Here is a 57,671-nt window from a genome sequence, read left to right on the forward strand (position 1 = left end):
TATGTAAAAAACGAGAAGATCGAAGGGGTTCCAGCCGGGATTCTCGGAATCATCGCTTTCTTGATCATCACACAATCATCCGTTCTGTCGAAGTCAGGGGAAGTCGTCACGGGTGTCGTACCGAAAGTATGGACGGGCGGACAAGGGGTCCTTGCCTCGATCGTCGTCGGACTCGTCGTTGGTTTCATCTACTCGCAGTTCATCAAGCGGGGCATCCGAATTAAGATGCCAGACGGTGTACCGCCGGGCGTTTCAAACTCGTTCTCGGCACTCATTCCGGGACTCGCAATCATCACATTGTCTGTCGTCACGTTTGCTGTCTTCCAAGCATTCGCTGACCGGACGTTCACGGAAGTCGTCTACGACGTCTTGCAAGCACCGATTCAGAACTTGACGGATACGCTCGCAGGAGCAGTCCTGATCATGATCTTGATGTCTGTCATGTGGTGGTGTGGGATTCATGGCGCAGCAATCATCATGGGAATCATGGGGCCATTGCTGACAGCGAACGCTTTACAAAACCAAGCGATCATCGACTCCGGAAAAGAACTTGTCGTCGGTGACAACGCGAAGATCGTTACGATTCAGTTCCTCGATGTCTTTACGAAGCTCGGTGGAACAGGGATTACGGTCGGCTTCATCATTGCGACATTGATCGTTGCCCGCTCGGCTCACTTGAAGCAGCTCGGGAAGCTATCACTTGCGCCAAGTTTGTTCAACATCAACGAACCGGTCATCTTCGGGATGCCGATCGTCTTCAACCCGATCATGTTCGTTCCGTTCGTCATCGTACCAGCGATTGCATCCTTCATGGTCTACTTCTCGATCCTCTGGGGTTGGGTCGAACCATTTAATGCGCTTCAAGTACCATGGACGACACCACCCGTCATCTCTGGCTTCTTGATCAGCGGCTGGCAGGGCGCATTGCTCCAGCTGGCGACGATTGCGATGTCGGTCGCGATCTATCTACCGTTCGTTCGGATGCAGGATCAGCTGTCTTACGGCGAAGAACTAAAAGCACAAGAAGAACATGCTTCGGCATGATCAAAAAAAGGAAGCGCAACTGGCGCTTCCTTTTTGTATAACGGTCATTGACGGTTTCGCTTTGATTCAATGAAGATCGTAAACTTAGTCAGACGCAGACACGTATCCAGTGAGCTTTATATTATAGAAGAAAAACGTCAATCCCACTCTTCCGTCATCTCTTGGAGTTGCGTCAAGATATGCGTCAAGAGGAACGCGCAAAGGGCAAGACTCGGCAGTCCGTGACGTGAACCGTCCTCTGCCGGAAGCAATCCTTTATTGAACTTCAATGCAAGCGGAGCAATCGAACGCTCGAGCGTTTCCGTCACGTCACTGAGTGTGACAATCGCATAAGGCGTATGCCATGCGTCGTAACGGGCAAGAGAAGCGAGGAGATCCGAACGTTCCGTATCCGGCGTGAAGATTAAGACACGATCGACAGCGTGCAAGGTCTTTCGATCCTTGATCTTCGTAACGCGTTTCATCTGGTCTGGTCCTTCTGAGAGCATCGGATAGAGTCCTTCACATTCGCCGTAAGCGTCGACGTAGACCGTACCTTCTCCGACGAGCGCTTGTGCGAGTAGACGGACGACATCGAATAGTTCGTCTTCCTGTTTTGCGAGCGTTTGCAATTTTCCATTGAATTGTGTAGCTAAGATTTTCATCATTTTTCTTCATCCTTTCTATGTTTCTCTCAAGGACAGTATAAAGCAAGTTTTGCTTTAGTGTAGAATGGAAATAACTAGAGGGGGAGTGGCAGAGATGAAAGGCAGATTGTTGATCGTCGAGGATGAGCCGGGAATCCGGAACTTACTTGCACAATTGTTCCGGGCAGAAGGGTACGAAACGGACGTCGCCGTCGATGGAGAGGAAGCGATCGTCTACTTACAGGAAACGGCATACGATCTATTGTTGATGGATGTCAACATGCCGGGGCGGACCGGGATCGAGGTATTGCGTCATCAGGACCGGATCGGACGACGCGTCCGGACGATTTTAATGACGGCACTCGGTGAAAAAGAAGCGATGGAAGAAGCGAAACGATTAGGGGTTGTCGCCTTCTTCGGAAAGCCATTTGACATCTTTGAATTAAAAAAAGAAGTGACTGTGCAAATTTCTCACGATGTAAGCGGTTAATCTTTCACGTCGCCGTCACAAACCAAAAAACCGAGCGAAATGCTGTACGTTCCGATGAATCAGTATGTTATAATCAGTCTGAAATTGCACGAGTTCGTGTAAGCAGCGATCAAAACAGAGGAGGATGTCATTATGCCATTAGTATCTATGACAGACATGTTAAACAAAGCTCTCGAAGGTAAGTATGCAGTAGGTCAATTCAACATCAACAACCTCGAGTGGACACAAGCGATTCTCGGTGCGGCTCAAGAAGAGCAGTCACCAGTCATCCTTGGAGTATCTGAAGGTGCAGCACGCCACATGGGCGGATTCTACACTGTCGTGAAAATGGTTGAAGGTCTTGTACACGACATGAAAATCACAGTTCCAGTTGCAATCCACCTCGACCACGGTTCGAGCGTTGAGAAATGTAAAGAAGCGATCGACGCTGGATTTACATCTGTCATGATCGATGATTCGCACAGCCCGATCGACACAAACATCGAAACAACTAAAGCAGTCGTTGAATACGCTCATTCTAAAGGCGTTTCAGTAGAAGCGGAAGTTGGTACAGTTGGCGGACAAGAAGACGACGTCATCGGTGATGTCATGTACGCGAAACTTGACGAGTGTGTACGCATCGTTAAAGAAACTGGAATCGACACGCTTGCGCCTGCACTCGGTTCTGTTCACGGACCATACAAAGGTGAACCAAACCTCGGATTCAAAGAGATGGAAGAAATCCGTGATGCGACAAACCTCCCACTCGTTCTTCACGGTGGAACTGGAATTCCGACACACGATATCGAAAAAGCGATTTCACTCGGAACTTCAAAAATCAACGTTAACACAGAGAACCAAATCTCATTCGCGAAAGTCGTTCGTGAAGTGTTAGCTGAGAAACCAGAAGCATATGACCCACGCGTATTCATCGCACCAGGTCGTGAAGCAATCAAACAAACTGTCATCGGTAAGATGCGTGAGTTCGGTTCAAGCAACAAAGCTTAATCGACTCCTTTTTAAAGTGCGGTAGACTTCGGTCTACCGTGCTTTTTTCATATCATGTGAACATGTATTCAATGGAAAACAGTAGGACTTCTCGTGAAAAAAACCTATAATAGAGTCGTAAGCGATTTCAAGGGATGAAAGGGGAACGAGAAAGATGAGATTTTTCATTGACACAGCAAACGTAGAGGACATCAAGAAAGCACATAAAATGGGGATTTTAGATGGTGTCACGACGAATCCGTCGCTCGTCGCTAAGGAAGGCGTCGATTTCCATACACGACTTCGTGAAATCTGTGAAATCGTCGGGGACGTCTCTGTTAGCGCTGAAGTCATCGCGCTCGATGCAGAAGGAATGATTCGTGAAGGGAAGGAACTTGCCCAAATTGCACCGAACATTACGGTTAAGGTTCCAATGACTCCGGCCGGACTCGAAGCAGTCGCAGCCCTTTCAAAAGAGAAGATCACGACGAACGTCACATTGATCTTCAATCCGAACCAAGCGTTACTCGCAGCCCGTGCTGGTGCGACATACGTATCACCATTCCTCGGTCGTCTAGATGACATCGGCCAAGATGGAATGGGGCTCGTCGAGACGATTGCTCAAATTTTCGTCGTACATGATATTCCGACACAGATCATCGCGGCATCGGTCCGGAACCCGGTTCACGTCACGAACGCTGCTCTTGCGGGCGCAGACATCGCGACGATTCCGTTCTCGGTCATCGAGTCACTCACACACCACCCACTCACGACGCAAGGGATCGAAAAGTTCCTCGCGGACTGGGAAAAAACGCAGCAATAATCGTAGCGAAGAGAAAGGTTGATGGAACGTGGACATTTTGCATATCGTAGGGCAACAACGCCTAGAAGGAACCGTATCAATCAGTGGTTCGAAGCAAAGCGCCATCCCGTGTCTTGCTGCAGCCCTCCTGACGGATCAAACGGTCGTTCTTGAAGGCGTGCCGGAGATTGGCGACGTCGCGACGATGATCGAGATTTTGGAGACGCTCGGCGCGGTCGTGACACGTCAAGGCGATATGGTGACGATTGATCCAAGCCGGGTCGAATCGATGCCGTTGACTGGTGCGGAGACGCGCAAGTTACGCGGATCGATCTACCTCATGAGCGTTCTGGCAGCCAGATTCAAACAAGGAGTCGTCGGTCTTCCTGGAGGTTATGCCATCGGACCACGACCGATCGATTTACACATCAAAGCACTAGAGCGTCTAGGTGTTTCTGTACGTAACGAGCAAGGCGTCCATTACATGCGCGTCGATCGTCTCGTCGGTAACCGAATTTACCTCGATCTCCCATCTTTCGGAGCGACGATCAGTGCCTTACTCGTCGCTGTCTTCGCTGAAGGAACGACTGTCATCGAAAACGCCGCCTACGACCCGGAAGTCATCGACGTCAGTACGATGTTGACGAACATGGGGGCAAGCGTCAAAGGGGCAGGAACGGACGAGATTCGAATCAAGGGCGTATCGCAACTAAGTGGTTGCCGGCATACCTTGATTCCGGACCGAATGGAGGCAGGAACGTTCTTGACGATGGGGGCGGCACTTGGACGCGTCACCGTCGATAACGTCATTCCGCTTCATCTCGAGAGCGTCATCCAAAAACTCGAGCGGTACGGTGCGTTGATCGAAGCAACGGATGATTCCGTCACGGCGACGTTTCAGGAGACGAAGCCGGTCGATATTCGTGTCTTCCACTACGGTGGATTCCCGAGCGACTTACAGCCTGTCATCTCGGCAGCGTTGCTGCAAGCAAAAGGAGCGAGTATCGTCGTCGATAAGTTGTATCCGCAGCGTTTCCGGCATGTGCAGGAGTTACGACGCTTGAATGCTCGAATCACGCATGAAGACGCCTCAATCATCATTCGTGGTGGCGAATCCTTACTTGGTACGGAAATCGAGGCACCGGACCCACGCGGTGGCGCAGCACTTGTCTTGGCGGGACTTCTCGCTTCAGGGGAGACGACGCTGCACCATGCAGAAGTGCTTGACCAGAGTTACGAACGATTTGATCAGAAGTTGAAGGAACTTGGCGCCCTCGTATGGCGTGAAACGATTTGACCGATTTGTAACAAGGGAGAGGGGACATACACATGGAGAGAAGTCTATCAATGGAACTGGTACGCGTCACGGAGGCAGCAGCACTCGCCTCTGCACGCTGGATGGGAAAAGGATTGAAGAATGAAGCGGATGATGCGGCAACAAGCGCGATGCGTGATGTCTTCGATACGATTCCGATGAAAGGAACCGTCGTCATCGGGGAAGGCGAGATGGATGAAGCACCGATGCTTTACATTGGAGAAAAGCTAGGAAATGGGTATGGACCACGACTCGACGTCGCCGTCGATCCGCTGGAAGGAACGAACATCGTCGCAAAAGGAACATGGGGCGCACTTGCTGTTCTCGCGGTCGCGGATGCAGGAGATTTACTTCATGCACCGGACATGTACATGGATAAGATCGCAGTCGGCCCGGAAGCGGCAGGACACATCAGTCTGGATGCGACGATCGAAGAAAACATCGCAGCCGTAGCGAAGGCGAAGAACAAAGAAATCGAAGACGTCGTCGTCTCGATTCTGGATCGCGAACGTCATGAAGAAATCATTCAACGGATTCGGGCAACAGGGGCGCGGATTCGCTTGATCGGTGACGGTGACGTCGCTGCTGCGATCAACACGGCGTTCCCGCATACGGGGATTGATATCCTGCTCGGTTCAGGTGGTGCACCGGAAGGCGTTCTTGCTGCCGTTGCCTTGAAATGCCTCGGTGGTGAGCTCCAAGGACGCTTGTTACCAGCAGACGATGCCGAGGTCGAGCGTTGCAAGAAGATGGGCATTGAAGATCCATCGAAGATCCTTATGATGGATGATCTCGTTTCAGGAGACGATTGTATCTTTGCTGCGACAGGCGTCACGGACAGTGAGTTGATGAAAGGTGTTCAGTTCACGGCACAAGGCGGTCAGACACACTCTGTCGTCATGCGTGCAAAATCCGGAACGGTGCGTTTCGTCGAAGGTATTCACTCGTTCAAGAAAAAACCGAAGCTTGTCATTAAGTAAAATAGGACGACTCCTCAAAAAGGACGTCTGAATCCACACAAAAAGAGTTGGTGTTGCGGATAATTTCCGGAAGGCCAACTCTTTTTTGATGATGTTTAAAACTGATAACGTTCATATCCTCACTTTACTCAGGCGGGAGGTAAGCCGCGACATCTCGCAACTTATGCGAAATGTCGGGTCTTACCTTACCCTGACGGAAACGTTGAACTCGTTTCCTTTTCCTGTAGGAGTTGAGGATGAACGTCATAAATATTGAAATAATGAACATTATAACTATCACCGTGGACGCTGAACTTCTCCTGCTTGTCGGGTGACGTACCGACGCGGTAGAAAACGCGTCGAAAAGATATACCAGGCATTCCCGAAGCCAGGAACGATGAACGTTTTCCCCTTCATATAGCCGCGGTAGGCGATGCGCGCAACCGTCGGAGCATCCATGACACCAGGTCGCAAGAACAAGCGTGACTGTTCAAGATTTGCTGCTGATTCGAAACCGGTATGGGTCGCGCCTGGACAGACAACGCTGACTTGAATCCCGTCTTGTGCGAGTTCTTCCGTCAAGCCTTCCGAGAAATGAAGGACATAGGCTTTTGTCGCGTAGTAGACACTCAGCCATGGACCACCTTCAAACGCAGCCGTTGATGCGAGATGGACGATACGTCCTTTGATTCCCTGTGCTTTCATGCGAGAGGCATAGACCTTCGTTACGTGTGTTAATGCTTCGATATTCAAGGCAATCATCCGGGACTCGTCTTCGAACGAGGTCTCAAGGAAAGAACCAAAGACGCCGATCCCGGCGTTGTTGATGACGCAGTCGACCGGAATCTGTTCCGTTGCCCGAAATAGTGCGAGACGATGCGTCGGCTGCGTTAAGTCATACGGAAAGACGGTTGCCGTTCCCCCGAGTCGCTCGACATGGAACTTCGTTTCGAAGAGTGCTGTCGCATCGCGTCCGACGAGCAAGACGTGATCCCCTTGCTTGGCATGCAGATAAGCAAATTCACGACCAAGACCTCTTGAAGCACCTGTGATTAAGACATGCATCCGATTTCCTCCTCCTGTAATCGATTCGATGAAAAAAAGCGATCGAGCCAATGCTCAACCGCTTTGAGATGATGAATTATAGGTAAGATCCTGCGCCGACAAGGCGTGAACCCCAGTACCCTGATTTGAAGCTTGAGTATTTAACGCCACCTGTTTCTGAGTTGACCATGCTTGACTTGCTTGTTGCGATCCCAACGTGTTGAATGCCGCTACCGTGTGAGAAGAAGACAAGATCTCCTGGCTGTACTTTAGAAACGCTGACTTTCTTAGAAGAAGAATATTGTGAAGAAGACGTACGTGGTAATGTTTTACCAGCCGCTTTCTTGTAGACGTAGCTTGTGAAACCAGAGCAGTCGAATCCACGAGTCGTCGTTCCGCCCCATACATATGGTGTACCTTTATGTTTTGCTGCTTCGCTTAGGATTTTAGTCCGTTTAGAAGATGTGCTCGTTGTTTTTTTAGCGCTTGAAGATGATTTGTATGTCTTTGTGTATTGTGAGAAGACATAACGTGTTTTGCCGCCGTATGAGATTTTTGTCCAGCTGCCTGACTTGCCTTTATATGTAAAGACTTGACCAGCGTTGACTTTCCCGACGATGCTTGCTTTCGTAGAAGGTGCTGTCCGAACACGAAGACCGTTGTCCGTGATCTTGACTTTCGTGACTGTTGCTGCTTCAACTTTACCTGTACCCACTGATGTAAAACCTGAAACCACTAAGGCTGCTGTCGCGATCGATGCTAGAAAACGTTTCATGTTAAGAATTCCTCCGTTTAATGTAGTGTGTTGCGTCCGTAAGTTATATGATGAAATCATTAAGTGTTTGGTTAAGCAGTGAACCTTACAACTGTGTAAGAATTTTGTCTGCAGGAATATCTTAGCATGCGCACACTTGAAAACGTTTTTTCAGTTAGAAGACAAAACAGATGTTTTTGTAACATAACTGAAATAATATCCTTGAATATTACAAAGTAAGAAACGCAAAGGATTGTTGACGACGAATTCAAAAAAATATGATACCTTTAGTTCACGAATAAAATTACATACCTCCTGATGTATGTATGGAAGTATGCTGAATGCAGTTGAATTTATAAAGAATAGGTGAAGAACATGCCAACAACTGATAAAAAAGATAAACCAGAACGTTCCTATACACTGGCTCAATTGAGCCAACTGACATTAAAAGAACTTTATGAAATCGCAAAGACGAAAAATGTCCCACAATACCGGGAAGCCCGTAAACGCGAGTTGATGTTCAAGATTTTAAAAGCACAGGCTGAATCGACTGGTCTTTATTTCCTCGAAGGGGTACTCGAAGTCATCCCTGGCAATCCACAAATGCAAAACGATGGTGGCTTTGGCTTCCTTCGTCCTATCAATTATTCCCAATCCTCTGAAGATATTTATATCGCAGCATCTCAAATCCGACGCTTTAATCTACGTAATGGTGATGTCGTCACAGGTAAAGTCCGTCCACCGAAGGAAAACGAACGGTTCCAAGGGTTACTTAGCGTGGAAGCCGTTAACGGTGAAGCACCGGATACTGCCCGTAACCGGTTATTTTTCCCGGCACTGACACCAATTTATCCGGACCGATTGATGCGACTTGAGACAGAACCACGCCATCTATCCGTTCGTGTCATGGATATGATTGCACCGGTTGGATTTGGTCAACGTGGTTTGATCGTCGCACCGCCAAAAGCAGGGAAGACGTCACTCCTTAAAGAAATCGCAAACTCGATTCAGGAGAATCATTCGGATGTCGAACTAATCATTCTCTTGATTGATGAGCGACCTGAGGAAGTAACGGACATTGAGCGTTCGGTTCCAGGAGCAGACGTCGTCAGCTCGACGTTTGACGAAACACCGGACAACCACGTCCGAATTTCTGAACTGGTCCTCGAGCGGGCGATGCGGCTTGTCGAACACAAGAAGGATGTCGTCATCTTGATGGATTCGATCACGCGTCTAACACGGGCCTATAACTTAACGGTACCGCAAAGTGGTCGGACGCTCTCGGGCGGAATTGATCCGGCTGCGTTCCATAAGCCAAAACGGTTCTTTGGTGCAGCGCGAAACATCGAACACGGTGGTAGTTTGACGATTCTTGCGACAGCACTCGTCGAGACAGGATCGCGCATGGATGACGTCATCTATGAGGAATTCAAAGGAACTGGCAACATGGAACTGCATCTCGATCGTAAGTTGTCAGAGCGTCGAATCTTCCCAGCGATCGACATTCGGAAGTCCGGTACACGGAAGGAAGAACTGTTGCTTCCGAAAGAGCAGCTTGATGCGCTTTGGGCGATTCGCCGGACGATGAACGAGTCGAACGAGTTCGTCGATACGTTCCTGCGTAAGATTCGTGATACGAAAAATAATGAAGAATTTTTCGTCGTACTTGAGAAAGAACAGAAGAAGGCGGTTCGACGCGCGCCAGCTAAACCACGTACCGTCAAGAAGGAAACGACGACAGAAAAATAACTATTGCGACGCATAAAAAAATCGTTTAGTATAGGAAGGTAACTTACTCTGGCTCAGCAAATGAACCAGGGCGGAAGGAGAGAAATCAACCATGAAACAAGGAATTCACCCTAACTACAACAAAGTAGTATTTATGGATTCAACGACTGAGTACAAATTCTTAAGCGGTTCTACTCGTTCTTCGAACGAAACGATCACTTGGGAAGATGGTAACGAGTACCCACTCATCCGTGTGGATGTGTCTTCAGACTCGCACCCATTCTACACAGGTCGTCAAAAGTTCAACGCGGCAGATGGTCGTGTCGATCGCTTCAACAAAAAATACGGCCGCAAGTAATTACTTGTTGGTTCTTAAAAAAACAGCCTGCCTCCATTAAGGAAGCAGGCTGTTTTTGTATAGACTGAATTGTGAACGATAAGTGAGATACGTCTTCAAGACGAACGAGAAGGCGATTCCGCCAGCAATCCCGATTAAATAGGGCATGACTTCCGGATGTGCCAAGACATAGTCCATGACTTTATGGAACGAGAGATGGCGGCCGACGAAGTAACCGGCACCTAAGAACACGCTGATCCAAATCAAGGCACCTGTATACGCATAACTCGCAAAAACGCGAAACGGCATTTTTGAGACGCCTGCAAAAAAGGCAGAGAGTTGGCGGAGACCAGGTATGTAGTAACCGATGATCAAGACCGATTTTCCGTAACGACGAAAACCGGCTTCAGCGGAAAGAATATGTTTTTCTGAGATACGCATTTTCGGTCCAACGCGGTGTAGTAGTGGCATACCGAGTTTTAATCCGAGTAAATAGCTGATCGTCATCCCGATGCAACTGCCGGCGTAAGCGGCGAGAATCGTACCGACGAGTGGTAGATTGCCTTGATGCATCCAAAATCCGGACAAAACGAGCAGGGTCTCATCAGGAACCGGCAATCCCACGATACCACCTGCGAGAAGGACGGAGAGACCAAGGGCACCATATTGGTGCAGGATGTCATGTAAGAGATGATGAATCGGGGACACCTTCTTTCGTGAGAATCTTCTTCTTCAGTGTACAGGAAATAGGGGACAGTTGGAATGAAAGGACAAAAATTCTAGGGAAAGAAAAAATGAATTTTGATTTCCGGAAGTCAACCCTTTTTCTCGATACCGTTTCGAGCTATACTCGTTAAAGTGACTATTTTTAGAGGACGGTGTCGGACGATGATGCATGTAATAAATCAGTACGGCTGGATCGAAGTAATTTGTGGCAGTATGTTTTCCGGGAAATCGGAAGAGTTGATTCGTCGTGTCAGACGGGCGCAGTATGGCAAACTGCCCGTGCAAGTATTCAAGCCGGCAATCGACGACCGGTACCATGAAGAGCATGTCGTCTCTCACGTTGGCAACTCTGTCGTAGCGATTCCGATGGCGACGAGTCGTGATCTCTATGCAGCAGTAGCAGAAGAAACACAAATCGTTGGCATTGATGAAGTTCAATTCTTTGATGATGAGATCGTACAAGTCATCGAAGCACTCGCACAAGACGGAAAACGCGTCATTTGTGCAGGCCTTGATCAAGATTTCCGGGCAGAGCCATTCGGGAAAATGCCTGAATTACTGGCGCGTGCAGAATTCGTGACGAAGCTACAAGCGATCTGTCTTTCATGTGGGGATCCGGCTTCCCGGACACAACGTTTGATTGACGGGAAACCAGCGAACTACGATGATCCGATCATCCTAGTCGGAGCGTCGGAATCGTATGAGCCACGTTGCCGTCATTGCCATGAGGTACCTGGAAAACCGAAGCCGCTCCAATCGGTGCAACACCAAGAACGATAAATGAAAAAAGGCGAAGGCTGGGATATAACTCAGTTTTACAGATGATAAAAAGGAATTGCACATCCTGAGTGATGGCGATTCTTTTTTTTTTTTCGTTAAACTCAGCTAGTTAAGTCTCAGCTTCTTTTAGTCACTTTTTTAAACTCGAGATGAATGATAAAGAAAGCTAGGACTAAAAGAATAAAGTAACTAATTACTACTTGTAACAGTTCTTTATCGTGAGTCAGATACTGTGAGTTATAATACGATGCAATTACAATAACAAGGACTAAAGTACGACTTAAAATGAAAAATACTCAAAAATGACGAGAAAGAGCATAAGAGAAAAATAGTATCACTCAACGTGCTAGCATAGGGTTTTCCTGATATCATGCAAATCATGAAAAAATCACACCTTGTTCCAGGAAGATACTATTGTAGCACAGCGTGTGTCAATGTTTTTCAAAGTTGTAATCTAAAAAACATATAAAAATCATTTACATTTTTTGGGATATGATAACCTCTGGGTATGTATTATTTTGGTTTTAGGTCAATCAGAAAAACAAAAACAGGGGGAATTTGGATGAAATCAAATAATGTATGGATGAAATTTTTGATGGTTGCTTTAGTATTCGCTTTGTTTATTGCAAATATTCCAATGAAAAATGTATCTGCTGTCGAAAAAAAATTAAGTGAAAAAGAAGCTGTCGCGATCATGGAAGCGGTAAGTCGTAGTTCTGTTACAAATGAAGATGGTACTGTCTTTGTGAATGAAGAACAATTAAAAAAAGAATTAAAAGGTAATCGGAAATACACAGAGATAAAAAAAGAATTGAAAGAACTTGGATTACTAACTAATGATCCAATTGAAGAAAAAGTATCTTCAAATTCTAGTAAAGCATCTATGATGGCGGCAGCTAGTTCTAGTCAAATCAATCCTAAGTGGAAAGCAGTTCGAGATGCTTGCGCTAAGAAATATATCCAAAATAAATACGGTCTAACAGGAGTTGCAGCAATTGTCGCAGCACTTCTCGAAGGTGATTTCAAAAAAGGACTAAGACTTTTGCTTACAAAAGGAGCAAGCTTAACTTTAGCTGGACTACTGACTACGTACGGTCATATGAATTATAAGTGCATTAAGTTAGCCAACTCTAAACATAGAGTATATAAGTAATTAAAAAGACAATACAGATTCATCAATTGAAATCTCTTATTGTTTTTTTATTATTTGCATTTAACCTTTCGAAGGTTTTTGGTGTAAGGTATAGTGTTTTTGAAGGATTTGTTTAATGGATAAATTGAAAAGATCAAACAACGATAACTGTTGATGTAAGGAATTGGAGGTAAACAAATGAGTAAACACCACAAATCTAGTATACGATTAGTTTTGATTGTATTAGTCACAGTTGCAATCTTGTATTATGGTTTTAACTTTGAAATAGGGTACGGGATAATCTTTTTAATCGCAGCTGTTGGGTGTACCATTTATCTTAACTTTGAAGCAGCTAAAAAAGAAAAAGGTGAGCAAAAAAATCCTATAATTAAATATGGGAGTTTCAGATTGTAGACAACCCCTCATTTCGTAATTGAAATGAGGGGTTGTTGTATGTATTGACTACTTAAATGTAAAAAATGTGGATTCCCAGGACTAATTCGAAATCTTTTTAGGGTTCATGCAATGAAAGTAAGCATCGTTTTTTCACTCCACGGAGCTGCTGTACTCTCCTTTATCTGACATTCTTCCACGCTCTTCGTCTTGGCGGGGGGGAGCTTTTTTTCATGTAAGATCCAATCCTCGTTGACGTCTTGATCTAATGCGTCATTGTACTATTGGATAGCGCGTCGAACGAGCATTTTCTTGAACTTCCGTTTGTTTGTGTTCGCCTTGATATGTGGTAGAGTCGATAAAGATGACCGAATGGACGACGAACCCAGCTTTGACCTCTTGAGTGAGGACACGATAAAAAAGCACTCTCAAAGACGTCCGTACCGTGGGCGAACCTAAAATTTTGAGACCATAAAAAACACTTTCGGAGTGGTACATTTTTAAAAGATACTAACATCGGAGGTGTTTTTGCATGGGCAAAAACGTATATTCAAGCGAAATAAATTGGGCAGTAGTCAAAGGAAAGCTGAGTGGTGAGTTAACGACGAAAGAGATCATGGAGAAGTAAGGTATCAAAAATAAGTAGTATGTCTCGGAGAGGAAACTGTTGGGACAACGCAGTTATCGAATCATTCACTCCATTTTAAAGTCCGAGGAGTTCCAGTACGTCAAATTTAATTCACTAAGAGACCATGAGATCTCTGAGCTCGTTATCAACTACTTAAATTACTACAACGAAGAACGAATCCAAGAAAAATTAGGCTACCTGACACCGAAAAGATATGGTGTACTGGCAGCCTAATCAAGGTGTTTATATGTATCTCATATTGCTGGATCAGTCTACCGGACGTAGTCCTTCCCGAATATAGAGAAATAGGGGGCACCTTTTCTTTCAGCCCAAAACCTAAAACCTAATGGGATGTCATGTTAGTCTTGATCTCTTTGATGGTACGTCGCATGCAAGGAATACCGAATACATATTGAAGAAGCGCTATCTTGATTAACAGAACGAGGTCGGTGCTTGTCCTTGGAAACGATTCGAAATGAACAAAGCGCAATCATTCTCATTAGAAGAAAAAATACGCTTTGCCTACAATCTGTAGCAGCTATTTGCTTCCATATGGAAACGAATAGCTGTTTTTTTGATTCAGCCTGTTTCTTGCGAAAACTGACACGATTGTTCGATAAAGCGAATCGTCTCACGAACAATCAAATCCTGATCATGATCGAGTGTCGCAACGTGATACGAGTTCAGTAAACAGTAGCTTCGTTTATCATTTGTTCCGATGTGCTGGTGCAGATAATCCGAGCTCGAAGGTGGAACGACGTGATCGGTCGCTGAGTAAAGAATCAATGTCGGTAGAAGGATCGATCCAAGGCGTCCTTTTGTTTCATCCATTAGGCGAACAAGTTCGAACGCACAACGGCTCGGAACAAGATCATAGATGATTTCAAAGGCTGCTCGCTTAATGTCCGGTGCGCCTTCCGGTAAATACTCTGGACCGTCCTCGAACGAAAGTGATTCATAGGATGGAACGGAGAGTGCGGCATTGATCGTAATGATGCCGGCAAACGGAATCCCGTCAGCGGCGAGCGACAGCGCAAGCGTCGCACCCATCGATTGACCGATGACGAAGACTTGATCGCATGTTTCTTGTAAACGTTCATAGCCGTCTTGCAGGCTTTGCTTCCAACATCGAGCAGTCGATTGTTCGAACTCGCGGACGTTCGTTCCATGTCCACGTAAGCGCGGGGCATAGACGGTAAAACCTTCAGCAGCGAATGCCTCACCGACGTCCCGTACACTTTGCGGAGTGGCGTTAAAACCATGACAGATTAGAATGCCGATCGATCCACCTTGAAAATAAAACGCTTCAGCACCAGTCAATACAGGATAGTTCATCATTACTATTTTTCCTCCATTCATGAAAAAAACTCGTCGACGTCACTGCTTGGACGCCCACGAGTTTTTCACCGTATCATCCAAAGCCGCGCTTTGCTGGTCGGAGCACCTTACAAATTGCAGGTTGCCGTGAAGTCATAGAGCCAGGTCTCTCGTTCACTCTTGATAAATATCATATTGGAATTGTCGGAATAATCATTGAAACGATGGTAGCACGACCAAAAATGACTTGTCAAATCTTTCTTGACGAATCGTGATCCGTTCATTAAGCTAATTCATAACTTGTAAATCCATCGATATGCGCCAAATGGATTATTTTTGCAAAGTTGGTTGACTTTTAAAGTTTCGACCCGTAATGTAAAAATTAGTTTTACGACATAAGCAACAACGCAACAACACACATACGAATTTCATACCGCAATACTTATCCAGAGAGGTGGAGGGACTGGCCCTACGAAACCTCGGCAACAGACTCATTATGAGCACTGTGCCAATTCCATCAGACAGATGTCTGAGAGATGAGTGGAGTGGATTCTGCCACTGTGCGGATCCAGGTCTCTTCTTGTTTCTCAAGAAGGGACCTTTTTTGTTGAATGAAGGGGGAAAACGGAATGATTGCATTTCATCAAGTCAAAAAAACGTACGTCACGAAAGATCAGACGATTGCAGCGCTCGACGGTGTCGACCTGACGATCGAGAAAGGCGAAATCTTTGGTGTCATCGGCTTTAGCGGTGCCGGGAAAAGTTCACTGCTCCGCTGTGTCAATCTGTTAGAACGACCGACGTCAGGAACGGTGACGGTCGATGGGGAAGATTTAACGCAACTGTCTCCGAAAAAATTACGCCAAGCAAAACAACGGATTGGAATGATCTTTCAGCACTTCAATCTATTGAATGCGAACACGGTCTTTACGAACGTTGCAAAACCACTCGTTCTCGCAGGCGTCAAGAAAGATGAGATTCGCCGTCGGGTGACGGAGTTGCTCGAATTCGTCGATCTCGCGGACAAGGCGGATCATTATCCAGATCAATTGTCGGGTGGGCAGAAACAGCGCGTTGGTATCGCCCGGGCACTCGCGACGCAACCTTCCGTCCTTTTATGTGACGAAGCGACGTCAGCACTTGATCCCCAGACGACACATCATATTCTTCAGTTATTAAAACGGATCAATGCAGAGTACGGGATCACGATTCTTTTGATTACCCACGAGATGGGCGTCATCCGGGAGATTTGCGATCGTGTAGCCGTCATCGAAGCTGGGAAGCTAATCGAGTCAGGAACGGTCTTTGATGTCTTTTCAAATCCGCAGACCGAGACGGCACGGAACTTTGTACGGTCCGTCATGCATGACGAGATTCCAGCGTCGATTCGTCAGTTGATCGAGTCGCGAAATGCGCATCCAATCTATAAGATTCACTTCCTTGGACATCACACCGGACAACCACTCTTGTCGCAAGTCGCAAAACGCTTCGACGTCGATGTCAATATCCTGCACGGTAGCATCACGGAGTTGCAGGAGACGCCGTTCGGCACCTTGCTCGTCGAGTTGATTGGTGAGCCGGCTGAAGTGAAACGTGCCTTACACTACATCGATCAGGCACAGGTAACCGTTGAGGAGGTGCTCGCTGATGCTAGTTAACTACAGTGATATTTGGACAGCATTTTTGCAGACGATGACGATGGTATCCGTTTCGCTCTTGTTCTCGACCTTGATCGGCTTACCACTCGGTATCCTGCTTGTCGTCACGCGAAAAGGAGCGTTACTTGAAAATGTTCCGTTGTTCACGTTCTTCAACAGTATCGTCAATATTTTCCGCTCGATTCCGTTCATCATCTTACTCGTCGCGATCATCCCGTTGACGCGCTTGATCGTTCAGACATCGATCGGAACAGAAGCCGCAATCGTTCCGCTCGTCTTTTACGCTGCACCGTACATGGCGCGTCTGATCGAGAGTTCTTTACTCGAAGTCGATAAAGGCGTTCTTGAAGCAGCAGAAGCGATGGGCGCGACACCGTTTCAAACGATTTTCCGCTTCCTCCTACCGGAAGCACTCGGTTCACTCATCCTGAACTTAACGATCGCGACGGTCGGCTTGATCGGGGCATCGGCGATGGCAGGCGCCATCGGTGGCGGCGGTTTGGGTGACTTAGCAATTACTTACGGCTATCAACGGTTTGATACGAAAGTCATGATCATCACGGTCGGGATTCTCGTCATCTTAGTCCAAGGCTTACAGACGACAGGCAACATCGTCGCACGAAAAATCAGAAGACATTAATCAAGGGAGCGATTCAGCCATGAAAAAAGCAGTAGCAATTGGAGCAACACTCACGACGATTTTATTTGCCGGGTGCGCAGCATCAGGAGAAGACGAAAAGACGATCAAGCTCGGTGTCAGCGGTTCAGACACACAAGTTTGGGATTATGTCGCGAAAAAAGCAGAGAAGGAAGGCATCAAAATCGAACTCGTCAAGTTCTCCGATTATGTCCAGCCGAACATGGCACTGGCTGAGGGTGAGATCGACGCCAATGCCTTCCAGACGATTTCCTACTTCAACGCTTTCAAGAAAGAACATAACTTGAAGCTATCGCCGATTGCGACGACTGTCATCGCACCGATGGGGATCTACTCGGATAAATACAAGGATGTCAAAGATATTCCAAATGGCGGAAAAATCGCTGTTCCGAACGAAGCGACGAACATGGGACGCGCCCTCTTGTTACTGCAAGAAGCAGGTCTGATCAAGCTACCGGACGACTTCGATGGTAACGGTTCGGTCGATAAGATCGTCGAGAATCCGAAGAAGCTGAAAATCGTTCCGATCGTCGCCGGACAAACGCCACGCGTCTTACCGGACGTCGCGGCGTCTATCATCAACAATGGCATCGCGGTTGACGCTGGCTTCAACCCGATCAAGGACTCGATCGTTCATGAGAACGAGACAGCAAAACCATACATCAACATCATCGCGACACGGACGGAAGACAAGAACAAAAAAGAACTGAAAAAAATCGCATCGCTGTATCAACAAAAAGATGTCGCGGCCTTCATCAAAAAAGAATACAAAGGCAGTACGATCCCGACGTTCGTTCCACTGAGCGACATCGGCGAATAATTTCAAAAGGAGAGTGGACAGTATGACGACACCAGTACGCACGACATGGATAGAGACGATTGAACAGGATATCGAACAAAAACGGGAATCGTATCTTGAGACAAGTCACCGGATTCATGCAACGCCGGAAATCGGGAACGAGGAATTCTTTGCTTCGCGGCTCCATGCGGAGCGTCTAACGGCGGAAGGTTTTACAGTAGAACTCGGCGTCGCGGGGCATGATACCGCGTTCTTCGCGAAGAAATCGAGCGACCGACCAGGCGCAACGATTGCCTTTCTTGCTGAATACGATGCGTTGCCGAGTATTGGTCACGCGTGCGGTCATAATATCATCGGCACGACGAGCGTCGCAGCGGCGATCGCGCTCAGTAAAGTGCTCGATGAAGTCGGCGGGAGTGTCGTTGTCCTTGGAACACCAGCCGAGGAAGGTGGACCGAACGGCAGTGCGAAAGGCAGTTTCGTCAAACATCAGTTACTGGAAGGAATCGATGCAGCCTTGATGGTCCATCCGTCGGGACAAACACGGATCACGGGTTCTTCCCTTGCGGTCGATCCACTCGACTTTGCCTTTACGGGTCGTCCGGCGCACGCAGCGGCGTCACCGGAAGAAGGCATCAACGCCCTCGACGCTGTCATTCAACTCTTCAATGGAATCAATGCCTTACGTCAGCAGTTACCAGACGATGTCCGGATCCACGGGATCATCACGCATGGAGGCGATGCGCCGAACATCATCCCGGAATACGCAAAAGCACGTTTCTTCATCCGGGCAACGACACGGGAACGATTGAATGCCATCACGGAAAAAGTCAAAGCCGTCGCCCAAGGCGCGGCACTCGCGACTGGGGCGACGCTCGATGTCATCGCCTTCCAAAATGAAGTCGATAACCTCGTCTTCAACCGGACGTTCGACCGTCTGTTCCAAGAAGAAGCAGAGGCGCTCGGCGAAATCGTTCACTTGGACGAACGACCGGGTCTTGGTTCAACGGACGCCGGTAACATCAGTCAAGTCATCCCGACGATCCATCCGTATATCAAGATTGGACCAGATGATCTCGTCGCCCATACGGAAGCATTCAAAGAAGCGGCCCGTTCAGAAGCTGGAGATGAAGCATTGATCACAGGAGCAAAAATCCTCGCCCGGACAGCGCTTCGCGTCCTCGCTGATGAACGGACGCGCGGGGCGATTGCGCAAGAATTCCATGACCGGAAGAATGGTTATTTGTAAGTGGAAAATAACGACTGGACGCACTGCTATCAAGTGCTCCGGTCGTTTTTGAGATGCAGTCGATTACGAATTGGGGACGGGTGACAGAAGTGGAACGAAATCAAAAAAGAGACAAGACAGAAGCATTTGCGCTTTGTTTTCTTGAAAAAGATATGCTAGGCTAAAGTTGTATAACTCAATAATCCAGTTCTTCGGGGTAGGGTGAAAATCCCAACCGGCGGTGATGCGATCAATCGATCGACGAGCCCGCGACCCATGATGTACGCATCATGGCTGACTTGGTGAGATTCCAGGGCCGACGGTAAAGTCCGGATGGGAGAAGAACGAAACGACGCGATTCAAGCTGTTTTCTGAAAAAATGTTTTCAGGAGACGGTCTCTTTCTGCATGAAAAAATGCAGGAAGCGAACCGTGTATTTCGTGAACCCTTCTATACAGACGCCCCTTTTTCAAGGGGCGTCTTTTTTCATTTGAAAGGAGTGAACGCGATGTCACAGATGATGAGTTATGCCATGCAATTAGCACAAATGTTACACGGACAAACAAGTCCGAATCCAAGTGTCGGCTGTGTCATCGTCAAACAAGGACGCATCATCGGCTTCGGTGCACACCGGTTTGCCGGTGGGCCGCACGCAGAAGTCGAAGCCTTACGGATGGCAGGAGAAGCCGCCCGTGGTGCCGATCTCTACGTGACGCTCGAGCCATGCAACCATCACGGCAAGACGCCACCATGCACGGAAGCAATTCTACAAGCAGGAATCAAACGAGTCTTCGTTGCAACGGAAGACAAACATGCGATTGTCGCTGGTTCCGGAATCAAACGGCTACAGGACGCGGGAATCGAAGTCGATGTCGGCTTGTTACGGCATGAGGCAGAAGCCCTTTACACGGTATTCTGGAAGACGATCGAACGAAAACGTCCGACCGTGACCGTCAAAATCGCTCAGACGATGAACGGGATCGCGGCGACAGGTGAACAGCGCTGGATCACGTCAGAAGAAGCACGCGCGAACGGTCGTGCCCTGCGTGGACGCCACGATGCCATCCTCGTCGGAAGTGAGACGGTGCTCGTCGATGATCCGGCACTGACGTTACGCGCATCGTCAGGCATCGAGCCGATTCGAGTAATCGTTGATCGCCGGGGGCGGATTCCGGAGACGGCGCAAGTCTTCCGCGATGGTAAAAATCCAACCTACTGGCTGACGAGTGTTCCTCGGATTAGTCACGATCAGGTGACGGTCCTCGTTGGTGAATATGAGACGCCGGAAGCGATTTTGAAACGCTTATACGAACAAGACATCCGTAGTGTCTTGATTGAAGGCGGACCAACGATTCAAGCCGCTTTCCTTGAGGCAGATCTCGTTGACCGAATCGAAGTCTACCAAGCCCCATCGATTTTTGAAGGCGATGCGTGGAATGGTCAACACGATATCGAAGATCGTTTTCAAATCGACCAGGTTGAGACGGTCGGACCGGATCTCCATCTGACGTACATCCGAAAGGAGGAGACGACATGTTCACCGGATTGATTGAAGAAGTCGGAACCTTAAAACGAAAGATCCCGCGACCGAACGGGTTAGCGCTTGAAATTGAGGCGCACAGGGTACTCGAAGGAACGAAGATCGGTGATAGCATCGCCGTCGACGGGATTTGTTTGACGGTCACGTCGATGAGTCCAACCGGTTTCACGGCAGATGCCGTCCATGACACGATCCGTTCAACAGCACTCGGTACGTACCGAGTCGGAAGTCCCTTGCAACTTGAGCGGGCGATGCCGGCAGACGGTCGCTTCGGTGGACATTTCGTTAGTGGACATATCGACGGAACAGCCCGACTGATCAGTCGGCGACCGGATGGAGAAGCGATGGTCTATACGTTTGATGTCGGAGCGTGGCAAAAGTATTGTATTCCGAAAGGCTCGATCGCAATCAACGGCACGAGCCTGACGTTGCAACGCGTCACACCGGAAACGATCTCGATTTCATTGATTCCGCACTCCCGTCAAGTGACGACGTTTGATCGATTGGCAAGCGGTGCAGTCGTCAATATCGAGTGTGACATGATGGCGAAACATCTCTATCATTTCACGCAGCATGAGAAGCAGACGGACTGGGCAGCATTCTTAGGAGGCGACATGTAATGAACGGATTCGACTTGATTGAAGACGCAATAGAAGATTTGAAAAACGGACGACCGATCATCGTCTGTGATGACGAGGATCGTGAGAATGAAGGCGATCTCGTCATGCTCGCGGAACACGCGACACCGGAAAACATCAACTTCATGATTACACATGGAAAAGGACTCGTCTGTGTACCAGTCAGTCCGCGGATCGCACAGCGACTCGAACTTGCTCCGATGACAGCGAATAATACGGACCCGCATGGGACGGCATTCACGCTCAGCATCGATCATGAAGAGGCAAAGACCGGCATCAGTGCCGAGGAACGGTCGCTAACGATTCAGCGGATGCTGACGGATGGACCGGAACGTTTCAAACGACCGGGTCATATCTTCCCGTTGATCGCAAAAGAGGGTGGTGTCCGGGAGCGACGCGGACATACGGAAGCAGGTGTCGATCTTGCCCGTCTTGCCGGTAGCGATGAGATCGCCGTCATCTGTGAAATCATTAAAGAAGATGGCACGATGGCACGGGTCGACGATCTACTTCTCTATAAGGAAGAACACGATTTAAAACTGATCACGATCGAAGCACTTGTCGCGTATCTCGAGCGTCCATTGACACGTGAAGCAGAAGTATTACTTCCAACGACGTTCGGAGCTTTCCGGATGATTGGCTATACGACGCAAGACGAGAAAGAACATGTCGCTGTCTTATCCGGCGAAGCGCAAGACGGGATGCTCGTCCGTCTACACTCGGAATGCCTGACAGGGGATGTCTTCGGTTCGAAGCGTTGCGATTGTGGACCACAACTCGATGCGGCACTCGAGCGGATCGAACGAGAAGGTGGAGCCGTCTTGTATTTACGTCAGGAAGGACGCGGCATCGGTCTAATGGCGAAGTTAAAAGCGTACGAGTTACAGGAACAAGGACTCGATACGGTCGAAGCGAACCATGCACTCGGTTATCCGACGGACATGCGTGACTACACGGTCGCAGCCAATATGTTGCGCGATCTCGGCGTGACGAAGATCCGCTTGATGACGAACAACCCGGACAAACAACGGGTGCTCGAGCAAGAGGGGATCGAAATCATCGAACGTGTACCCCATCAAGTACCGGCCGAGCCGGAAAATCAGCGTTACCTAAAAACAAAACAAACGAAACTCGGGCACTGGCTCGACATCCAAGGAGGACACACATCATGATCTACGAAGGTTTCTTAACAGGAGAAGGACTACGCGTCGCAATCGTCGCAGCACGTTTTAACGAATTGATCACTTCAAAACTCGTCGGAGGAGCAAACGACGCTTTCCGCCGCCACGGGGTCGCAGCGGATGCTGTCGATACAGCGTGGGTTCCGGGAGCATTCGAAATTCCGCTCGTCGCGGAAAAGTTAGCGAAAAGCGGTAAGTATGACGCCGTCATCACACTCGGTGCCGTCATCCGTGGGGCGACGTCGCACTATGATTATGTCTGTAACGAGGTCGCAAAAGGTGTCGCAAGTGCCTCGCGCGATACAGGCGTGCCGATCATCTTCGGTGTCCTGACGACGGATTCAATCGAGCAAGCAGTCGAACGTGCTGGCACGAAAGCCGGAAACAAAGGCTACGAAGCTGCGGTTTCTGCGATTGAGATGGCGAATCTTTTACGGACGATTTAATTGAATAGAGGCAGGGTGACGGTACATTCCGTCATCCTGTTTTTTTGCGGAAATCTCTTGAAGATTGAATCAAATTTCAAAAAAAGAATCGTTGATTTGAAATTTGAGGATTCAATTTTAAGTAGAACGGTAATGGTCTACTAAAGAAAGTTTGAAACATTTTCCAATGTTTTTCGTAAATCAGGGTAACGCGTATAAAGGAGGAAATGAATATGAAGAAAGCTAGGTGGGTAGCAGCCGGGATCGTTGCAGCATCGATTGGGCTTGCGGGATGTCAAGATGGACAAACAGATACAGGGAGTGGCAGTGGGTCTGGTTCGACGAAGTCGGGGGAACTCTCGAATACGGAATTACTGAATAAAGCGACAGCCGCTCAAAAAGATATTAAATCGTTCCATATGGAAGGGACAGTCAACTCAAAAGCAGGTGAGATGACAGTGGATCAAAAGGTATCCGCCGATATCATCCAGAAGCCGCTTACGATGCACCAGACGATGACAATGAAAAATCCACAGGACGGTAAAGACATGTCGATTGAGAGCTATATCGTCGACGATAAGATGTATATCTCGCAAAACGGACAATGGCTCGTTCAAGATGTCTCGGAACTAGGCGATATGGTTGAAGCAATGGAGTCATCGGCATCGACGGATCAAAATCTCAAGCTGTTGAAAAAGTATAAAGACAACTGGACAGCAAAAAAAGAGGGTGACGTCTATCAAATCGACGTCAAACTAAAGGGTGACGACCTCAAAGCTTTCATGAAGGATTCGCTCGAACAAACAGGACAGATGGCGCAGATGAAAGATGCGATGGATAGCATCGACTATAAGAAGATGAACTACAAGATGACGTATGACGCAAAAACGTTCTATCCGAAGTCTCTCGACATGGACATGGTATTTGCGATTGAAAAAGATACCGAGTTCAATATGAAAAACGCGTCGACGTTCTCGAAATTCAATGAGATTGACGAAATCAAATTACCAGCGGAAGCAAAAGATGCCCAACCGCTCACAGGTGCGACACAATAACGAACAACAAGCCCTTCACATCCAATCGGAAGTGAGGGGCTTGTCTCATTTAGACTTGAAATTGACGTAATACCTCTTTTAATGCTTCCGCCTGCTGTTGACTGACGGAAGTCTGTTCATGCACATCTCGGAACGCTTGAACGGAATGATTGATTTGCTCCGACATCGATTGTGTGCCTTGCGCCCCATCATTGACGGTGACGGCAACATCGTGGATGACACCAAGCATATTTGCTGTCAGTTCCTGAAGTTGACCAGCTTGAGCGGCAAAATGTTCTGCTGCATCACCGAATAATTGCGCATCATCACGGTATTGAATCGAGGCATCTTCGAATAAATCATAGTCTTTGACGACCTTTGTATCGATGAAAGAGAGCATCTCACCGGACGCGGCATTCAAGTGTTCGACGGAATCGATGACGGAGAGTGAGACGTCTTGAATTTGTTCAACGGTATCTCGACTGCTCTCGGCGAGTTTTCGAATCTCATCGGCGACGACGGCGAAGCCTCGACCGACTTCTCCGGCACGTGCTGCTTCAATCGAAGCGTTAAGGGATAATAAATTCGTTTGCGCCGCAATTGAAAGGATCGCGTCAGACAAAACGGAAATTTCCTTAACGGCTTTCGCCCGTGCCATCGCATCTTCCAGTTTATTTTTTGTTTCGAAGAGAATTTGAGTGGCGGTCTGTTTCGCTTCTGTGGCGACAACTTGAAGCGATTCAGCACGACCGCCGACTTCTTGAGCGCGTTTTCCGTTCGCTTCTGCGCCGGAGACGATGTCATGAATCGTCGCTTCCATATCGACGGCAGACGAGTTCATCTCTTCAGCTGAAGCGGCTGTCTCTTGCATACCCGCCGATAAGTTTTCAATCGTATGCGAAGTCGACGCCATATCTTGATCGAGTTCGCTGATTCGACCAGAGACATGACGAGAGGTCGACACGACGTGTGTTGCCGTATCATCGACTTGGACAATAATTGTTCGTAAGTGAGCGATGAATTGATTCATCGACTTGGCGATTTGTCCAATTTCGTCCTCTCGTACGACGTCGAGTTGCGCCGTCAAGTCACCACCTTGTGTTGCGAGTTCATGCGTTTTCGCCTGCAGTTGACGGAGTGGACCGAAGATTGAGCGTAAAATCAAGACGGTGAAGATGACACCGAGCAATCCGACGACACCGATGATCGTGAACAGCATAAGGTGCGCCGTATTAGCGGCGCTGGTGATAGCGTCACCATTTTTACCAGCTTGTTGATTATTGTATTTCACGATTTTCGTCAATTGATCCGAAACAGCGAAGTATGAATCACGACTCTCACCTTCATAATAGGTGACCGCTTCTTTTTGAGTTTCTGGTGTACTGAGGGCGAGAAGACGATCAGTCGTCTCATTGAAAGTTTGCCATTTTTTTGTGAGATCATTGTACAGTGCGCGATCGCTTTCTAAATAAATCGTTTTTTCGTATTTCGCGAGATTCGCATCAACGGTCGCTAAACCGTCTTTGACACGCTTATCATAACCGGCTTTGATTTCTGGATCATTTTCTTGAATGTGTAGTAATTCGACACGTCGTAAATCAGATAGAGCAGTATTCGTTTCATGAGATAAGTTCAGACCGGGAATCCAGGACGAGGTGATCGTTTGACTCTCTTGGTCAACACGATTGAGAGAAGATGCGCCGTATAACCCGACACCGATCAAGCTAAGCAAAAGGATGGAGGACAATAAGATAAGCTTCGTTTTAATCTTCATATGATTCGCTCCTTTTTTTGCAAGATGAACTATTCATTTTCTTGATTATAACGTCACAAGTAAAAAATTTACTTATTATAGAAAAAATTAAAATGTAGAATAGTTTTATGAAAAAATAGTTTGACAATTATCAGTAAATTCTGAAAAAATGGTAAGGAACTATAGATTACATAGGGGGAGGTAAAACGAATGGGAAATTCATTTAGTGACTGGATTGGTAAGGTGTCCAATTTTGTTTGGGGACCACCGTTACTCATTCTGTTGGTCGGTACGGGGATTTACTTGACGATTCGCTTAGGATTCATTCAAATTACCAAACTGCCGTATGCGCTGAAGCTTGCGTTTTCAAAGCATCAGGACGATAAGTCAGAAGGTGACATCAGTCACTTTCAAGCGTTGATGACGGCACTGGCTGCGACCGTCGGTACGGGGAATATCGTCGGTGTCGCAACCGCTGTCGTCCTCGGGGGACCAGGTGCGATCGTCTGGATGTGGTTGTCCGGTCTGTTCGGGATGGCAACGAAGTACGCGGAAGCGATTCTTGCCGTCAAATATCGCGTCGTCGATGAAAAAGGACAGATGGCAGGAGGACCGATGTATTACCTTGAGCGTGGACTGAAGCAGAAATGGCTCGGTGTCTTGTTTGCTGCATTCGCTTCGATCGCTGCGTTTGGTATTGGAAACGGGGTCCAGACAAACTCGGTCGCCCTCGCGATGAAATCGACGTTCGATGTGCCACTTTACGTGACGGGGATCGCGTTGATGGTATTGACGGGTGTCGTCATTCTTGGTGGGGTCAAATCGATTGGAAAGGTCGTCAGTCTATTCGTTCCGTTCATGATTTTCTTCTATGTCGGAAGTGGCTTGCTGATTCTCGTCATGAACTATGACTTGATTCCAGGTGCGATCTCGACGATCTTCAGCAGTACGTTCTCAAACGAAGCCATCACGGGTGGGGCAATCGGGGCAGCGATTCGTTATGGTGTCGCGCGTGGTGTCTTCTCGAACGAAGCAGGACTCGGTTCAGCACCGATCGCAGCCGCTGCTGCGAAGACGGACTTCCCGGGGCGTCAAGCGCTCGTCTCGATGACGCAAGTCTTCCTCGATACATTGGTCGTCTGTTCGATCACGGGTCTGACGCTCGTCATGGGGGGACAGTTGGACACGAAATTAGAAGGCGTCGAGTTGACGACAGCAAGCTTCGAGGTCTTCCTCGGTCCTGCCGGGAAATACATCGTTACGATTGGTCTCGTCATGTTCGCTTACTCGACGGTCCTCGGTTGGTCGTATTACGGTGAAAAGTCGATCTATTATCTATTTGGTCAAAAATCAATCCTACCGTACCGCATCCTGTTCGTTTTAGTCGCCGGAGCCGGCGCGATGACGACGAACTTGAACATGGTCTGGGCGATTTCCGATGTCTTTAACGGATTGATGGCGATTCCGAACTTAATCGGTTTGATTGGATTGTCTGGCGTCGTCATTGCCGAGACACGACTGTTCCGCGAACAGTTGAGACGAGAAGAAGCGAATCGGAAGGTTTCGTAGGATACATGCTCTAAAAACGAGTTCGTGTATGATGAAGTATGAGAAAAGGGAGATCACGTTCCGGGTCATGTACTCGGATGGTGATTTCCCTTTTTATTTGATCCGAAAGAAATACGAATGTGCATCATACTCGACTCCCGCCTGTGGAAAGCGAGGATGATAAAACATGCGTTGTTAGAGATGGTGATCAAGAGAACAACAAGAGATGCATCACTTTTTACGATAAAGCATCAAGGATTCATAAGGACGTAACGTCAGAGTGTGATCTTCTGTCTGCATCTCCTGGTAGTTGTGAATCAACACCGTATAGTCCGACCCGTCACGAGGTAACGTGAACGTCGTGTCTGTTCCGTAGAAGTTCGAAACGACAAGCAACTCTTCCTCGTTCGTTACGCGTTCGTACGCCCAGAGTGACGGATCGTCTGGTGTCAACAGACGGTACGAACCATCCGTGAGCACGTCATACTGTTTACGGAGTTGAATCAATCGTTTGTAATGATGATAGACCGAGTTTGGGTCTGCGACAGCCGACTCGACATTGATGTGATCATACGTCGGCGAGACCGGGATCCACGGCTCGCTTGTACTAAAGCCACCGTTGAGTGCGTCTGACCATGGCATCGGCGTCCGCGCATTGTCACGCGACTTTTGACGAATCGCAGCGAGAATCGCTTCTTCCGTTACGTCGTTGTCCCGAGCTTCCTGATAGGCGTTCAATGTCTCGACATCGCGGTAGTCGGACAGATCCGTGAAGTCCGGATTCGGCATGCCAATCTCTTCTCCTTGATAGATGTACGGTGTACCTTGTAGACCATGAAGCGTCGTCGCGAGCATCTTCGCACTTTCGACGCGATACGTGACGTCGTCACCAAACCGGCTAACGACGCGTGGCTGATCATGATTGCACCAAAAGATCGCGTTCCATGCTTGTCCGTTCATGCCGGATTGCCAGTCGGAGAAGATCTGTTTCAGTTGCGTGAAATCAAACGGTGCTGCCGTCCATTTCTCACCGTTCGGATAATCGACTTTCAAATGATGAAAGTTGAATGTCATCTTCAGTTCTTGTTCATCAAGCGATGAATAACGAAGACAGTGTTCAAGTGACGTCGATGACATCTCACCGACAGTCAAGAGATCGTGTCCGGCAAAGACTTCTGCGTTCATCTCTTGCAAGTAGTCGTGGACGTTCGGTCCGTCCGTATAATACGTCCGTCCGTCTCCTGCTGGATCGTTCGGAAGACCTGGCGTCTTTGAAATCAAATTGATGACATCAAGTCGGAAGCCGCTGACTCCTTTATCCCGCCAAAAGCGCATCATGTCGTAAACCTCTTCCCGTAAGCGCGGATTTTCCCAATTTAGATCGGCTTGCGTCTTGTCGAACAGGTGCAAGTAATACTTGCCAGCCACCTCATCGAACGACCAAGCAGGACCGCCAAACTTGGATACCCAGTCGTTCGGTGTCTCGCGCCAAATGAAGTAGTCGTGATAGGGACTATCCGGATGACGTCCTTCTTCAAACCAGACATGCGACGTGGAACAGTGATTAACGACGATATCCATCATGACAGACAAACCGCGTTGTTTCGCTTCTGCGAGTAACGTCTCGAAATCGTCCATCGTTCCGTACGATGGATCAATCGCGTAATAATCACTGACATCATAACCATTGTCGTTTTGCGGTGAGGCATAGACCGGCGTCAACCAAAGATAATCGACACCCAGATCCGCCAGATAATCGAGTTTGGCCGTCACGCCACGTAACGTACCGGTCGCTTTGCCCTCCGGACTATAAAAACTCTTCGGATAGATTTGATAAACGGCGGATTTGCGCCAATCGGTTGTCGTGATCATGAGATACACACCTTTCTAGAATTACGCTGCTTTATTGAGGGCAGCTTTTTTTGCGCGTTTCGTTGAGACATAGTGGAACAGGAACGTACAGGCGACAGGGACGATGATCGCAATCACCATGCCGACGATGAACGACAGAATCGAACCTGGTACGATCGAAATGAAAGCAGGTAATCCGCCAACACCGATCGCAGGAGCAAGAACGCCACTGACAGCGATGAAAGCTGACGCAATCGCTGAACCGACGAGTGCCGCGTAAAACGGATACTTGAACCGGAGATTGACCCCGAACATGGCCGGTTCCGTGATTCCGAAGTAGGCGGATAAAGCGGACGTTGATGCCATGTTTTTATCGTTAACGTTTTTCGCGAGGAAAAGCATCGCGAGTGTTGCTGAACCTTGAGCGATGTTCGAAATCGCGATCATCGGCCAAATGAACGTCGTCCCACTTTGTCCGATCAACTGTAGATCAACAGCGATGAACATGTGGTGCATGCCAGTGATGACGAGCGGCGCATAGAGTGCACCAAAGAGTAGGGCACCGAGTAATGGAACAGCTTCGAACGTATTGACGACACCGATCGTAATCCAGTCACCGACTTGACGCGTGACTGGTCCGATGACGGCAAGGGCGAGGAAGCCCGTCAATGTGATCGTCGTAATCGGTACGACGAGTAATTGAATTGCATTCGGTACCCGTTTTTTTAGCCAACGTTCAATCGTACTGAGGACATAAGCAGCGGCGAGTACAGGGAGGATTTGTCCCTGATAACCGACTTTTTCAATTTCAAAGAGACCGAGAATGTTGAACGTCGGGATTTCACCTTTTAGAGCACTTTGTCCGTAGTTCCATGCGTTTAAGAGATCTGGATGAACAAGCATCAGACCCATGACGATCCCGAGAATCTCACTTCCGCCGAAGCGTTTCGTCGCTGACCAACCGACGAGTGCCGGGAGGAAGACGAAGGCGGTGTTTGCCATCATATTGATGAGATCCCAAAGTCCTTGTAAGTTTGGATAACGATCGATCATTGTCTTGCCACCGAACTCGATTCCGAATAGATTATTGATTCCCATTAAGAGACCAGCAACGATGATCGCCGGGATGATAGGCATGAAGACATCAGAAAAGACTTTGATCAACTTTTGGAACGGATTCATCTTGGCAGCGCCAGACGATTTAACATCTGCGATTGTCGTTGCCTGTAAACCGGTTAATTGAATGAATTCTGCATAGACCCGGTCGACGTCTCCGGCACCAATGACGATTTGATAGACACCCGCGTTCAAGAACGCGCCTTTGACGAGCGGAACTTCAAGTAAGGCTTCTTGATTGACAAGCTCTTGATTCTTAAGCGTTAAACGAAGACGGGTGACACAGTGAGCTGCCTGCTCAATGTTCTCCTTACCTCCGATGTTCTCAATGATTTGCTCTGCAATCTGACGATAGTTTGGTTTCATCTCGATGCTCCTTTTTGGAAGTGACATACTCGACCACTTTTGAAATGAAAACGTTTTCTTATCTGCGCACACTTATCTTAACTTATCTATATAAGTTGGTCAAGAACTTATATAGATAAGTTGGGAAGAATAAAAAAGAGAGAATCCGTCATCTACGGATTCCCTCATCTTGCAGCCTATATTCAACGACGGGCAATATCAGTGAACTGAAACTTATCGAGCCGGTGACGCGATTCCGTCCGTTCGAAATGTTGTCCTTCATAGAAATACGTATCGTTCGTGACAACGATGACATGCGTCATATCGTGAAGGTCGAGTCGTTCTTGGTCTTCCATTGTCGCAGGGCGAGCTTCGATTTTTCGTTTTGCGTAGCTGATCTGCCGACCAAGTGTCTCTTCGATGTACTGATAGATCGAACCTTGAGCGATGTCAGTAGTGAGTCCGGGTACGAGTGCTGTCACGAAATGATTGATGTCACGGATGACACGTTCACCATCGATTTGGCGAATGCGCTCGATGCGTGTCACGTCCGTTCCTTCTGCCACATGTAATAACGAAGCGAGTTCAGCAGAAGCGGAAAGGACTTCGCAGGATAAGACATCCGTCTCGACGGTATGACGCCCCATCCGGCGATGAGCTTCCGAAAAGCTGACGATGCCGTTGAATTGGAACTCGATCGCTTCTTGCGACAGGACGAAGACACCTTTCCCCTGGTGTTTACGGACGAAGCCTTTTTCTTGCAGGGCATCAATCGCTTTTCGAACCGTTCCGCGGCTCGCCTCGAATTCATGCATCAATTCCGTTTCAGAAGGTAATTTCGTTTCGGCCGGAAGCGTTCCTTCCTGAATCCGCTGTGCGAGCTCGTGATAGATGTTTACATACTTCGGCATATGATCCGTCCTTTACACTCAAATAATGCCTTTAGTGTAGCACGGAACGATTACAGGCATCAAAATAGCTCCACCTATGATCCGGACATGACCGGAAAATAGATAGAGCGTAGAAGTGTGAATGTCAGTCAACGAAGAGACGTCGAAAACGTCGTTCCTTTTTTGAGGACATCTTGTTTTTCATCGAGAACATCACTCGTCAAGAGTTCAATCGAGTCAACCGGATGTTCCAAGATGAAGCCGAAGTTACCACTCCGTGACTCGGACGGGGCGTAAGTCTTCGCAAGCGACTCCAAATAGACGTCGTCCTCGAGCGTCTTTTCTGTCGCAGCATCGAGTTTGAAGTGGGCGACAGGATTGAACGTGACCGGTTCATTACTTGTGTTCTTGATCGTGACCCGTGTCTTGATCAAATCAAAGGATTCATCGTGCGTAAAGCCATGGAAGAAATCAATCATGCCATAGCTTGGACGAGCATGGAATACTTTGATCTCTTCGATCGTCATCTCGATCGGACCAATCTTCCGTGTTTCGTTCACTCGTTTGAATTGTTTAAGCGTCAGGTCGCCCTTATCATCCGTGACGGTCTGATCGATTTTTGTCAAATCGCGATCGTCTGGAATTTGTGGGTTTGGAACGAAGGCGCTTGTTTTTTCAAGCGATACCGGCTGCTCCTGTTTCGCAGACGCTGGTTCTTTTGGTGTGTCTTGTGATGCTGAAGTGCCACAACCAGCGAGCACCGTCCCGAGCATCAAAGTAGCAAGTATCTGTCTCATGAACATTCTCCTTATTTCTTCGATTTCAAGAGATCGAAGATGATTTTCGCGTGATCCGTGTTGTCGACTTGTCCCGCGAAACGTTCTTTAGCAGGACCGAACGCATAGACCGGTACGTCTTCACCTGTATGTCCACCTGTAGTCCAGCCTGTATGCGAGCGTTCGTTAAAGATTTCTTCAATCGCATTATCGATCTCGAGTAATTTCTTCGATTCAGCAGCGCGGGAGACGCTATCGATTTCTTTGTCCGTCAAGGCGAGTTTGTCCTGATCGATATACGTCGTCAACGTCTTGCGGACGTCCGCACCATCGACGATTTTTTGCGCCATGAAGTCAGGTGTTTTCTTTGCCGCTTTGATCGGTTCAGCGAACCAGTTATAGATGCCATCTGCACCGATTGAATATCCACCCGTTGAGTGGTCAGCTGTCGCGACGACGAGTGTATGTTTATCCTTCTTTGCAAATGCGATCGCGGCTTTGAATGCCCGCTCGAAGTCTTCCATCTCACTCATGGCACCGACGATATCATTGTCATGACCGGCCCAGTCGACTTGGCTACCTTCGACCATCAGGAAGAATCCTTTTTTATTCGAGTCGAGTCGCTTAATGGCAGAGTTCGTCATTTGTTCAAGCGATGGGACCGAGTTTTCGCGGTCAATCCGTTTTGGTAATCCACCATCTGCGAACAGACCGAGGACTTGTTTGTTTTTATCACCTTGCAATTGATCCAGATCCGTGACGTAACTGTAACCGTCTTTTTTGAATGCTTTCGTCAAATCAACATCCGGACGGACGAAGTTCGACTTACCGCCACCGAGCATGACGTCAATTTTATGCTTCCCATTGACGCGTTCCTTGAAGTAATCGTCTGCGATCGCGTTCATGTTCTTTCGGCTCTCATCATGAGCACCGAACGAAGCAGGTGTCGCATGCGTGATTTCCGATGTTGCAACGAGTCCTGTTGACTTACCACGTTCTTTCGCTGCTTCAAGGACGGTCTTGACTTCCGATTTATCGTTATCAACGGCAATTGCTGCATTATACGTCTTGACGCCGGATGACATCGCTGTTGCTGCGGAAGCGGAATCGGTGACGTTTTCCTTCGGATCTTCCGGATAAGTCATCTGTTGACCAACGAGGTATTGGTCAAACGCTGTTTTTTCAGCAACCGGTGTCGATGGATCGTTCTTTAAGTAACGATGAGCAGATGTATACGAGACCCCCATTCCGTCGCCGATCAAGAAGATGACGTTCCGGATTTCCGGTGATTTAACAGGTTTTGTCTTTGCTTCTGCTTCAGGCATCGAGAACATCGTACTGAGGGAAAGGGTTGATAAGGCAAAAATCGGAATGATACGTTTTAATTTCATACAGGTTCCTCCTCGAAAGGTGATGGGGTTTGATAATCGATACGAACTACAAACTCCACCTTACGGGTGAAATATGAAAACCATGTGTATAGTGTGTAAAGCTTTGTGAAGAATCGATAACAAAAAAATGGACCTTCTGAAAAGTCATTTCAGAAGGTCCATTCGTTGCATTAGCGACTCCACCCAATCATCCGACGATACGAGCTAAACGTCGGCCAGGCGAGAATCGCGATCGCGAGCCAGTACAGGAACTGGTTCTCAGACGAAATCAGACCGATGATGCCAGCGAGCAGAATCGTCGTATAGATCGAGAAGGTGATGATGAGTGCTGGATGTAATTTCGGGAAAATCGTGAAACGCCCGAGACGTTCGTTCGCACCTTTGACATAGAGACGACTACCGAAAATCAGTAAGATGACCGTCAAGGCTAAACTGAACAACACAGCATAGGTGATGTTGAAATCGGTATTGTACTCGAAGAAGAGCGCAAATGGCGTCGTGATCGTCATCAAAAAGCTTGTTGGTTTGTCTAACTCTTCATAGCCCACGCCAAAACCCAGTTGACCGATAGCATAGATACTGAAATACGTGAAGTAATTCAAGAACAAGAAGAACGTTCCGAGTAACAGTTGTCCGATGATATCACCAGCAATCGTTCCGGCGAATAAGAAGATCGTCAAAATCGTCACATCAAATAGAAGGAATAGACCAAAATCTTGAAGGAGTGACGACCTCGTGACGTAATCGAACGGATCGATTCCGAATGCTTGAAGTAATAACCAACTAGCAAAAAAGCCGATGATCGGGAAGACGATCAATGTCACGACACCGATGATCCATTTGATCCAGAACAACCAGACCTTCGGGAATGGGAGTGCATGCAAGATCAAACTACGACCACTTCCACGCTCAGAGCCGAGCATCAGGATTGCAAAGACGGCAATCAGAATTGCTGCGAACCCAGCGAAGAACGGACTGACGAGTACAGTGTTGAGTAGATCGGGTTGCTGAGACACATCGTATTTTTCGAATTCATTGATGACGGTATAACTGCCGAACCCATAACTGAAGATTGCGAGCAGAATGAAACAAGCGAGAGGCCAAATACCTTGCTTGATATGATAGCGGATCAATTGCTTAACCATGTCGTTTCCCTCCAAACGTCCCTAAGAAGTAATCTTCCATCTGCACTGGCAAAGCATCCTTTAAGAGAGGACGCGTCGTTTCAAGATAACGTGCGCCTTCATCCGATAAGACGAGTAACGTCACGACCCGACCCGTTTGGGATAAGACGTGGAGATCGGCATGACTGAGCTCTGGAACATCTTCATAGACGACTTGCCATTTCTGCATGCTAGCTTTGGCATCATCGAGTGCCTTTGGTTCGCGGACGAGGTGTTTTTCGATCGTCATGACACGGTCGGCAAGGGAATCAAGTTCTTCGAGTTGGTGCGAAGCAATCAGAACGGCTGTCTGGCGCTCCGCGAGTAATGAGACGAGTTGTTTCAGATAATCACGTTTGTTGATCCGGTCAAGTCCATCAGTTGGTTCATCGAGCAACAGAACGGGGGCATTCGTTGCAAACGCGAGTTGGAGAAGGAACAACTGGGCTTGTCCCTTTGATAAAGATGTCACGCGACGACCACGATCGAGATTCGACGAGCGACAATAATTTTCGATATACGTCTTTTCGAAATTCGGATAGAACGCATTGTAGAAGTTGATCAGTTCGCCAAGTGTCATTTGACGATAGACGGAGACGGAGTCCGGAACGAGAAAGAGGTGCTCTCGCGTCTGCGGGACATGGTGAATGGATTCGTTGTTCCATTCAACCTTTCCGCGTGTCGGCTCGAGCGCACCGACGAGTGTTTTCAGTAACGTCGTTTTTCCGGCACCATTACGACCGATCAACGCGGTGATCGTTCCTGCTGGCAGGGTGAAGGATGCATTTTCATAAATCATGGTACGGTCAATTTGTTTCGTTAGATGAGAAACGGTCAACATGAGGAATCCTCCCTTATGTGTAAGATGAGTTGATAGAGTTCTTCGTTTGAGATCGAGAGTTCGTCGGCGACGGAACAAAGACGGGTGAGTGGATCTTGAATAGCGGCTTGTTTGACTTCACTGAGGGGGATATCTGAGATGAAGGAGCCTTTGCCGCGCATCGTGACGATGAAGTTGCGGCTCTCGAGTTCCTGATAGGCACGGGAGACCGTGTTCGGGTTGACAAGGAGTGTACCGGCAAGTTCACGAACGGATGGCATCTGTTCGCCGGAGCGGAGTAGACCACGGGCAATCGAGCGGATGATTTGCGTGACTAACTGTTCATAAATCGGCAAGGGACTTTTCGGATCGACGGTGAACATTTCTTCACCTCCTTAAGTGTACTAATTCAATTAATACACCAATTATAGGAATTTTGAATCGGTCTGTCAATGTTTCTTTTCGAGAAGACGGTTACGCCAACGATCGCAATATTTGCTATACTGACGACAGAAGAACCGCCAGGAAGGATGACCGAGATGTTGGATCGATTGAGTGCCTTAGAGGACCGTTATGAAAAACTGAATGATATGTTGGCTGATCCAGCCATCATCAATGATACGAATCAATTACGCGAGGTCTCAAAGGAGCAGTCGCAGCTTGCCCCAACCGTTGAGACATATCGCGTCTATCGCGAGAAGATGGAAGCCTATCAAGAGGCACGTCAGATGTTGACAGATCCGGAGATGCGCGACCTTGCGAAGGAAGAAGTCGCGATGCTTGAGCCGGAGATCAAAGAGCTCGAAGCGAAGCTGAAAGCTTTACTCTTACCGAAGGATCCGAATGACGATAAGAACGTCATCGTCGAGATTCGTGGTGCGGCAGGGGGAGATGAGGCAGCCTTATTTGCGGGTGACCTGTTTAAGATGTACTCGAAGTTTGCTGAGAAACAGAACTGGAAGATTGAGATCATCGACGCGAGCTATACGGAGCTCGGTGGTTATAAAGAAATCATCTTTATCGTCAAAGGAACAGGCGCCTACTCGAAGCTGAAGTATGAGAACGGGGCACACCGCGTCCAACGCGTTCCATCAACGGAATCGGGTGGACGGATTCATACATCGACCGCAACGGTTGCCGTGTTACCGGAAGCAGAAGACGTCGAGGTCGAAATCCATGATAAGGATGTCCGGGTCGATACGTTCACGTCGAGTGGACCGGGTGGACAGTCCGTCAATACGACGCAGTCCGCCGTCCGTGTCACGCACGTGCCGACGGGGATCGTCGCGAGCTGTCAGGATGAGAAATCGCAAATCAAGAACAAGGAAAAAGCGATGAAAGTTTTACGGGCGCGTGTCTACGATAAAATTCAACGCGAACAGCAAGCAGAGTATGATGAAAAACGAAAGTCGGCTGTTGGTACGGGTGACCGTTCAGAGCGGATTCGGACGTATAATTTTGCCCAAAACCGGGTGACGGACCATCGCATCGGATTGACGATTCAGAAGCTTGATCGAATCTTGCAAGGCGAGATGGATGAAGTCATCGATACGCTCGTCATGGAACATCAGGCGCGAGCATCGGAGGCGGCAAACTGATGCGGATCGCAAAACGTCTAAATGAGGCAAAAACGATGATGGAACAAGCAGGACGCGAGGGTTCAAGTGCCGAATGGTTACTCATGCACGTCTTAGAAGTCGACCGGACCGGACTCCTTGTCCGCTTGTCCGATGAATTGACACCGGAGCAGGATTTACGATTCAGTGAATACTTGCTTGCTCATGTTCACGGTGTGCCCGTTCAGCATTTAATCGGCTATCAGCCGTTTTACGGACGGGACTTTCGTGTCACACCGGATGTCTTGATTCCACGACCGGAAACGGAAGAGTTGATCGTCTTCGTGACGGAGCGTCTCAAACGCGAGACGTTCACCGCGGGACAGATCGTCGACATCGGTACCGGTAGCGGGGCGATTGGAATCACGCTCGCCCTCGAACTCGAGCAACCGGTCACGACCGTCGATATTTCACCAGCTGCAATCGCGGTCGCGAAGCAAAATCAAGCAGCGCTTGGTGGAGACGTGACGTTCCTTGAAGGAGATTTACTCGCACCGCTCGCAGATGATTCCGTCCGGGTGCTCGTTTCGAACCCTCCTTATATCGAGGAAGAAGAATTACTCAGTGAAGTCGTGTTCGATCATGAACCGCATCTCGCCCTGTTTGGCGGAAAAGACGGTCTCGTCTTTTACCGACGTCTCGTCGAGGAGAGTGGACGGGTCTTACGCGACGATTTCCGACTGATTGCGTTTGAAATTGGACACAATCAAGGACCAGAAGTGCAAATGATGTTAAAAGAACGTTATCCAAATGCGGAAACGGGTATTTTAAAAGATATAAACGGTAAAGACCGTATCGTGTATGCGGAACGAAAGGATTGTACAGCGTGAAGACGGAAATGATTGACTTACAGACGATGGATGAAGCAGTTCGGTTATTGCAGGAAGGAGAGGTCGTGGCGATGCCGACCGAGACCGTTTATGGTCTCGCAGGAGACGCAACGAACGAAGCGGCTGTTCGGCGAATCTTCGCCGCGAAGGGTCGACCTTCCGACAATCCACTGATTGTCCATGTCGCATCCGTAGAACAGGCACATCAGTTCGTCACGCACATTCCAGATGTCGCGGCACGTTTGATGGAGGCGTTCTGGCCAGGAGCCTTGACGATCATCCTCGAATCGAACGGCACCGCATCCACACTCGTCACAGCAGGACTAGATACGATCGGATTACGGATGCCAGACCATCCGCTCGCGCTTCAATTAATTGAAGCGACAGGGCTGGGCCTCGCAGCACCGAGTGCCAACCGTTCCGGAAAACCTTCACCGACGTCATCTGCGCACGTCGCATATGACCTCTCGGGACGCATCGCTGCGATCGTCGATGGAGGGGAAACGGGCATCGGGGTCGAATCGACTGTCATCGATTGTACGATGACGCCACCGGCGATTTTACGACCGGGTGGCGTGACACGCGAACAAATCGAGTCGGTCATCGGTCCTGTCACACTCGATCCTGCCTTATCGATGAAAGATGTTACACCGAAGGCACCCGGGATGAAATATACCCACTATGCGCCGGAAGCAACACTGTCCGTCGTCGAAGGGGATCTTTCATTCTTACAGCAACTCATCGATGATGCGCGACAAACCGGACACAAGACGGGCGTTCTCCTGTTTGACGGGGAGGATGTCGACGCAGATGTTCGCTGCTCCCTTGGTAATTCGATGGAGACGGCGGCACAACGTCTTTACGATTGTTTACGGCGATTTGATCAGACGACGGTGGATCAGATTTTTGTACGAGACCTATCAGAAGAAGGGGTGGGGCTTGCGGTCCGCAACCGCCTCCATAAAGCAGCAGGTGGTCGGGTCATTCGCCCTTGAAGAAGGAGGATACGGAGATGAGCACACGTCGCGTTTTATTCATCTGTACAGGAAATACATGCCGTAGCCCGATGGCGATGGCATTACTACGCTCGAAAGTCGCTGATCAGGAATTCGACGTCCGTTCAGCAGGACTACGTTCGATGCAAGGATTTGATGCGTCCGAGAACGCCTTACAAGTGTTACGTGAACGCGGGATCGAACTCGAGCACTATACGCAAGTCTTTGATGATGTACTCGGACGCTGGTCTGACATCATCTTGACGATGACGCGTCAGCACAAGCAGGAAGTCGGTGAACGCTATCCGGAACTGAAGGAACGGACGTTTACCTTATATGAATATGTGACAGGGCTTGAACGGGACATCAATGATCCGTATGGCGGATCGATGAACGTCTACCGGCAAGTACGTAATGAACTCGAACCCCTCGTCAACCGTCTTGTGTTAAAATTGACGCAGAACGGAAACGGAAGAAAAGCTCCGGATACACGGAAACTTCCGAAAAAACAACCTAAACAAACGGGGGAATAGTAAAGATGAAAGTAGCAATCGGCGCGGATCATGGCGGTTTTAAGTTAAAGGCAGAAATCAACGACCTCTTACAAGAGCTCGGCATCGACTATACGGACTTCGGTACGCATTCAGCCGACTCGATCGATTATCCGGATGTCGCGATTCCAGTCGCTGAGGCAGTCGCAAGCGGAGAGTTTGATCGTGGTATCTTGATTTGTGGAACAGGCATCGGGATCGGAATCGCAGCGAACAAGGTCAAGGGCATCCGAGCAGCACTCGTCCATGATACGTTCAGTGCGAAAGCGACGCGTCAGCACAACGATTCGAACATCTTGACGATGGGCGAACGCGTCATCGGTCCAGGACTGGCTCGTGAGATCGCACAACTTTGGCTTGAAACGGAATTCGAAGGCGGACGTCATGAGAACCGCGTTTGCAAAATCTCAGATTATGAGGTGAAGTAATGGACTTGACACGCATCCAGCACGATTTAGAAGAAGCACTGAACGCTCTGGATGAACGATTTTCCTTAAAAGGAAAATTGCTCGTGATCGGCTGTTCGACGAGCGAAGTCATCGGTAAACAAATCGGCAAGGCCGGTTCGCCAGAAGTCGCGGACGCGTTGTTCGACGTATTCGATGCCTTTCGGCGGTCGCACCAAGTCGATCTTGCCTTCCAAGGCTGTGAGCATATCAACCGAGCGCTGACGCTTGAGCGGCAAACAGCAGAACGACTCGGACTCGATCCAGTGACGGTCGTTCCGGTTCCGGAAGCCGGTGGGTCGATGGCGAGTGCTGCTTATCAGCGCTTCTCGGCACCGGTCGTCGTCGAAGCGATTCAGGCAGACGCCGGGATTGATATCGGGGACACGTTCATCGGGATGCACTTGAAGGCTGTTGCGATTCCTGTGCGCTTGCCGCACAAGGAAATCGGTGAGGCACATGTGACGGCAGCCGTGACACGACCGAAATTAATCGGTGGAGCACGTGCTAAATACGAATGATTGATGCAAGGGGTTGCGCACCCCTTGCTTTTTTGATGTTGTTTTTAGGGATGCCGGGAACGAAACATTCGTGTTAAGATAGGTCTATCGAAATGAAATGGGGGAATTCAGATGGAACAAACACCGCTTACGTATCTGAAACAACAAGATGAGGCACTCTTTTCGGCAATGCGCCAGGAACTAGGTCGTCAACGGGATAACATCGAATTGATCGCATCCGAGAACTTCGTCTCGCAAGCTGTCATGGAAGCACAAGGCAGCGTCTTGACGAACAAGTACGCAGAAGGTTACCCAGGTCGTCGTTATTATGGTGGCTGTGAGTATGTCGATCTCGCTGAGAATCTAGCACGCGACCGCGCGAAGGAAATCTTCGGAGCGGAGCACGCGAACGTGCAACCACACTCGGGCGCACAAGCGAACATGGCGGTCTACTTCACGATTCTCGAGCAGGGCGATACGGTCCTCGGGATGAACCTCTCGCACGGTGGCCATCTGACGCACGGTAGCCCCGTCAATTTCTCCGGTGTCCAGTACAACTTCGTAGAATACGGTGTCGATCAAGAGACAGAGATGATTGATTACGACGTCGTCGCACAATTAGCAGAAGAGCACAAACCAAAATTAATCGTCGCGGGCGCATCGGCGTATCCGCGCGTCATCGACTTCAAACGTTTCCGTGAAATCGCAGACAGCGTCGGCGCTTACTTGATGGTCGACATGGCACACATCGCTGGACTCGTCGCAGCAGGTCAGCATCCGAACCCGGTCGAGCATGCACACTTCGTCACGACGACGACGCATAAGACGTTGCGTGGTCCACGTGGTGGGATGATCCTCTGTAAAGAAGAGCATGCGAAAGCGATCGATAAAGCGATCTTCCCAGGAATTCAAGGTGGTCCACTCATGCACGTCATCGCCGCGAAAGCTGTCGCGTTCGGTGAAGCACTGGCACCTGAGTTCAAGGACTACATCGGTCAAGTCGTCACGAACGCCAAAGTCCTCGGTGAGGAATTGACGAATCGTGGACTCCGGATCGTCTCAGGCGGAACGGACAATCACTTGCTCCTCGTCGACTTGCAACCGCTCGGGATCACGGGGAAACTCGCTGAGCATGCACTTGACGAAGCCGGCATCACGGTCAACAAGAACACGATTCCGTTCGATCCAGCGAGCCCGTTCGTCACGAGTGGTATTCGGATTGGAACGGCAGCGATGACATCACGTGGCTTCAAGGAAGCGGAGATGAAAGAAATCGCCGAGTTGATCGAACTCGTCTTGAACCATCCAGAAGAAGCAGACGTTCTCGCACAAGCACGCGAGCGTGTCGTTGCTTTGACAGGTCGTTTCCCACTCTACCCAGAGCGCGGATGACCGTCATCCCCTTCGTCCTTTTCGTTATGAGAAGGGGAAGGGGATTTTTGTTTGTCTAAAAAAGGAGGCGTACGATGTATATTCTAGTCGTTGAAGATGATCCACATATTCAAGCACTCGTCTGTTCAACGTTACAAGCCGACGGACATTCCGTCCGAGCGACAGCAGACGGAAACGAAGCGCTCGCTTGGATCGAGACGATGACGTTTGAAGCAGCCGTGCTCGACGTCTTGCTCCCCGGGCAGACCGGTCTCGTCCTGTGTGAGCGATTACGGCAAAACGGGGACATCCCGATCTTGATGCTGACGGCGCTCGGTGAACTAACGGATAAGCGGGACGGTTTTGCAGCAGGTGCTGATGATTACATCACAAAGCCGTTCGATCCGGAAGAATTAGTGTTTCGGCTTCACGCCGTGGCTCGGCGCTATCAAAAAGCGGCGCAACCCGTCTTACATCTCGGAGATGTCACGATCGATAAACGCAGTCAGCTCGTGACGATCCAGTCGACCGAGTGGACACTTCCGCGGCGCGAATTCGAATTATTACATCAGCTAGCTAGTTTTCCGGGACGGGTATTCAGTCGCGAGGAATTGATTGAACACGTCTGGGGACTTGATTTCATGGGAGATGACCGGACGATTGACGTCCACATCAAACGACTCCGTGGACGCTTAAAGGAGACGAATCAGGTGAAGATTGAGACGGTTCGTGGACTCGGGTACCGGTTGGAGGTCGAATCATGAGATCCCTCTATACGAAAATCGTCGGACTCGTCTGTGTCGTTCTACTCGTGTCCGCACTGTTAGCGCTTTTAATCAGTAACATTGCCTACTATTCGTTTTGGCAGGACAGCTATAGCCAAAAAGTTGAGGAAGCGGTCGAGACAGCGATTGATTATTACGAGACGCACGGTGACGGAAAGACAGAATCGTTTTACCGGATGTTACAAGCGACTGGCTTTCAACTATATGTGCAGACCGAAGACGGAACGGAGCGTTACGGAAATCCATTTCGTGATGAAACGCTCTCAAGTCAAATCGTCGAGCAAGTGAAAAATGGTCAACCGTACTACGGGATGCGTGAGTATCCGTTCCACCTCTTCTTGCTCGGTCTATTCGACAATGAAGTCATCAATACGTACGGGACGTCAGTCAAGACGGCGCAAGGAACGGATGCGATCTTCGTCCGGCCGGACTTGAGTCGGCAAATTCGTGAGTTGCACCTGTTCGTCGGTCTGTTTCTCGGACTGCTGGTCGTGATCAGCTTCCTCTTGCTTGTCTTCTCCATCCGGTATCTCGTGCGTCCGATCCGGCGCCTGACAAAAGCGACGGAACAGATGGCGTACGGTGACTACGGAATCCGCGTCGGAACGAAGGCACGCGATGAGATTGGAGAGCTGTCCCGGCGATTTGACGAGATGGCAACGGCAGTCGAAGCGTCTGATACAGAACGACGCCGGTTCGTCGCAAACGTTTCGCATGAATTTCAGTCACCGCTGACGACGATCTCGGGGTACGCGAGACAACTCGACGTGACGGGAGAAGACGTCAGGAGACGGGCAATCATTCAACAAGAGGCAGCGCGAATGTCGGAGCTGACGCGTCAATTATTGATCTTAGCGAAGCTCGATGAAGGACGGCGCTTTAAGCGGCAAGCACTTGATCTACGGACGAGTCTAGAGACGACACTCGCAACACTTGCCTTTCAGCTCGATGAGCAAGGCATCGCCGTCGCACTCGATGTACCAGCAGCGCTACAGATTCAAGCAGATGCTAGTGCGCTCGAACATGTTTTCCAAAACGTCATTCGAAACGCTGTTTCGGTCTCAGCCGAAGGAGCGACGATTCACATTCAAGCGGAAGAACAAGTGAATCAGGTCATCGTCCGAATCAAGGACGAAGGACCAGGCATGACCGAACAACAGATGGAACATGCCTTTGAACGCTTTTACCAAGGGGATGTATCCCGCACGTCGCGCGGGACGGGTCTTGGGCTTGCAATCGTCAAAGAGACGATGCGCCAACTTGGTGGGGATGCGAACTTGTCGTCCGATTCATCCGGTCTGACTGTGACATTGATTTTTTTACGCATTTGACGCGTGCGTTCATGTTCCGTTCATATTGCAGTCGTATCATCAATCCTGTAGCGAACATACAGGAGGGATCTCGCAATGAAACTAGGATGGAAAGAACTCGTCCGGATGAAAGGACGATTCAGTTGGATGACGATCGTGACGATGTTGATCGTTTTATTGATTTTAATGATCACCGGTCTTGCGGATGGACTGGCTTATGACAATGGGGCTGCCGTCCGGAATCTACCGGTCGAGCAGTTTGCACTGAGTAAAGACGCGGAAGGGCAACTGACCCGTTCGTTCTTACAGGCGGATGAGACACCGAAGGGCGCGGAAGCACTCGGTGTCCAGAACATGGTGCTTGAGAAGAAGAATGGAACGAAGGATGACGTGACAGTCTTTGCGTTACCACAGACTACGAACTATGGTCCAAAACAGTTGCAATCATTGAAACAAGGAGAAGTGCTCGTTGATGCCGCGTATGCGGAACAAGGCGGAACCCGTGTCGGCGATACGATCACCGATTTTCGGACGAAAGAGACGTTCCGGATTGCCGGCACGGTCACGGACGGACGTTATAGTCACGCACCGGTCCTTTGGATGACGGATGAATCGTGGCAAGCGTGGCAATCCAAGATGGGGGCATCATACGTCTCAGCGTACATCGGTCAGTCGTTACAAACGGATCAAGCGGTCTTCTCAAAACAAGCAGTCGTTGAGAATGTGCCAGGCTATGCAGCGGAGCAAAACTCCTTCCAGATGATGCGGGTTGCACTCGTCGTCATCGGGGCATTGATTCTGACAGCTTTCTTCTATATCTTGACGATGCAGAAGATGAAACAACTTGGCGTCCTAAAAGCAATCGGCATCCGAACACGGACGATGGGTGCGAGTCTACTCGTACAAGTCATCCTCCTGACGAGCCTCGCCTTTGGTGTCAGTGTCGTTATCACCTATCTGACGAGCCGCTTCTTACCAGCGGATCTTCCCTTCCGATTTGAATGGTCGACGAGTCTGATGTACGGCGGCATTTTACTCGTAACAGCGATCCTCGGAGCGCTCGTTCCGTTACGAATGGTGAAAAAACTTGAGGCGGCAGACGCGATGGGAGGAATGAACGGATGATTCAGTTAGAACGGATTGAACAGAGTTATGGTGAGATGACCGTCTTGCACGATATCAACTTACAGGCAGAAGCAGGGGAACTGATTGCCCTTGTTGGACCGAGCGGGAGTGGGAAAAGTACACTCCTTCAGTTGCTCGGTTTACTGCAGACACCAACAAAAGGTGCGGTCTATTTTGATGATACGTGCGTCAGTGAAGCATCGGGCGAAGAACGTCGTCGCTTACGTCTTGAGGAAGTCGGGTTCATCTTTCAGGAGTCGCATCTCGTACCCTTTTTGACAGCCCAGGAGCAACTGGAACTCGTCGCAAAAGAAGCTGGACGAACAGTGGATACGGTCGCAACACTCGCCATGTTCGGACTCGAACATCGCAAAGATCATTTGCCGCATGCGTTATCGGGCGGTGAGCGTCAACGCATCGCGATTGCCCGCGCCTTCGTCAATGATCCGCAACTTGTCTTAGCGGACGAGCCGACCGCAAGTCTCGATTATGCGAATGGGCGTCGAGTGATGGAGCTATTACAACGGCAAGCGCATGAGTCAAACAAGACGATTATCGTCATCACTCATGATGAACGGATGCTTGACGTCTGTGATCGCATCTGGCGGATCGAGGATGGAAAAATCCATACAGCATAAGACAACGAATGGATCGCTTTCGAGAGAATGGAAAGCGATTCTTTTTTTATATTCAATCTTGTAAGAGGAGGCGATGTCATTCCAAAAATTTGCTATACTTTTTAAAAAAGGAAATGAAGGAGTTTACGCGTTATGAATATTAAGAAGTTGACCCAAGCCGAGCTCGCGTCGACGACAGGAAGCCAGATGTTGAAATGGTTGGAGAAGAAGAGTACAACGAAATCAGAATACAAACGACTGTACGAAGATTTCAAGACGATCATCATCATGCAACAAGCAGGCTTTTATGAACAAGCGGATGCACGGCTTCTGCAATGGAAACATTTACCGATGCCGGTTGAATATTATACATATCGTCTTGCGATCGCCTCAAAGGCAGGCGGACGACGTCTTGCGAAGAAGCGATTCAAGGCGCTGCCGGAAGCGATTCAGAAACATGACAAATTAAAACAGTGGCGCCAAACGGTGAATCAGAATCAATGGTGGATGGCGGCAACCGGAGTGGTAGCGGCCGGCCTCTTATTCGTAGGTATTCAAGCGTGGTCTCCTACTTCAGAAAATGCTGCACCGAAAGAAGAGACCGATCAAAAAATTGCGCAACAGTTGGCTGACTTACAAACGGAAGTCGAGCAATTAAAAAAAGAAAACGAGAAATTGAATACCGATCAGAAGGAAAAGACGGAAGCGGAAGTAAAACAAGAGGCGACGCCGGTTAAGAAAAAGAAAACGACGAAAACGAGTGATCTGAAACCGGAAGCCGCATTAAAGGAAGCGGTTGCGGCTGTCCAAGCAAAGGATTATCAAAAAGCAAATGACCTGTTGAGTGCAGACGTCTTGAAAAATAAAGAGACAGCAGGGATGGCACGTTTTTATAAGTTGATTGCCGCCGGTAAGTTAAAGAAGACGACACAGGCAGACTATATCGCGTACCGTGAGGATTTTCCGAAGTCGGGTTACATGAGTGATGTCCTCTGGATGCAAGCGGTCTATGAACAAAAATATAAAAAAGGTGATTATCGCGCGACCTTGCAAGAACTCGCACAACAGCCGGACAATGAATGGTCTTACGCGGCGAAAGCGATTCTTTCCGGCAAGAGCACGCTTGGGGACTGACGAAAAAACAGTTCCCAAGCAGTGCGCTTTTAGAGTACAATGCGAAAAGAGAATGGAGAGGAGATGCAAACAATGAGTAAAGTACATGTATTTGATCACCCATTGATTCAGCACAAGATGACGATCATGCGTAAGGTCGAAACAGGAACGAAACAATTCCGGGAACTTGTCGACGAGGTGGCTTCATTGATGGCATATGAAATCACACGTGACCTTCCACTCACAGATGTCGCGATCGAGACACCGGTCACGAAGACGACGCAGAAGATGATCGAAGGCAAGAAACTCGGGATCGTCCCGATTCTCCGCGCCGGTCTCGGGATGGTCGACGGCATGCTCCGCATGATGCCAAACGTCAAGGTCGGTCACATCGGTTTGTACCGTGATCCGGAGACACTCGAGCCAACGGAATACTACCTCAAGCTCCCAACAGACGTCGCAGAACGTGATTTCGTCGTCGTTGACCCGATGCTTGCGACAGGTGGTTCGGCGGCAGACGCCATCTCCTCCTTAAAGAAACAAGGGGCGAAGAGCATTAAGCTCGCATGTCTCTGTGCAGCACCTGAAGGCGTCAAACGCGTTCAAGAAGAACACCCGGACGTCGATATCTATCTCGCGGCACTCGACGAGAAGTTGAACGACCACGGCTACATCGTCCCAGGACTCGGTGACGCAGGAGACCGTCTCTTCGGAACGAAGTAAAAATAGTAAGATACACAAAAAGACCGCAGACGATGATCTGCGGTCTTTTCGTTGCTATTTCGTAAACTGCGCAAGACTGCTGAAATATGCTTTAATGAAAAAAGGAAAAAAGGAGGAAGTCACCATGCCGATTACAGTCATGCCGATTTTCGGGACTCGACCGGAAGCTATTAAAATGGCACCGCTCGTCAACGCCCTGAAGCAACACCCTGCTTTTGATGTTCATGTCACAATCACAGCCCAGCACCGCGAGATGCTCGATCAAGTACTTACCCTGTTCGAAATCGAACCGGATCACGATTTGAACATCATGAAGCAACGTCAAACTCTCGTCGACATTACGACGCGTGGTCTTGAAGGACTCGATGCGATCATGAAAGAGATCAAGCCGGACCTCGTCCTCGTCCATGGCGACACGACGACGACGTTCGTTGGGAGCCTTGCTGCCTATTACAACCAAATCGTGGTCGGTCACGTCGAGGCAGGGCTGCGCACGTATAATAAATACTCACCGTTCCCGGAAGAGGTCAATCGTCAGTTGACGTCGACGCTCGCAGACTTACATTTTGCTCCGACCGCACAAGCGGCAGCGAACCTTGCGTCCGAGAATCGTCATGCTGGCGTCTATATTACAGGGAACACAGCAATCGATGCCCTGCAGACGACGGTCCAAACCGATTACGTCCATCCGATGCTCGAGACGGTCGGGGATCGGAAGTTGATCTTGATGACGGCGCACCGTCGTGAGAATCAAGGGGAGAAGATGCATCAGATGTTCCGCGCGATCCGTCGCCTCGTCGATGCGTTCCCAGATACACACGTCGTTTATCCAGTTCACCTCAACCCAGTTGTTCAGGAAGCGGCGAAAGCCGTGTTCAAAGGACATGATCGCATTTCGTTAATTGCCCCACTTGATGTCTTTGATTTCCATAACTTCGCAAGCCGTGCTCACTTAATCTTAACGGACTCAGGTGGCGTACAGGAAGAAGCGCCGTCACTCGGTGTTCCGGTACTTGTCTTACGGGATACGACCGAGCGTCCGGAAGGAATTACTGCTGGGACGCTAAAGCTTGCCGGAACAGAAGAAGAGACGATTTATCAGATGGCAACGGAACTGTTGACGAATGAAATACTTTATAAAGAAATGGCACATGCCTCAAATCCATACGGTGATGGTCATGCGTCAGAACGGATCGTCCAAGCGATCCTGCATCACTTCGGTCAAGGGGAAGCACCGGCACCGTTACTCACGCAATAAGAAACGACGATCACTCTCCGAATCGCTTACATTCACTTGCTTTCCTCAGGCGAGACGCAAGCCGCGTCTCCATCGTCCTTAGACGAGGAGTCAGGTCTCACTTGTCTCTGACAGCACAAAGACTTGTGCTTTTTCCTGTAGGAGTCGCGTGAAATAAGCGATTCTTTTTGTTTTAGTACATCTATGTCGACAAGAGGTTTTAGTTTATAGGAATAACATCTTTAATTCTTACCATTTCCACTAAAATCAGCCCATTTGTTTAGAAAATGTAAAACCAGATGACCTTGAAACTGGAAGATAAACCATGACGATTCAGGCTGTGACACACCTCACGATTGAAAAATTGGAAATCGTTGAAATCTATTGTTACAAACAGATGTCAGAGCTGTTTTTGTGTCCCGATTCGGAAGCGTTTACAATTGTGAACAGAAAATGTTTTTTCACAAAATCGACACAAATCAATTTTAGAGGTCTTGTTTCGGTTGAGGTAGCACGATATAACGTTACTATTCAACGGTTTTGTTCACCATATGAACAATCTCTATAACCGTTGATAGTACTACATATTTTCTTCACATCTTCGTGAAATGAGTTGCACGTATGACATCTGTGAAAACCTTATCATTCGTTGATATGTATAGGTTTTTTGGCTCTGTTTTTATTGTGAATTCATTTGACTATGAAAGCTGCTTCATTGTATTCTTGACTAGTATGAAAATCCGCAAATTGTGGGAAAGAAAAAGAACTCGCAATTGGGAAAAAAGGGGGTCGTCTCTAGTGCGCCAAAGTGGGCTCGCGAAGAGTATGGTCATGGCCTCGCAAATTTCGACGGCACTGGCTGCACCGATCGTCATTGGCTTTTTGGTTGGGAACTATGGGGAACAACAACAATGGTGGGAAAAAATGGGTGCGACATTCGCCGTGTTCATCGGGATTTTCATCGGCATTCTTTGCATGATCGCCATGATCAGGCACTTGTTAGGGGAGAAGACATGAACATCATCCTTCAAGATGCGTTGTATCGTGCGTACTTACGATGGTTTGGACTCTTTTACGGAATCCTGGCTGTCCTGCTGCTCATCGGACGCCCGAGTGACCCGGTCATTTATGGACTAGCACTTGGTGGAACTGGCAGCTTTCTGATCTTGACGCTTCAACGATTAAGCGTCGATCGTATGTATCGTGTAATTGAGACCGGGCGTAAGCCAGTGTCTCGAGGGACCGTTTCACGCATGGCGGTCGCGGTACTTTGTGTGATGATCGGTTTGAAATATCAAACTGAATTGTCATTAACTGCGGTGGTAATAGGCCTTCTCGCCGGCCACGTCATACAATTTTGTGAGTTCTTGACTCACGAACTCAAGCGGGAAAAGAGGTGAATAGTCAAATGAACCACGAAATGCCACTTTACGAAATCCCACTCTGGGGTGACTTCGTTCTGTACGGTAGCTGGACGAACTTGATCACAGTATTGATTGCTGCTGCTCTCGTCTTCTTGATTGCCGTGGCCGGTACGCGACGTCTTGTGATGAAGCCAACCGGTGCTCAAAACGTGATGGAGATGTTCCTCGAATTCGTTCGCGGTATCATCAGCAGCACGATGGACTGGAAAACAGGGGGTCGCTTCCTTACGTTCGGAATGACATTATTCCTGTTCATCCTTGTGTCCAACATCATGGGTCTCCCATTCAACGTCGTGACGGGACACTACATTTGGTTCAACTCACCAACTGCAGATCCTTACGTGACACTGGCACTTTCATCTCTCGTAGTAGTCTTAAGTCATTACTACGGTGTGAAGATGCGAGGCTTCGGCGCTTATGCGAAAACATTCATGACGCCGATGTTTATCATTACCATCATCGAGGAGTTTGCAAACACGTTGACGCTCGGTCTTCGTCTTTACGGAAACATCTTCGCTGGTGAAATCATGATCGGAATCATTCTTTCGATCGGTATCGTCTCTGGTACGAACGATTTCCAATTCCTCGGACCAGTCGGCGCGATCATCTCGGGTATCCCGATGTTGATCTGGCAAGGATTCTCACTCTTCATCGGTGGTATCCAAGCGTATATCTTCCTTATCCTGACGATGGTTTACATCGGACATAAGGCAGCGCACGACCATTAATTCGAAGGTAAAGCATCCGCTTTTCCGATAACAGCACGACAAATCAATGAACATACTCTAGGGAGGCAATTTATCATGAATCTTATTGCAACAGCGATCATCATCGGACTCGGCGCACTCGGCGCAGGTATCGGTAACGGTCTTATCGTAAACGGTACAGTATTAGGTCAAGCACGTCAGCCAGAACTCAAAAACGAACTTCGTCAAACAATGTTCATCGGTATCGGTCTTGTTGAGGCACTTCCAATCATCGGTGTAGCGGTCGGTTTCCTTCTTCTCAACTCTTAATCCACGATTAACGAGAACGGACTACATAGGGCGCTATTCGTTCAACGTTTGAGTGAACCGTCACGGGAGCTTAGGCTCCCTTATGTAGATATTGAAGTTGAACCAACCACGAGGGGAGTGTAATCGAATGAATCTAACGTATCTTGCGGCAGAGGCTGGCGGCGAAGGCAACCAACTCTTATTAGCCAACATGATCGTCACGATCGTCGTTTTCCTCTTGCTCCTCATCCTCTTGAAGAAATTCGCATGGGGCCCGCTCGTCAACATGATGAAAGCGCGGGAAGAGCATGTGGCTAGCGAGATCAACTCGGCTGAAAAGAGCCGTAAAGACGCTGAAGTCTACGTAGAACAACAACGCGAAGAATTAAACAAGGCGCGTACGGAAGCACGCGACCTTTTAGAAGCATCACGCCGTCAGGCAGAAGCAGAGCAAGCACGTGCGATGGAGCAGGCACGTCTTGAATCCGAAATGAGTAAGGAAGAAGCTCGCCGTGCGATCGAACGTGAACGCGCTGAAGCACAAGCTGCTTTGAAGAACGATGTCGCTCTTCAAGCAATCGCTGCAGCACGCCACGTCATGAAAATACAGCTTGCGACGGACGAAGCCGCTCAAAAAGCACTCGTCGATCAATTCCTTGCTGATACTAAGGGCACGAACTAATGCGTGATCACGTAGCGGGACGCTACGCAAAAGCGCTCTTCGATCTTGCGCTTGAGCACCATGTGCTCGAGCAAGCAGAAGCTGATGTGCGGACGCTCGGCGAAGTGCTCCACGCAACACCAGAGCTCGCTTCGGTTTTAGATAACCCATCGATTTCTGCTGAAGAGCTCAAGCAAGTTCTTCAAACAAGCTTCACGGGCTACAACTCGATCGTCTTGAACACATTGCTCGTCATGGTCGAAAACGACCGGGCGGCAGAGATCGTTACATTACCGGAACACTTCATTGCATTGTTGAATGAACACCGCAATGTCGCGACGGCAATCGTCACGAGTGCATACAAATTGTCAGACGAGGAACTCACGAAAGTGAAAGAGACGTTTGGCCAAAAATCAGGTAAAACGCTTGAAGTCGAGAACGTCGTCGACACGCGCGTCATCGGAGGACTTCGCGTCCAAATCGGTTACACGACATATGACGGTACGATCGAAACTAAACTAACGCGCCTTGAGCGTGAGCTGTTAAAAGCGTAAGAAAATAGGGGTGAAACGCATGAGCATTAGAGCTGAAGAAATCAGCGCCCTGCTTAAAGCGCGTATCGCGCAGTACGGTTCTACGATGGAAGTGAACGAGACAGGTACGGTCATCCAAATCGGTGATGGTATCGCTCGTGCACACGGACTCGACAACGTCATGTCGGGAGAGCTCGTAGAATTCGCTAACGGCACAATGGGCTTGGCGCAAAACTTAGAAGAAGGCAACGTCGGTATCATCATCCTCGGTGACTACCTTGAAATCAAAGAAGGCGACTCTGTTCGCCGTACGGGCCGCATCATGGAAGTACCAACAGGAGACGCACTCCTCGGACGTGTCGTCAACCCACTCGGTATGCCAATCGATGGTCTTGGTCCAATCGAAACAGAACACTACAACCCGATCGAGCGTAAGGCGTCTGGCGTCATGGCGCGTAAATCGGTACACGAACCACTTCAGACAGGAATCAAGGCGATCGATGCCCTCGTTCCAATCGGTCGTGGACAGCGTGAGTTGATCATCGGTGACCGTCAGACGGGTAAAACGTCGATCGCGATCGATACGATCATCAACCAAAAAGAAGAAAACATGATCTGTATCTACGTCGCAATCGGACAAAAAGAATCAACAGTCCGTGGCGTCGTCGAGACGCTCCGTAAAAACGGTGCCCTCGATTACACGATCGTCGTTTCGGCAGCGGCTTCACAGCCAGCTCCACTTCTTTACCTCGCACCATTCGCAGGTGTCGCGATGGGTGAACACTTCATGGACCAAGGCAAACACGTTCTTGTCATCTATGATGATCTTTCAAAACAAGCAGCTGCTTACCGTGAGCTTTCACTTCTCTTGAAACGCCCACCAGGCCGCGAAGCTTACCCAGGGGATGTCTTCTACCTCCACTCACGCCTTCTTGAGCGTGCGGCGAAGTTGAACGACGAGCTTGGCGCAGGTAGCTTGACTGCCCTTCCGTTCATCGAAACACAAGCGTCGGATATCTCAGCTTATATCCCGACGAACGTTATCTCGATCACGGATGGTCAAATCTTCCTTCAATCGGATCTCTTCTTCTCAGGTGTCCGTCCCGCGATCAACCCGGGTCTCTCGGTATCGCGTGTAGGTGGTTCGGCTCAAGTAAAAGCGATGAAGAAGGTAGCGGGTACGCTCCGTCTTGACCTCGCATCTTACCGTGAGCTTGAAGCATTCGCTCAGTTCGGATCTGACCTTGATAAAGCGACTCAATCGAAGCTTAACCGTGGTGAGCGGACAGTTGAAGTCTTGAAACAAGACTTGAACCAACCACTTACTGTCGATAAGCAAGTCATCATCATCTATGCCTTGACTCGTGGTCACCTTGATGATGTTGCTGTAACGGATATTCGTCGTTTTGAAAAGGAACTCAACCTCTGGCTCGATCAAAATCGCAAACAACTTTGCGATGAGATCCGTAAGACAGGTAACCTTCCAGCAGACGAAGAGCTCGTAGCAGCAATCTCAGAATTTAAGAAAACGTTCCAAGCGACGGTCTAATCCGGCGGAACGCTCTTGATACTAACAAGGTGGTGAATCGAAATGGCATCGTTGCGCGAGATACAAACGCGGATCAACTCGACGAAAAGTACGAAACAGATCACGAAAGCGATGAACATGGTTTCGGCGTCGAAACTGAACCGCGCTCAAGCACATAGCGCGAAGTTCCAACCTTACATGCTGAAAATGCAAGAGGTACTCGGAACCATTGCGAATGGCACGACAGGTGCGAGCCATCCGATGCTCGAGAAACGTCCCGTCCAAAAGACGGGCTACATCGTCATCACATCGGATCGCGGCTTAGCTGGTGCATATAACGCCAACGTGCTGCGTGAAGTCTACCGGGAAATCAAAGAAAAGCATACTGCGGACAGTTACGTTCTCTTCGTGGTCGGTAAAGTCGGTGTCCAGTTCTTCCGTTCACGCGGAATCACGGTCACGGATGCGATCACAGGCTTGAACGATTCTCCTTCGTATGTCGACGTCGCTGAGATCGTGAAGCGCACAGTGAGTGCGTTCACGATCGGCGAAATCGACGAGCTCAAGCTGTGCTACAACCACTTCTTATCTGTCATCAGCCAAGAAGTGAAAGTCGAAACTCTTCTCCCACTCGGAGAAATCGAAGCTTCGTCTTCGACGACTTATGAGTACGAGCCAAGCGAGGAACAAATCCTTGCTGAACTCCTCCCGCGTTATGCGGAGAGCTTGATCTTCGGTGCGCTTCTTGACGCGAAAGTAGCAGAACATGCGTCACGTATGACAGCAATGCAAAGTGCGACAGATAACGCAGATGACTTGATCGGTCGATTGACTCTCGTCTACAACCGAGCTCGACAAGCTGCGATCACGCAAGAAATCACAGAGATCGTCAGTGGGGCTGCTGCGCAGCAGTAATCCCGACTGGCGTAACGATAGGTAGGAGGAAACACGATGAACGAACTCGGTTTAAAAGGCCGCGTCGTCGCGGTCATGGGACCTGTCATCGACGTTAAGTTCGAAGGACACTTACCGAACATCTACAACGCGCTTCGTATTCAATATACGCCGCAAACTGTAGAAGAAGTGGCTATCGACTTGACGCTTGAGGTCGCCCTGCACCTTGGTGACGACGTCGTCCGTACCATTGCGATGGACTCTACGGATGGAGTACGCCGTGGAATGGAAGTACTCGATACGAATGCTCCAATCTCGGTACCCGTCGGAGAAGCGACACTTGGTCGCGTCTTCAACGTACTCGGTAACCCAATTGATGAAAAAGAAATCGCTGCTGACGTGGAACGTCTTCCGATCCACAAAAAAGCACCGACTTTCGATAACCTTTCAACGAAAGTTGAAATCCTCGAGACTGGAATTAAAGTCGTCGACTTGCTCGCTCCTTACATCAAGGGTGGTAAGATCGGTCTCTTCGGTGGTGCCGGTGTAGGTAAGACCGTCCTCATCCAGGAATTGATCAACAACATCGCGCAAGAGCACAGCGGTATCTCGGTATTCGCAGGTGTTGGTGAGCGGACGCGTGAAGGAAATGACTTGTTCCACGAGATGACGGATTCAGGCGTTATCAAACAAACAGCGATGGTCTTCGGTCAGATGAACGAACCACCGGGTGCACGTCTTCGTGTTGCCTTGACTGGTTTGACAATGGCAGAATACTTCCGTGATGAGCAAGGACAAGACGTTCTTCTCTTCGTTGATAACATCTTCCGTTACACACAAGCGGGTTCTGAGGTATCGGCCCTTCTCGGTCGTATGCCATCTGCCGTTGGTTACCAGCCAACACTCGCAACAGAGATGGGTATGCTCCAAGAGCGAATCACATCAACAAACAAAGGTTCGGTTACATCGATCCAAGCGGTTTATGTACCAGCCGATGACTATACTGACCCGGCTCCTGCGACGACGTTTGCTCACTTAGATGCAACGACGAACCTTGAGCGCCGTCTCTCTGAGATGGGGATCTATCCTGCCGTGGATCCACTTGCTTCAACATCACGCGCCCTTTCACCGGAAATCGTCGGCGAAGAGCACTACGGTGTTGCACGTCAAGTTCAGGAAACACTTCAGCGTTATAAAGAACTTCAAGATATCATCGCGATCCTCGGTATGGACGAGTTGTCAGAAGACGACAAATTGACTGTACACCGTGCGCGTCGTATCCAGTTCTTCTTGTCGCAGAACTTCCACGTAGCTGAGCAGTTCACAGGACAAAAAGGATCGTACGTCCCAGTTAAGGACACGATCCGCGGCTTCAAAGAAATCCTCGAAGGTAAACACGATGACTTAACGGAAGAAGCATTCCGTCTCGTCGGTCCGATCGAAGATGCGATTGAAAAAGCGAAGGCGCTTGTCTAAGTGACAAAGCATAAGGGGGACTTGAGATGAACACACTTCATGTCAATATCGTCACCCCGGATGGCGAAGTGTATGATGGCGATATCCGTATGGTCGTTGCGAAGACGATTTCTGGTGAGATCGGGGTTCTCCCGCACCACGTCCCACTCGTAACACCACTCGATATCAGCATCTTGAAGTTGCGCCACGAAGATGGCGGACGCACGTTGATCGCTATCAGCGGTGGCTTTATGGAAGTGCGCCAGGATACTGTAACGGTTCTTGCGGAAACTGCGGAGCAAGCAGACAAGGTCGACTACGACCGTGCTGCAGCTGCGAAGGTTCGTGCAGAACGTCGTCTCCAGGACACGAAATTATCAGAACTCGAATTCAAGCGTGCTGAACTTTCACTGAAACGAGCAGTTAACCGTCTCAGCTTGAAAGACTACGGTCGCGATTGATGTCGATCAAAGACTCGATTCCTTCATGGAATCGGGTCTTTTTTTGTACGACGCATCAATGAATGAGTGCGAAGAAGCGTTTTCTGAGCGAGGCGCTTGGAATCAGGTTTAGGAAGCGAAAAATATGTAAAAGAACACTATATGCCTTGTTTTCACGATTTCTTCAACAGAAAGCTCATGATTTTCCTCATTTGCTCTTCAATAAATATATTTTATGCGATAAAATAAATGCAGCTTGTGTCATTTTGTTTGCGCAATCATTCATTTTATGAAATCATGGTAAAGTTGAAGAAATTATGAAGAAGAGGTGCAATGGTAGTGACGTCAATTGGTATTAGTGCTCTGATCAGCATGCTCATGTACGTGATCGCCATCTTGTTTGCTTGGTGGGTGATGTTACCAATCAAATGGGATAAATTCCTGCAACATCCTAGAGGTCCACAGGCGGTTTTACTACGTGTCCTGCTTGCTGTTGCTCTTGGTTCCAGTCTGGCGCGCTTTTTACTTGAATATGCGGGTTTTGCGCAACGTCTGAAATTCTTATTCAGCTGAACTTGTAACTTCATTGTAAACCTTGTATCGTGAAACTGGATTACCATGGAAAAGGACACTGTTCTTTAATGAAAGAACACAGTCAATTTATCAA

Annotated in this window: 61 protein-coding genes and 3 riboswitches (1 of these 64 running past the window's edge); of the genes, 46 read left to right on the forward strand and 15 right to left on the reverse strand. The window is 48.9% G+C overall.

Going from position 1 to position 57,671, the window contains the following annotated elements:
- Positions 1–1,044, forward strand: partial view of a PTS sugar transporter subunit IIC gene (locus tag EXG77_RS01745; RefSeq protein ID WP_023469556.1) — the 3' portion only. Its footprint begins 279 nt before the window's first position; only the last 1,044 of its 1,323 coding nucleotides appear in the window; the start codon falls outside the window, past its left edge; the stop codon is at positions 1,042–1,044.
- Between the two features lie 137 nt (positions 1,045–1,181).
- Here EXG77_RS01745 and EXG77_RS01750 read toward each other — a convergent pair whose 3' ends face one another.
- On the reverse strand, positions 1,182–1,691 hold the full coding sequence (locus EXG77_RS01750) for a DUF2529 family protein (RefSeq protein WP_035395788.1): 510 nt from the start codon (positions 1,689–1,691) through the stop codon (positions 1,182–1,184).
- A gap of 94 nt (positions 1,692–1,785) precedes the next feature.
- Here EXG77_RS01750 and EXG77_RS01755 point away from each other — a divergent pair, with 94 nt between their 5' ends.
- From EXG77_RS01755 to glpX, 5 genes are all read left to right on the forward strand, one after another.
- Entirely contained in the window at positions 1,786–2,160 is a 375-nt protein-coding gene (locus EXG77_RS01755) for a response regulator (protein WP_035395791.1), read from the forward strand.
- 132 nt (positions 2,161–2,292) lie between these two features.
- Positions 2,293–3,147 (forward strand): class II fructose-1,6-bisphosphate aldolase, encoded by an 855-nt coding sequence (gene fba, locus EXG77_RS01760; RefSeq protein WP_023469553.1) that lies wholly within the window; start codon positions 2,293–2,295, stop codon positions 3,145–3,147.
- A gap of 154 nt (positions 3,148–3,301) precedes the next feature.
- Entirely contained in the window at positions 3,302–3,949 is a 648-nt protein-coding gene (gene fsa / locus EXG77_RS01765) for a fructose-6-phosphate aldolase (protein ID WP_023469552.1), read from the forward strand.
- Between the two features lie 28 nt (positions 3,950–3,977).
- The gene (gene murA, locus EXG77_RS01770; protein ID WP_023469551.1) at positions 3,978–5,225 is read left to right on the forward strand and encodes a UDP-N-acetylglucosamine 1-carboxyvinyltransferase; all 1,248 of its coding nucleotides are present in this window, start codon (positions 3,978–3,980) and stop codon (positions 5,223–5,225) included.
- Between the two features lie 32 nt (positions 5,226–5,257).
- Entirely contained in the window at positions 5,258–6,223 is a 966-nt protein-coding gene (gene glpX / locus EXG77_RS01775) for a class II fructose-bisphosphatase (protein WP_035395794.1), read from the forward strand.
- Between the two features lie 276 nt (positions 6,224–6,499).
- On the opposite strand, the gene EXG77_RS01780 is transcribed toward glpX, so the two are convergent.
- Both EXG77_RS01780 and EXG77_RS01785 read right to left on the reverse strand, forming a co-directional pair.
- Entirely contained in the window at positions 6,500–7,267 is a 768-nt protein-coding gene (locus EXG77_RS01780) for an SDR family oxidoreductase (protein WP_023469549.1), read from the reverse strand.
- A 76-nt stretch (positions 7,268–7,343) separates the two neighbouring features.
- A complete protein-coding gene (locus EXG77_RS01785; protein WP_023469548.1) occupies positions 7,344–8,021 on the reverse strand; it encodes a C40 family peptidase in 678 nt (225 codons plus the stop codon).
- A gap of 354 nt (positions 8,022–8,375) precedes the next feature.
- Between EXG77_RS01785 and rho the strand changes: the two genes are divergently transcribed.
- The gene (gene rho, locus EXG77_RS01790; protein ID WP_035395797.1) at positions 8,376–9,749 is read left to right on the forward strand and encodes a transcription termination factor Rho; all 1,374 of its coding nucleotides are present in this window, start codon (positions 8,376–8,378) and stop codon (positions 9,747–9,749) included.
- 91 nt (positions 9,750–9,840) lie between these two features.
- The gene (locus EXG77_RS01795; RefSeq protein ID WP_023469546.1) at positions 9,841–10,086 is read left to right on the forward strand and encodes a type B 50S ribosomal protein L31; all 246 of its coding nucleotides are present in this window, start codon (positions 9,841–9,843) and stop codon (positions 10,084–10,086) included.
- A 36-nt stretch (positions 10,087–10,122) separates the two neighbouring features.
- Here the strand turns inward: EXG77_RS01795 and EXG77_RS01800 are convergent, their stop codons facing one another.
- The gene (locus tag EXG77_RS01800) at positions 10,123–10,773 is read right to left on the reverse strand and encodes a DedA family protein (RefSeq protein ID WP_023469545.1); all 651 of its coding nucleotides are present in this window, start codon (positions 10,771–10,773) and stop codon (positions 10,123–10,125) included.
- A 183-nt stretch (positions 10,774–10,956) separates the two neighbouring features.
- Between EXG77_RS01800 and EXG77_RS01805 the strand changes: the two genes are divergently transcribed.
- From EXG77_RS01805 to EXG77_RS16650, 3 genes are all read left to right on the forward strand, one after another.
- Entirely contained in the window at positions 10,957–11,571 is a 615-nt protein-coding gene (locus EXG77_RS01805) for a thymidine kinase (RefSeq protein WP_035395950.1), read from the forward strand.
- A gap of 562 nt (positions 11,572–12,133) precedes the next feature.
- Positions 12,134–12,724 (forward strand): hypothetical protein, encoded by a 591-nt coding sequence (locus EXG77_RS01810; RefSeq protein ID WP_035395800.1) that lies wholly within the window; start codon positions 12,134–12,136, stop codon positions 12,722–12,724.
- A gap of 1,129 nt (positions 12,725–13,853) precedes the next feature.
- Positions 13,854–13,958, forward strand: a complete 105-nt coding sequence (locus tag EXG77_RS16650; protein WP_370448375.1) for an IS3 family transposase — start codon at positions 13,854–13,856, stop codon at positions 13,956–13,958.
- 109 nt (positions 13,959–14,067) lie between these two features.
- On the opposite strand, the gene EXG77_RS01825 is transcribed toward EXG77_RS16650, so the two are convergent.
- Together EXG77_RS01825 and EXG77_RS01830 are read right to left on the reverse strand one after the other, a co-directional pair.
- The gene (locus EXG77_RS01825; RefSeq protein ID WP_119182600.1) at positions 14,068–14,214 is read right to left on the reverse strand and encodes a transposase; all 147 of its coding nucleotides are present in this window, start codon (positions 14,212–14,214) and stop codon (positions 14,068–14,070) included.
- 89 nt (positions 14,215–14,303) lie between these two features.
- On the reverse strand, positions 14,304–15,062 hold the full coding sequence (locus EXG77_RS01830) for a carboxylesterase (RefSeq protein WP_035395806.1): 759 nt from the start codon (positions 15,060–15,062) through the stop codon (positions 14,304–14,306).
- Between the two features lie 67 nt (positions 15,063–15,129).
- A riboswitch (SAM riboswitch) is annotated at positions 15,130–15,231 on the reverse strand.
- 249 nt (positions 15,232–15,480) lie between these two features.
- Positions 15,481–15,584, forward strand: a riboswitch (SAM riboswitch).
- A gap of 86 nt (positions 15,585–15,670) precedes the next feature.
- On the opposite strand from EXG77_RS01830, the gene EXG77_RS01835 reads away from it, so the two are divergent.
- The 9 genes from EXG77_RS01835 (at position 15,671) to EXG77_RS01875 (ending at position 24,223) form a co-directional block, all read left to right on the forward strand.
- Positions 15,671–16,699, forward strand: a complete 1,029-nt coding sequence (locus tag EXG77_RS01835; RefSeq protein ID WP_035395809.1) for a methionine ABC transporter ATP-binding protein — start codon at positions 15,671–15,673, stop codon at positions 16,697–16,699.
- Complete coding sequence (locus tag EXG77_RS01840) at positions 16,689–17,339, forward strand: methionine ABC transporter permease (RefSeq protein WP_023469541.1); 651 nt, start codon at positions 16,689–16,691, stop codon at positions 17,337–17,339. The genes EXG77_RS01835 and EXG77_RS01840 overlap by 11 nt, the downstream gene beginning before the upstream one ends.
- Positions 17,340–17,358: 19 nt before the next feature.
- A complete protein-coding gene (locus EXG77_RS01845) occupies positions 17,359–18,177 on the forward strand; it encodes a MetQ/NlpA family ABC transporter substrate-binding protein (protein ID WP_023469540.1) in 819 nt (272 codons plus the stop codon).
- Between the two features lie 22 nt (positions 18,178–18,199).
- Entirely contained in the window at positions 18,200–19,405 is a 1,206-nt protein-coding gene (locus tag EXG77_RS01850; protein ID WP_035395812.1) for a M20 family metallopeptidase, read from the forward strand.
- A 183-nt stretch (positions 19,406–19,588) separates the two neighbouring features.
- Positions 19,589–19,733: riboswitch (FMN riboswitch) on the forward strand.
- Between the two features lie 159 nt (positions 19,734–19,892).
- On the forward strand, positions 19,893–20,933 hold the full coding sequence (gene ribD / locus EXG77_RS01855; RefSeq protein WP_023469538.1) for a bifunctional diaminohydroxyphosphoribosylaminopyrimidine deaminase/5-amino-6-(5-phosphoribosylamino)uracil reductase RibD: 1,041 nt from the start codon (positions 19,893–19,895) through the stop codon (positions 20,931–20,933).
- Positions 20,918–21,544 carry a riboflavin synthase gene (ribE, locus tag EXG77_RS01860; RefSeq protein ID WP_035395815.1) on the forward strand — a complete coding sequence of 209 codons (627 nt, stop codon included), beginning with the start codon at positions 20,918–20,920 and terminating at the stop codon, positions 21,542–21,544. Before ribD ends, ribE (EXG77_RS01860) begins: the two co-directional genes overlap by 16 nt.
- Positions 21,544–22,734, forward strand: a complete 1,191-nt coding sequence (locus EXG77_RS01865) for a bifunctional 3,4-dihydroxy-2-butanone-4-phosphate synthase/GTP cyclohydrolase II (protein WP_035395818.1) — start codon at positions 21,544–21,546, stop codon at positions 22,732–22,734. Before ribE (EXG77_RS01860) ends, EXG77_RS01865 begins: the two co-directional genes overlap by 1 nt.
- A complete protein-coding gene (gene ribE / locus EXG77_RS01870; RefSeq protein WP_035395821.1) occupies positions 22,731–23,189 on the forward strand; it encodes a 6,7-dimethyl-8-ribityllumazine synthase in 459 nt (152 codons plus the stop codon). Before EXG77_RS01865 ends, ribE (EXG77_RS01870) begins: the two co-directional genes overlap by 4 nt.
- Before the next feature lie 212 nt (positions 23,190–23,401).
- The gene (locus EXG77_RS01875; protein ID WP_035395824.1) at positions 23,402–24,223 is read left to right on the forward strand and encodes a DUF6612 family protein; all 822 of its coding nucleotides are present in this window, start codon (positions 23,402–23,404) and stop codon (positions 24,221–24,223) included.
- A gap of 49 nt (positions 24,224–24,272) precedes the next feature.
- On the opposite strand, the gene EXG77_RS01880 is transcribed toward EXG77_RS01875, so the two are convergent.
- Positions 24,273–25,976, reverse strand: a complete 1,704-nt coding sequence (locus EXG77_RS01880) for a methyl-accepting chemotaxis protein (protein WP_035395827.1) — start codon at positions 25,974–25,976, stop codon at positions 24,273–24,275.
- Between the two features lie 189 nt (positions 25,977–26,165).
- On the opposite strand from EXG77_RS01880, the gene EXG77_RS01885 reads away from it, so the two are divergent.
- A complete protein-coding gene (locus EXG77_RS01885) occupies positions 26,166–27,524 on the forward strand; it encodes a sodium:alanine symporter family protein (protein WP_035395828.1) in 1,359 nt (452 codons plus the stop codon).
- 210 nt (positions 27,525–27,734) lie between these two features.
- Here the strand turns inward: EXG77_RS01885 and treC are convergent, their stop codons facing one another.
- The 8 genes from treC to EXG77_RS01925 form a co-directional block, all read right to left on the reverse strand.
- On the reverse strand, positions 27,735–29,375 hold the full coding sequence (treC, locus tag EXG77_RS01890) for an alpha,alpha-phosphotrehalase (RefSeq protein ID WP_035395831.1): 1,641 nt from the start codon (positions 29,373–29,375) through the stop codon (positions 27,735–27,737).
- A gap of 21 nt (positions 29,376–29,396) precedes the next feature.
- Positions 29,397–30,836 carry a PTS system trehalose-specific EIIBC component gene (treP, locus tag EXG77_RS01895; protein WP_035395833.1) on the reverse strand — a complete coding sequence of 480 codons (1,440 nt, stop codon included), beginning with the start codon at positions 30,834–30,836 and terminating at the stop codon, positions 29,397–29,399.
- Between the two features lie 182 nt (positions 30,837–31,018).
- On the reverse strand, positions 31,019–31,726 hold the full coding sequence (gene treR, locus EXG77_RS01900) for a trehalose operon repressor (RefSeq protein WP_035395835.1): 708 nt from the start codon (positions 31,724–31,726) through the stop codon (positions 31,019–31,021).
- Positions 31,727–31,854: 128 nt separating this feature from the next.
- Positions 31,855–32,502: a hypothetical protein gene (locus EXG77_RS01905; RefSeq protein ID WP_035395837.1), complete on the reverse strand. Its 648-nt coding sequence runs from the start codon at positions 32,500–32,502 to the stop codon at positions 31,855–31,857.
- Positions 32,503–32,513: 11 nt separating this feature from the next.
- Positions 32,514–33,872 (reverse strand): alkaline phosphatase, encoded by a 1,359-nt coding sequence (locus EXG77_RS01910; protein WP_035395839.1) that lies wholly within the window; start codon positions 33,870–33,872, stop codon positions 32,514–32,516.
- A gap of 170 nt (positions 33,873–34,042) precedes the next feature.
- Positions 34,043–35,017 carry a hypothetical protein gene (locus EXG77_RS01915; protein ID WP_035395841.1) on the reverse strand — a complete coding sequence of 325 codons (975 nt, stop codon included), beginning with the start codon at positions 35,015–35,017 and terminating at the stop codon, positions 34,043–34,045.
- Entirely contained in the window at positions 35,010–35,834 is an 825-nt protein-coding gene (locus tag EXG77_RS01920) for an ABC transporter ATP-binding protein (protein WP_238987906.1), read from the reverse strand. The genes EXG77_RS01915 and EXG77_RS01920 overlap by 8 nt, the downstream gene beginning before the upstream one ends.
- Positions 35,835–35,869: 35 nt before the next feature.
- Positions 35,870–36,238, reverse strand: coding sequence for a GntR family transcriptional regulator (locus EXG77_RS01925; protein ID WP_035395845.1), 369 nt, complete (start codon positions 36,236–36,238; stop codon positions 35,870–35,872).
- Between the two features lie 156 nt (positions 36,239–36,394).
- On the opposite strand from EXG77_RS01925, the gene prfA reads away from it, so the two are divergent.
- The 25 genes from prfA (at position 36,395) to EXG77_RS02050 (ending at position 57,577) form a co-directional block, all read left to right on the forward strand.
- The gene (gene prfA / locus EXG77_RS01930) at positions 36,395–37,453 is read left to right on the forward strand and encodes a peptide chain release factor 1 (protein WP_023469516.1); all 1,059 of its coding nucleotides are present in this window, start codon (positions 36,395–36,397) and stop codon (positions 37,451–37,453) included.
- Positions 37,453–38,301 carry a peptide chain release factor N(5)-glutamine methyltransferase gene (gene prmC / locus EXG77_RS01935; protein WP_023469515.1) on the forward strand — a complete coding sequence of 283 codons (849 nt, stop codon included), beginning with the start codon at positions 37,453–37,455 and terminating at the stop codon, positions 38,299–38,301. Before prfA ends, prmC begins: the two co-directional genes overlap by 1 nt.
- The gene (locus EXG77_RS01940; RefSeq protein WP_023469514.1) at positions 38,298–39,296 is read left to right on the forward strand and encodes an L-threonylcarbamoyladenylate synthase; all 999 of its coding nucleotides are present in this window, start codon (positions 38,298–38,300) and stop codon (positions 39,294–39,296) included. Before prmC ends, EXG77_RS01940 begins: the two co-directional genes overlap by 4 nt.
- Before the next feature lie 17 nt (positions 39,297–39,313).
- Positions 39,314–39,829 carry a low molecular weight protein arginine phosphatase gene (locus tag EXG77_RS01945; protein ID WP_023469513.1) on the forward strand — a complete coding sequence of 172 codons (516 nt, stop codon included), beginning with the start codon at positions 39,314–39,316 and terminating at the stop codon, positions 39,827–39,829.
- A 5-nt stretch (positions 39,830–39,834) separates the two neighbouring features.
- The gene (gene rpiB / locus EXG77_RS01950) at positions 39,835–40,275 is read left to right on the forward strand and encodes a ribose 5-phosphate isomerase B (RefSeq protein WP_023469512.1); all 441 of its coding nucleotides are present in this window, start codon (positions 39,835–39,837) and stop codon (positions 40,273–40,275) included.
- A complete protein-coding gene (locus tag EXG77_RS01955) occupies positions 40,275–40,814 on the forward strand; it encodes a TIGR01440 family protein (protein ID WP_023469511.1) in 540 nt (179 codons plus the stop codon). The genes rpiB and EXG77_RS01955 overlap by 1 nt, the downstream gene beginning before the upstream one ends.
- Positions 40,815–40,925: 111 nt before the next feature.
- Positions 40,926–42,185 carry a serine hydroxymethyltransferase gene (glyA, locus tag EXG77_RS01960; protein ID WP_023469510.1) on the forward strand — a complete coding sequence of 420 codons (1,260 nt, stop codon included), beginning with the start codon at positions 40,926–40,928 and terminating at the stop codon, positions 42,183–42,185.
- A 74-nt stretch (positions 42,186–42,259) separates the two neighbouring features.
- Positions 42,260–42,928 (forward strand): response regulator transcription factor, encoded by a 669-nt coding sequence (locus EXG77_RS01965; RefSeq protein ID WP_035395848.1) that lies wholly within the window; start codon positions 42,260–42,262, stop codon positions 42,926–42,928.
- Positions 42,925–44,280, forward strand: coding sequence for a HAMP domain-containing sensor histidine kinase (locus EXG77_RS01970; protein WP_035395850.1), 1,356 nt, complete (start codon positions 42,925–42,927; stop codon positions 44,278–44,280). The genes EXG77_RS01965 and EXG77_RS01970 overlap by 4 nt, the downstream gene beginning before the upstream one ends.
- 75 nt (positions 44,281–44,355) lie before the next feature.
- Entirely contained in the window at positions 44,356–45,384 is a 1,029-nt protein-coding gene (locus EXG77_RS01975; protein WP_035395852.1) for an ABC transporter permease, read from the forward strand.
- Positions 45,381–46,022 (forward strand): ABC transporter ATP-binding protein, encoded by a 642-nt coding sequence (locus tag EXG77_RS01980; protein ID WP_035395854.1) that lies wholly within the window; start codon positions 45,381–45,383, stop codon positions 46,020–46,022. The genes EXG77_RS01975 and EXG77_RS01980 overlap by 4 nt, the downstream gene beginning before the upstream one ends.
- A 132-nt stretch (positions 46,023–46,154) precedes the next feature.
- Positions 46,155–47,135 (forward strand): hypothetical protein, encoded by a 981-nt coding sequence (locus tag EXG77_RS01985; RefSeq protein ID WP_035395856.1) that lies wholly within the window; start codon positions 46,155–46,157, stop codon positions 47,133–47,135.
- Positions 47,136–47,207: 72 nt separating this feature from the next.
- Entirely contained in the window at positions 47,208–47,837 is a 630-nt protein-coding gene (gene upp / locus EXG77_RS01990; RefSeq protein WP_023469504.1) for a uracil phosphoribosyltransferase, read from the forward strand.
- Positions 47,838–47,961: 124 nt separating this feature from the next.
- Positions 47,962–49,095 (forward strand): non-hydrolyzing UDP-N-acetylglucosamine 2-epimerase, encoded by a 1,134-nt coding sequence (gene wecB / locus EXG77_RS01995; RefSeq protein WP_035395857.1) that lies wholly within the window; start codon positions 47,962–47,964, stop codon positions 49,093–49,095.
- A gap of 777 nt (positions 49,096–49,872) precedes the next feature.
- Positions 49,873–50,091, forward strand: coding sequence for an AtpZ/AtpI family protein (locus EXG77_RS02000; protein ID WP_023469502.1), 219 nt, complete (start codon positions 49,873–49,875; stop codon positions 50,089–50,091).
- On the forward strand, positions 50,088–50,474 hold the full coding sequence (locus EXG77_RS02005) for an ATP synthase subunit I (protein ID WP_023469501.1): 387 nt from the start codon (positions 50,088–50,090) through the stop codon (positions 50,472–50,474). Before EXG77_RS02000 ends, EXG77_RS02005 begins: the two co-directional genes overlap by 4 nt.
- A gap of 8 nt (positions 50,475–50,482) precedes the next feature.
- Positions 50,483–51,226 (forward strand): F0F1 ATP synthase subunit A, encoded by a 744-nt coding sequence (gene atpB / locus EXG77_RS02010; RefSeq protein WP_023469500.1) that lies wholly within the window; start codon positions 50,483–50,485, stop codon positions 51,224–51,226.
- A 75-nt stretch (positions 51,227–51,301) separates the two neighbouring features.
- Positions 51,302–51,514: a F0F1 ATP synthase subunit C gene (gene atpE, locus EXG77_RS02015; protein ID WP_023469499.1), complete on the forward strand. Its 213-nt coding sequence runs from the start codon at positions 51,302–51,304 to the stop codon at positions 51,512–51,514.
- 127 nt (positions 51,515–51,641) lie between these two features.
- Positions 51,642–52,175 (forward strand): F0F1 ATP synthase subunit B, encoded by a 534-nt coding sequence (gene atpF, locus EXG77_RS02020; protein WP_035395858.1) that lies wholly within the window; start codon positions 51,642–51,644, stop codon positions 52,173–52,175.
- Entirely contained in the window at positions 52,175–52,708 is a 534-nt protein-coding gene (locus tag EXG77_RS02025; protein ID WP_035395859.1) for a F0F1 ATP synthase subunit delta, read from the forward strand. The genes atpF and EXG77_RS02025 overlap by 1 nt, the downstream gene beginning before the upstream one ends.
- A gap of 19 nt (positions 52,709–52,727) precedes the next feature.
- A complete protein-coding gene (gene atpA, locus EXG77_RS02030) occupies positions 52,728–54,236 on the forward strand; it encodes a F0F1 ATP synthase subunit alpha (RefSeq protein WP_035395863.1) in 1,509 nt (502 codons plus the stop codon).
- Positions 54,237–54,278: 42 nt separating this feature from the next.
- Positions 54,279–55,130 carry an ATP synthase F1 subunit gamma gene (gene atpG / locus EXG77_RS02035; protein WP_035395865.1) on the forward strand — a complete coding sequence of 284 codons (852 nt, stop codon included), beginning with the start codon at positions 54,279–54,281 and terminating at the stop codon, positions 55,128–55,130.
- 36 nt (positions 55,131–55,166) lie between these two features.
- Positions 55,167–56,585, forward strand: coding sequence for a F0F1 ATP synthase subunit beta (atpD, locus tag EXG77_RS02040; protein WP_023469494.1), 1,419 nt, complete (start codon positions 55,167–55,169; stop codon positions 56,583–56,585).
- A gap of 26 nt (positions 56,586–56,611) precedes the next feature.
- Complete coding sequence (locus EXG77_RS02045) at positions 56,612–57,025, forward strand: F0F1 ATP synthase subunit epsilon (protein WP_023469493.1); 414 nt, start codon at positions 56,612–56,614, stop codon at positions 57,023–57,025.
- Between the two features lie 312 nt (positions 57,026–57,337).
- The gene (locus EXG77_RS02050) at positions 57,338–57,577 is read left to right on the forward strand and encodes a DUF1146 family protein (protein ID WP_235515945.1); all 240 of its coding nucleotides are present in this window, start codon (positions 57,338–57,340) and stop codon (positions 57,575–57,577) included.
- Positions 57,578–57,671: the final 94 nt, after the last annotated feature.

The organism is Exiguobacterium sp. OS-77 (assembly GCF_000414195.2).
Lineage (GTDB): Bacteria > Bacillota > Bacilli > Exiguobacteriales > Exiguobacteriaceae > Exiguobacterium_A > Exiguobacterium_A indicum.

Bases quoted from the DNA above. Each gene is read 5' to 3' on its own strand.
- rho (WP_035395797.1), top strand. From the start codon at position 8,376: ATGCCAACAACTGATAAAAAAGATAAACCAGAACGTTCCTATACACTG.
- prfA (WP_023469516.1), top strand. From the start codon at position 36,395: ATGTTGGATCGATTGAGTGCCTTAGAGGACCGTTATGAAAAACTGAAT.
- EXG77_RS01875 (WP_035395824.1), top strand. From the start codon at position 23,402: ATGAAGAAAGCTAGGTGGGTAGCAGCCGGGATCGTTGCAGCATCGATT.
- EXG77_RS01915 (WP_035395841.1), bottom strand. From the start codon at position 35,017: ATGGTTAAGCAATTGATCCGCTATCATATCAAGCAAGGTATTTGGCCT.
- atpA (WP_035395863.1), top strand. From the start codon at position 52,728: ATGAGCATTAGAGCTGAAGAAATCAGCGCCCTGCTTAAAGCGCGTATC.
- fba (WP_023469553.1), top strand. From the start codon at position 2,293: ATGCCATTAGTATCTATGACAGACATGTTAAACAAAGCTCTCGAAGGT.
- upp (WP_023469504.1), top strand. From the start codon at position 47,208: ATGAGTAAAGTACATGTATTTGATCACCCATTGATTCAGCACAAGATG.
- glyA (WP_023469510.1), top strand. From the start codon at position 40,926: ATGGAACAAACACCGCTTACGTATCTGAAACAACAAGATGAGGCACTC.
- prmC (WP_023469515.1), top strand. From the start codon at position 37,453: ATGCGGATCGCAAAACGTCTAAATGAGGCAAAAACGATGATGGAACAA.
- atpF (WP_035395858.1), top strand. From the start codon at position 51,642: ATGAATCTAACGTATCTTGCGGCAGAGGCTGGCGGCGAAGGCAACCAA.
- EXG77_RS01945 (WP_023469513.1), top strand. From the start codon at position 39,314: ATGAGCACACGTCGCGTTTTATTCATCTGTACAGGAAATACATGCCGT.
- fsa (WP_023469552.1), top strand. From the start codon at position 3,302: ATGAGATTTTTCATTGACACAGCAAACGTAGAGGACATCAAGAAAGCA.
- EXG77_RS02050 (WP_235515945.1), top strand. From the start codon at position 57,338: ATGGTAGTGACGTCAATTGGTATTAGTGCTCTGATCAGCATGCTCATG.
- EXG77_RS01955 (WP_023469511.1), top strand. From the start codon at position 40,275: ATGGACTTGACACGCATCCAGCACGATTTAGAAGAAGCACTGAACGCT.
- EXG77_RS01920 (WP_238987906.1), bottom strand. From the start codon at position 35,834: ATGATTTATGAAAATGCATCCTTCACCCTGCCAGCAGGAACGATCACC.
- EXG77_RS01905 (WP_035395837.1), bottom strand. From the start codon at position 32,502: ATGAGACAGATACTTGCTACTTTGATGCTCGGGACGGTGCTCGCTGGT.
- ribE (WP_035395821.1), top strand. From the start codon at position 22,731: ATGATCTACGAAGGTTTCTTAACAGGAGAAGGACTACGCGTCGCAATC.
- rpiB (WP_023469512.1), top strand. From the start codon at position 39,835: ATGAAAGTAGCAATCGGCGCGGATCATGGCGGTTTTAAGTTAAAGGCA.
- EXG77_RS01835 (WP_035395809.1), top strand. From the start codon at position 15,671: ATGATTGCATTTCATCAAGTCAAAAAAACGTACGTCACGAAAGATCAG.
- wecB (WP_035395857.1), top strand. From the start codon at position 47,962: ATGCCGATTACAGTCATGCCGATTTTCGGGACTCGACCGGAAGCTATT.
- treC (WP_035395831.1), bottom strand. From the start codon at position 29,375: ATGATCACGACAACCGATTGGCGCAAATCCGCCGTTTATCAAATCTAT.
- EXG77_RS01880 (WP_035395827.1), bottom strand. From the start codon at position 25,976: ATGAAGATTAAAACGAAGCTTATCTTATTGTCCTCCATCCTTTTGCTT.
- EXG77_RS02045 (WP_023469493.1), top strand. From the start codon at position 56,612: ATGAACACACTTCATGTCAATATCGTCACCCCGGATGGCGAAGTGTAT.
- EXG77_RS01980 (WP_035395854.1), top strand. From the start codon at position 45,381: ATGATTCAGTTAGAACGGATTGAACAGAGTTATGGTGAGATGACCGTC.
- EXG77_RS02025 (WP_035395859.1), top strand. From the start codon at position 52,175: ATGCGTGATCACGTAGCGGGACGCTACGCAAAAGCGCTCTTCGATCTT.
- EXG77_RS01840 (WP_023469541.1), top strand. From the start codon at position 16,689: ATGCTAGTTAACTACAGTGATATTTGGACAGCATTTTTGCAGACGATG.
- EXG77_RS01885 (WP_035395828.1), top strand. From the start codon at position 26,166: ATGGGAAATTCATTTAGTGACTGGATTGGTAAGGTGTCCAATTTTGTT.
- EXG77_RS01965 (WP_035395848.1), top strand. From the start codon at position 42,260: ATGTATATTCTAGTCGTTGAAGATGATCCACATATTCAAGCACTCGTC.
- EXG77_RS01785 (WP_023469548.1), bottom strand. From the start codon at position 8,021: ATGAAACGTTTTCTAGCATCGATCGCGACAGCAGCCTTAGTGGTTTCA.
- EXG77_RS01910 (WP_035395839.1), bottom strand. From the start codon at position 33,872: ATGAAATTAAAACGTATCATTCCGATTTTTGCCTTATCAACCCTTTCC.
- ribD (WP_023469538.1), top strand. From the start codon at position 19,893: ATGTCACAGATGATGAGTTATGCCATGCAATTAGCACAAATGTTACAC.
- ribE (WP_035395815.1), top strand. From the start codon at position 20,918: ATGTTCACCGGATTGATTGAAGAAGTCGGAACCTTAAAACGAAAGATC.
- atpD (WP_023469494.1), top strand. From the start codon at position 55,167: ATGAACGAACTCGGTTTAAAAGGCCGCGTCGTCGCGGTCATGGGACCT.
- EXG77_RS01755 (WP_035395791.1), top strand. From the start codon at position 1,786: ATGAAAGGCAGATTGTTGATCGTCGAGGATGAGCCGGGAATCCGGAAC.
- EXG77_RS01830 (WP_035395806.1), bottom strand. From the start codon at position 15,062: ATGATGAACTATCCTGTATTGACTGGTGCTGAAGCGTTTTATTTTCAA.
- EXG77_RS01850 (WP_035395812.1), top strand. From the start codon at position 18,200: ATGACGACACCAGTACGCACGACATGGATAGAGACGATTGAACAGGAT.
- EXG77_RS01845 (WP_023469540.1), top strand. From the start codon at position 17,359: ATGAAAAAAGCAGTAGCAATTGGAGCAACACTCACGACGATTTTATTT.
- EXG77_RS01805 (WP_035395950.1), top strand. From the start codon at position 10,957: ATGCATGTAATAAATCAGTACGGCTGGATCGAAGTAATTTGTGGCAGT.
- treP (WP_035395833.1), bottom strand. From the start codon at position 30,836: ATGAAACCAAACTATCGTCAGATTGCAGAGCAAATCATTGAGAACATC.
- EXG77_RS01865 (WP_035395818.1), top strand. From the start codon at position 21,544: ATGAACGGATTCGACTTGATTGAAGACGCAATAGAAGATTTGAAAAAC.
- EXG77_RS01750 (WP_035395788.1), bottom strand. From the start codon at position 1,691: ATGATGAAAATCTTAGCTACACAATTCAATGGAAAATTGCAAACGCTC.
- atpB (WP_023469500.1), top strand. From the start codon at position 50,483: ATGAACCACGAAATGCCACTTTACGAAATCCCACTCTGGGGTGACTTC.
- atpG (WP_035395865.1), top strand. From the start codon at position 54,279: ATGGCATCGTTGCGCGAGATACAAACGCGGATCAACTCGACGAAAAGT.
- atpE (WP_023469499.1), top strand. From the start codon at position 51,302: ATGAATCTTATTGCAACAGCGATCATCATCGGACTCGGCGCACTCGGC.
- EXG77_RS01970 (WP_035395850.1), top strand. From the start codon at position 42,925: ATGAGATCCCTCTATACGAAAATCGTCGGACTCGTCTGTGTCGTTCTA.
- EXG77_RS01975 (WP_035395852.1), top strand. From the start codon at position 44,356: ATGAAACTAGGATGGAAAGAACTCGTCCGGATGAAAGGACGATTCAGT.
- glpX (WP_035395794.1), top strand. From the start codon at position 5,258: ATGGAGAGAAGTCTATCAATGGAACTGGTACGCGTCACGGAGGCAGCA.
- EXG77_RS02005 (WP_023469501.1), top strand. From the start codon at position 50,088: ATGAACATCATCCTTCAAGATGCGTTGTATCGTGCGTACTTACGATGG.
- treR (WP_035395835.1), bottom strand. From the start codon at position 31,726: ATGCCGAAGTATGTAAACATCTATCACGAGCTCGCACAGCGGATTCAG.
- EXG77_RS01810 (WP_035395800.1), top strand. From the start codon at position 12,134: ATGAAATCAAATAATGTATGGATGAAATTTTTGATGGTTGCTTTAGTA.
- EXG77_RS01780 (WP_023469549.1), bottom strand. From the start codon at position 7,267: ATGCATGTCTTAATCACAGGTGCTTCAAGAGGTCTTGGTCGTGAATTT.
- EXG77_RS01985 (WP_035395856.1), top strand. From the start codon at position 46,155: ATGAATATTAAGAAGTTGACCCAAGCCGAGCTCGCGTCGACGACAGGA.
- EXG77_RS01795 (WP_023469546.1), top strand. From the start codon at position 9,841: ATGAAACAAGGAATTCACCCTAACTACAACAAAGTAGTATTTATGGAT.
- EXG77_RS01925 (WP_035395845.1), bottom strand. From the start codon at position 36,238: ATGTTCACCGTCGATCCGAAAAGTCCCTTGCCGATTTATGAACAGTTA.